We start from the raw sequence: 56,836 nt of genomic DNA on the forward strand, positions 1-56,836 counted from the left end.
TCCATCAATGATGTATGCCACCCATGCGTTGAGAGCCTTTGAGGAATTCTCGCTCTGACTATCAACGTGCCCGGATTTCTATCAGTGTCTGCGATGCAAGGCAGCCCCCGAAGAGGACCACGGCGTGGGACTCATGGCTGCGTCATTCCTTGGCGACGGTGCATATGTCCATCCATCGCGTCAGCACCGTGGTCCGAAAGTTGTGCGTCGAACCATGTGTGAAGTGACGACACTAATTTCGGGTCGTCGCTGCGATAGGTAAGTTCGCCGCCACCTTTAATGTCCTTGTAGGTAATCGATATCTGGCCGGGCTTTGCCGCCCTGAGCTGCGCCAATCCGGGCATGTCAGCGCCGTGAGTTCGGGCAGGCCCCGAAAAGTTACCACGCTGAAACTGCGTCTGGATTTCACGCAGATGCTCACGAATCAGCTGGGTCTGGTGGCTATCAGAGGGGCTTTTCGCAACTACCCGCTGGCTCCCCCCATCGTCTGATTTGGTGAAGATGTGAGTTGTGGCCTTAAGGCTGAACGGCATGACCTCCGCACCTCGCTGCGCGACCTCGGCCTGACGTTCAGCATCCGCCGCGAACGATTCAGCCGCCGCGCCCAAGCCTGCCATCAGGATAAGCGTAGTAAATAATGTGCCCGGTTTCATTGTATGAGACTCCTGCGTGGTCGACAGTGATAGATGATTACACCCGATGCCCTTGCGCCGGTTGCGTTGATGGCCTTTGATTGCGCGTCACGCTAGCGAATCAGGGAGCCGGGTTAAAACGTGTATGGGTTTCTTCTCCCCACTGGTAGAGGACGAGACCGGACAAGCCCATCGCAAGAGCGACAAACCAGAAGGCGTACTCCACACTGCCGCCCAGAGCGGCAGCAGCGCCAAGACCGAGCGCACCGACGCCATACCCCAGGTCACGCCAGAAGCGGTATATGCCGATGGCTGAAGCCCGCCAGGCTGGCTGTGCCAGGTCGGCAACGGCGGCGCTCAGGTTGGGGTATAGCATCGCCATTCCGATACCCGCTACCGCCGCCGCGAAACTCCACCATGCCGAACCTTTGCCAAGGGGCAACAGCAGCACACCGACGCCGCAAACCCACATACCCGACACGTTGAGGTGATGACGACCGACCCGGTCCGAAAATCTGCCCGTGAAAAGCTGCGCGCCACCCCATGTGAAGCCGTAGACACCCACTATCCAGCCTATACCAGGCAGGCTCACGCCCCGCTGATGAAGGTAAACCGGCCAGAACACCCACACCAGGGCGTCGACAAACTTTTCGACCAATCCGGCCTGGCAGAGAGCTGCCATACGACGGTCTCGCCAGCTCATCAGGGCAAACACTTCACTGCCCGTCGGTTGTTCGCCGGCTGCAAATTGACGGGACTGGGGGTGCCCTGTTGCCGGATACGCAATCGCTTCCTGACTGCTCTGGAAGCGGGCCCATGGCAGCGTCTCTGCCACTGCCAGCCAGGCGAGCAGAGTCGCAAGGAGAACTACCGCCGTGCCGAACCAGAGCAATCCTGCGCGGGGGCCGAGGACAGATGCTGCGTATCCCGTAACCACACCCGCCACTGCCACCCCTACATAGCCGGAGAATTCATTCAACCCGATAACGAGGCCGCGCTGGTCAGGACGCGTGATATCAAGCTTCGCCGTCTGGGTCATCGACCACGTCAAACCCTGATTTACGCCAAGCAGCATGGTGGCAACCACGACCCAACTCCAGGACTGGGCGAAGTAGATAAGCGGCGCAATCGGGAATGCAACCAGCCAGCCGGCGAGCAAGACTTTCTTGCGGCCGATTCGCTCAGCGAGCCGCCCGGCCACGAAATTCATCGCGCCCTTGACGACGCCAAAGGCAACCACAAACGCCACCAGCAGCATGAACGACCCGCGTGGCACGCCGAACTCGCTCTCGGCCAGTGCGGGCACCACGTTGCGCGTCATCCCAACGGTCATCCCTACGAGCAGCACCTGCAAAAGCTGCAGCACGACCTGCCAGTAATTGACGCGGATGCCGAATGCGACAGGACGATTGCGTTCAGACATGCGGAACCGCCTGAGCCCTGCGATGCAGGCTGGTCGGGACACAGCATGCTACGCCCTCGCGATTCGGGGTGTTGCCGGAATTCACGCCGACCTCCATCATTGATGATGCAGTGACCTCTTGCAAAAAGAGCCCGACGAGCCGTTCTGCTACCGACCGTTGCGACGGGCATCGTGGTGTAGCGACCCCTGGCCGTTGGTGCCAAAGGTCGACCGGGACCTACGCCGCAAGCACGACTTTCGCAACCATGCCCACCGCGATGACTCCCGCGAACACGGCGAAGCCTTGCTGCAACCGGGGTCCGCTCAGATGCCGGGCGATGAGTCGACCACCAAGCATCCCAAATAGCGCCCCCGCCGCGAACGGGACACCGACCCGCCAGTTCATTCGCCCCTCAAGCGCAGTCGACACGACGCCTGATAGCGATATGAGCGTAATGATGGTCAGCGAAGTCGCCACGATGGCATGCATCGGAGCATTCGTCGCGCGCCTTAGCGCAGGCACAATGACAAAGCCCCCACCCACACCCAGCAGACCCGAGAGAAATCCTGCTCCGATGCCGGACAGTGCCAGCGCCCGGGCGCACGGGCCGGTCCAGAGGAATCGGCCGGAGTCGACGTCGAGCTGGCATGGGGGCACGTGCTGGGAGCCAGCTGAGGCTTTTGCGTCTGACCCGCGTGCCTGCATGAACATGCGAAACGCCACAAAGGCGAGCACACCCGCAAACAGAAGAGCCAGGGGCCCGTTCGGCAACCGGTGTGCGAGCGACAGTCCGACCGGCGAACCAAGGATACCGGTTAAGGCAATAAAACCCGCAGCCCGATAACGGACGATACCTGCACGCAACCCGATTATTGCCCCCATTCCCGCTGACAGGCCGACCGCAAGTAAGGCTAGCGGCGCAGCCTCGGCCACATCCAGGTGAAGTACGAAGAGCAGCAAGGGCACTGCCACGATGGCGCCGCCAGCCCCCGTCAGCGCCAGAATCAGGCCGACAACACCTCCCAGCAACATACTGACTGCAGTCATGCTGTCCATTCCTCTGCCCTATACGAACCGCTGGATTTGCGCGGACGGCTCACCGATCAATGCCCAACTGGTCAGGCCTGCTGCCGGCTCAATTTGGCGCGTTCGAGGAACTCGAACACGGCCATGGCGCCAAGCATCGCGGCCACAAAACCCCATGCCTTCGGAAAACCAGCGCCCATCGCGACCAGCGCGGGCCCCGGGCAAAATCCCGCAAGACCCCAGCCGACGCCGAACACCGCGCTTCCCAGTACAAGTCTCATAGTCACGTTGGTGCTGGCCGGAATCTGCATGGGCAGGCCCAGCAGGGATTTTTTGCGGCGTTTTGCGAACAGGAACGCGATTGAGCCAACGGCTATCGCCCCGACCATGACAAATGCCAGTGACGGGTCCCATCGTCCCGCCAGGTCGAGAAATCCCAGCACCTTTGCTGGATTGGCCATGCCGGAGACCATCAGGCCGACGCCAAACAGAAGCCCGGAAATTAAAGCAGCGAGCAAACCCATTTCAACCTCCCAGCAGATGTCTGGATACGAACACGGTCAGAAAGCCGCTTGCCATAAACGTTGCCGTTGCGACAAGTGACCGGATGGACCCACGCGAGATGCCGCAGACACCATGACCGCTCGTGCAACCGCTTGCGTAACGGGTGCCAATGCCAACCAGAAAGCCCGCAACAAGTATTTCGCCCCACCCCGCCTGGATATCAGGCGCTACCGGATTCCCGAGCAGGCTTGCCAACACAGGCGCCCCAATCAACCCTACGAGAAAAGCGACACGCCACCCCGCATCTTTCTTAGGCGTGCCCAGCAGGCCACCGAGGATGCCGCTGATGCCAGCGATACGTCCGTTGAATAAAACAAGCACAGCAGCTGCGGCGCCAATCACCAGACCGCCAGTCAATGACAGGCCGGGTGTGAAACTCGCGATATCAATCGACATGACCTCTCCTCACCTTCATTGAGCGCAAAACTGGTCGTACAGCACGTTCATGACGGCAATCGCTTCCTTGCTCGCGATGGAATAAAAGATGCTCTTTCCCTCGCGCCGTGTCGCCACGAGTTCGTTATCGCGAAGCACGCCGAGCTGTTGGGAAAGCGTCGGCTGACGTATGCCCAACTGTTCCTCGAGGTCGCTCACACATAACTCGCCCTGCGACAACTGGCACATCAGAAGCAACCTGTCGGGATTGGCCAGCACCTTCAGTAGCGCACAGGCTTTCTCTGCCGATGCCTGCATCACCGACAGGTCGATTGGGACGGACTTCTTCCTCATCTCACCATCCTTTAATTTACACACAAACATTATATTGCATTGTAGATTATTTGTGAATAGAATGAGTAACATCTGAGGAGGTCAGGATGCAGCCCATCGTTCAGCCGTTCTTCGACCCGGTCACCGGCACGGTGACTTACGTGGTGTCTCAGTCCGGGCATCAGGAATGTGCAGTCATTGACCCGGTCCTTGACTACGACCCCAAGGCAGGACGCACGTCAACGGCGAATGCCGACAAGGTCATCGAGTTCATTCGCCAGCGCGGCCTGCGGGTGCAGTGGATTCTTGAAACGCACGCGCATGCGGACCACCTGTCAGCAGCGCATTATTTGCGCGGCGAGCTTGGCGGCAGGATTGCGATTGGAGAGCACATTCGCACCGTTCAGGGCGTCTTCAAGAAGCTGTTCAATCTGGAGCCTGAATTCCGCCTTGACGGCTCCCAGTTCGACCACCTGTTTGGCGAAGACGAGACATTCTCGATTGGGAGCCTGACGGCGAGAGCGTTGTATGTTCCCGGCCATACACCTGCCGACACGGCCTACCAGATTGGCGATGCGGTCTTCGTGGGCGACACGCTTTTCATGCCGGATGTTGGCACCGCGCGTTGCGACTTCCCCGGCGGCAATGCGCACACGCTGTTCGGGTCGATTCGAAAGCTGCTGGACCTGCCGGACAACACCCGGCTCTTCATGTGCCACGACTATCCACCCGAGGGCCGGAACCCCGAATGGGAAACCACGGTGCTCGCTCAGCGTACGCATAACATCCATGTGCACGACGGCGTAACGGAAGAACAGTTCGTCAGTATGCGCGAAGCTCGCGACGCAACACTTGCGATGCCCGTTCTTATTCTTCCGTCTGTGCAGGTGAACATACGGGCCGGGGAATTTCCACCCGCCGAGGAAAACGGCATCCGCTATTTGAAGATTCCGTTAAACGCGCTGTGACATGAAGACTATCCAGTTCCGGCTCGCTAACGGCCCGAGCGCTCTGTTCGAGTTGTTCAGGTCCCTGCAGGGCGAGGCGTCGCCGTCCTGAAGCGGACTCAACAGTACTGGGTTTGGCGGACTGCGCCGGACAATGCAGCAAATACAAACTCGCCGAAGCGGGTTACATAAAACAATGATGGAGGAGATATGAAATCCATTGGCCCGGATCAACGCAAGCGATTGCGCTGGCGCGCTGCCCCTACATTCATCACATGCGCGCTAACGGTATCCTGTATCGTGCAGGCGCAGGAGTCGCCGCTCGGCGCCACAATCGCGACCAAGGGTACCGCCAAAGGTATCCCGGCGTGTATAAGCTGTCATGGCGCGCAAGGCGAAGGAAATGCTGCTGCGGGATTTCCAAGGCTTGCCGGAGCAGGCGCCCCCTATCTCGAGGCTCAACTGGACGCGTTCGCGAACGGACAGCGGAAAAGCACGGTTATGCAACCGTTCGCGAAAATCATGTCATCCGAGGGCCGCATGGCTGTCGCTGAATACTTTAGTCGCATGCCCCCACCGCCAGATGCTCGCCCGGAAAACAGTAGTTCCGCAGTACCTTCGGATACGGGAGCGTGGCTGGCCACGCGTGGGCGGTGGGAACAAGGCCTGCCTGCCTGTACGCAGTGCCATGGGCCCGGTGGCTCAGGCGTAGGAGCAGCATTCCCGCCACTGGCGGGTCAGCCAGCATCGTACATTTCTGCCCAGTTGCATGCATGGCAGAAGGGCCTGCGTCCACCAGGTCCACTGGCGCTCATGCCGGTCATTGCGAGCAAACTCTCGGAAGCGGACATCAGAGCTGTGTCGAATTACTACGCCGCTGAACCCATTGCCGGGAACGTGAAGAGCGTCGGGGAGGCAAGGCGATGAGCGTCCGTGAACATAAGCCTCTCCTCAGGGATATTTGCATACTCGCGTCCGGCATCGTTGGGGCGCTCATGATTTGCCTGGCGTCGGCCGCTGAACCAGGCGCAAACCTGGCTGCCGCACCTGACGCGCCGAAAGCCTTCTCCCCGCCGAACGAAGCGTCCATGCCAACTGACGATTTCGGCAAAGCAGTCAGGATGGGCGAGCAAATCTTCAATCACACCAGGGAAAATGCAGGCAAATACGTTGGCAATTCGCTTAACTGCGCGAGTTGCCATCTTGACGCCGGGCGACGACCGAACTCAAGTCCGCTCTGGGCCGCCTATGTGTCTTATCCTGCCTACAGAAGCAAGAATGGCCACGTCAACACGCTCGCCGAACGCCTGCAAGGCTGCTTCCGATACAGCATGAACGGCAAAGCGCCGCCGCTCGGCGACCCCGTACTGGTGTCGCTGGAGGCCTACGCTTACTGGCTCGCGAAGGGTGCGCCAGTCGGCGAGCCGATTCCCGGAAGGGGCTACCCAAAGCTCCCTCCTCCGACGTTGAAAGCTGACTACACCAGAGGCAGCCAGGTTTATGCACAACATTGCGCCCTATGTCACGGCACCGATGGTCAAGGCCAGTCGTCGAACGGGAAGACAGTCTTCCCACCGCTTTGGGGACCCCAATCGTTCAATTGGGGTGCAGGGATGCATGAGTTACAAAACGCAGCAGGGTTTATCAAGGCAAACATGCCCCTCGGTCTCGGCGGTACATTGAGTAACCAGGAAGCATGGGACGTCGCGCTTTTCATGGATAGCCATGAGCGACCACAGGACCCACGCTTCACCGGCTCGGTCGAAGGTACGCGCGCCAGATATCACAACTCCCCCAACTCGTTGTACGGACAAGTGGTGAATGGGCATGTCCTCGGAAGCCCATAACTTACTGTGGGGTAGCCACGCGTGCGACGGGCGGACGCGTCCTACTCCCAAAACATCCCGGCCAGGGTCACCGTCGGGTAAGTGGGACGGCAGTTTTTTAGTCCGACGCGTAGTTGGCAGACTGGAACCGCCGCTGCGCCGGTAAAAGCACGATATTGCGCGACTTGGTGACAGTGGCGCAGTCAAAGGCTTCCTTCAATCGCATCATCTTGGCTTAAGCATTCCTACCTTACCCTGTCTTCACCAGTTGCGAGCAGGCTTGTTCGCGACGGGAAAAACTGTGGAGGTACGAATCATGAAATCACTTCAAGCCGTCGTCATAGTCGCCGTGCTGGCGACACCGCTTGCTTCTTTTGCTCAGCAGTCGAATGCACCGGTCACCCGAGCAGAGGTGCGCGCCGAACTCGTGCAGTTGGAGAGAGCGGGATACACTCCAGCGAAACGTGACAACGCCACCTATCCAGCCGACATCCAGGCCGCCGAAGCCCGCGTCGCGGCACAGAACTCCGCGACCGAAGGCGTGGGCGGAGTTACGAGCGGTGCCGCACAGTCGGGTCAGCGCATTTCGGCCACTACGAGCTCCAACGCGCTGTTCCGGCACCACTGATGATGCGCAACGGTTCGTCCTGTGATGCTCAAAGGAGCTTAACAGGACGAGTCCGCCAAGACGGATAATGTTCCAACCTATGAGGCAAATTTACCCGACCGACCGCTCGATTCGCCTGCTTCCTCCGTGGTTTGGTGCGCGCTAATCGCCCGGCCCCCGCGTGCTGTCAACTTTCAGTAGCCAACACACTTCAACCGGCGCAGTGACAATACTTGGACAGGTTGCCCGAGGTCATTTCATTGACGCTCGGAGCAGCATGCTTGACCGATGCTGCGGGTCCGCAGCCGTGTCTCAATTCCATACGCTTCCGGAAACATTGCCGTGAACCGATCCACCTGCGGAGCGTCGTACATCGCGTACAGATAGAGCTGGGTCGTCCCACTGAGGCTTGATCTTGAGCAACTTCTGAGCGCCCGAGCATTCTATTCTGATTACATGAATTTGCTGGCAAGCAAATCCGGATGCGCTACACGTCAAGTAGGCGATAGGCGAATACGATACCAGTGCTGCTGTCCGTCGGTAACAGTGACTCAGGGAACGAAATGTTCACACGCGTTATGGTGGGTATTGACGGCAGTCTGACGGCAGTTGCGGCACTGACCGAGGCGATCCAGCTCGCCACTGCTGAGAAGGCCGCCATTAGAGCTGTCAGCGTCGTCGAGCGCGTACCTGACATCGTCGGCCCGGGCCTTGGCTTCGTCGACTCGTCAGCGCTCGCACAATCGCTTCGCGACATTGCCCAGGCGGCGCTCGAGCGGGCGCACAATCTTTTCATATTGACCGGCCTCGTTGGCGAAACGGCACTGGTCAATGCAGGCGAAAGCGATGTCGCCTCAGTGCTGCTTCGTGAGTCGCAAACGTGGGGCGCCGAACTCATGGTTCTGGGCACGCATGCTCGCCACGGAATTGAGCGCGTCCTGCTCGGCAGTACCGCCGAATCGTTCCTGCGCATGTCGACTATTCCTGTATTGCTGATTCCGCATCACACGCACAACGAAGATCGCGTGCCATGAACCGGTCAGATAACAAGCGAGCGAGCCGTGTCCGATATGCGGATCCCCCACCTGTTTGGGGATCCGCAGCACTGGCTTCGATAGCGCACCTTAAGGGTCGGCGTCCCTTATCTTTCCAGCGTGGCCTAAGCTCGGGCATTGCGCCAGACGCAGGTCCGCCAGCGCGGCGCGACGGCGATGCCTGTCGATCTGGACCGGACCACGCACGCCTTCGACGACGCCCGAGATAGCCACATCAAGGCAGTGACAACGAATGATCCCCATGATTCGCGGCAGCCCCAGTTGATGCGCAAACATCTCGCGACGCAGTCCCGTTCCGAGAAGGTAATCTCGGGGCCCTCCCATCAACCTCCAGGTGAAGACAGGCCGCGCTTCGCTACACTGAAGGGCACCGCAATGACCCTTAGCGTTTCGTACGAAACAGTCCCTGCGGGAGCAAGCTTGCGATATCGAGCGCGCCGCACGAAACGCTCGAAGCAATCCATCCGTGGTTTACCGCCCAGCGTTTGGACCGCGCGGCCCACGGTCACAATGCAGGACGGAAGCTGAGTCGGGACATTTGTACCCAGGAGGAACCAGCATGACACGAACCGTCAGCAGTCGTCGATCCGTGGTCAAAGCGATCACGTACCGTGTGCTGATTATGTGTCTGGACTTCGTGACGATTTATCTGTTCACAGGCACAACTCACGTGGCGATTGCTTTCATGATTGTCAGTAATGTCTATACTTCGATCGGCTATCTAGCGCACGAGCGGATATGGGCCCGTGTCGGGTGGGGTATCGGCGAGACATAGGCCTGCCTGTTCACATAGATTCGACCACGTTTTGAGTCCGCAGAACCCATTCAGGTAGTTTCACCGTCGCACGCGTTGGCGCAAGCGATATGAGGGCGCGCAACATTGCCGTCACTTCGCAAGCCGCGCGCGGATCGCCTGCAATTCCTGCCGTCGCTTTGCCGTCGTTTCTGGATAACTCATTTCCAGTCCCTCAAGCGTCTCCAGCACAATTGTGGAAACGATCAGCCGCGCGTTCTCCTTGTCATCGGCAGGAACGACGTACCAGGGTGCGTTCTGGGTGCTAGTCGCACCAAGGCACTCCTCATACGCCATCATGTACTGTTTCCAGAATTTCCGTTCCTCAATGTCCGCAAGGCTGAATTTCCAGTTCTTTTCCGGATTGTCGATACGTTCGAGGAATCGCTTTCGCTGCTCCTCCTTCGAGAGGTGGAGGTAGAACTTTACGATGCGGGTCCCGTTGACGTGCAGGTGCTTTTCCAGATCAGCGATCGAGCGATAACGGTCGTGCCAGACTGTCTTCTCATCGCGCCGTGCATCGAACAACCCTTCACCGCGGAGGATCTCCGGGTGGACACGGACGATCAGCACCTCCTCGTAGTAGGACCGGTTGAAGATGCCGATCCGCCCGCGTTCAGGTAGATCACGCGTGGTACGCCAGAGAAAATCGTGTTCCAGCTCGGCGGCGCTGGGATGTTTGAAGCTGAATACCTGGCAGCCTTGGGGGTTGACCCCAGACATCACGTGCCGGATAGCACCATCTTTTCCCGCCGCGTCCATCGCCTGGAAGATCAGCAGGATCGCAAAGCGGTTGGATGCGTAGAGGAGCTGTTGCAGCGCACTAAGCCGCGCGACGTGCTCCCCGAGCAGCATTTGATAGTGCTCCTTTGACGTGTAGAAGGGCTTTATCTTCGTCGGCCACTTCCGGAAATTGACCTCATCCCCTTCCAGCACCCGAAATTCGCTTGAACTGATTTGCATTCATATCCTCCCGTCTGCGCGGATCACGCAGGTCGCGTCCCTCGTTTTGAGTACGCAAGACCGAACTCGCCTGGCTGCAACATCTCATCCACTGATTTCTTGTGATCCGCGCTAATACATGCGAAATTGAGCCGTCAGGGTGGCTGGAATAACGTCCTATGCAACCCTGAGACGAGCGAACACGGGGATCTTCACCAGCCCCATGACCAAAGCGAAGAGGACCGCCGCGGCAAGTACGCCAGCCACCATGGAGACCGGCAGAGGCGTCATTGCGACCCCGCCTATCGCCAATGTCGACGCGATGACGAGATCGGCAACGGACGATACGACGAGCCAAAGGCTTGGCCGCACACCCCATATGTGCTGGCGCTCACGAATCGCGTAGAGCATCGCCTGGCTACCGAAGACCAGGGCAACAAATGCAACGGTTCGCAGTGCATCAGTTGCGAGGGCCATCGCAAATTTCCCGATGGCCAGCACTCCCATGCAGAAGGCTAACAGGCAAATTCCCATTGCCACACCTACGATCGTCAGGTTGCCGATGCGCCAGGCATTTGGCCACGGCGAAGGCTGCACATGGTCCGTCGTCAACGACATGGCGAGAAAGTCGCCCGTGATCATCACAATGACCATCAAAAGCGGGTTCAGGATCGCATGCCCGGTCATGATCAAGCCGAGCACAAGGAAAAGCACCGCCACGACCTTCTTGATAATCGAGTTCAACGTGTAGGTCAGGATGCGCTGGAACGTCACACGACCTTCCTTTACCGCTGCAACGATGCCCGCGAGCCCAGGCTCGGTCAGTACCATCCCGGCAGCCGATTTGGCAACGTCAGTTGCTGTCGACACCGCGATTCCGATTTGCGCCTGGCGTAGCGCCGGCGCGTCGTTGGCCCCATCGCCGCACATGCCTACGGTGTGACCGCTCGCCTGGAACTCCTTGACGAGTTTGAACTTGTCCTCTGGCAACACGCCTGCGTAAACCGCAAACGCGTCCGGTTGTAAATTTTCGGGAATTGGACCCGGTGGACACGTGGCACCATCGAGTCCCACCGCGTGCGCCACGATGGCTGCGGTCGCCGGCGCGTCGCCCGTCACCATCACCACCCGCACGCCCAACCCACCCAATTCCGTAATGAGCGCTGCTGAGTCTGAACGCGGCGGATCGCTGAGCGCGATCAGTCCTACCAGCTTCATTGCCGCTTGCGGTCCCGCCGCGACGGCGAGAACCCGATAACCCTGCTGCTCGAGTTCGTTCGCCACCGCGTTGGCTGTCGGCGAAGATGCTGCAAGACCGGCGACCGTCGAAAAGGCACCCTTTATAACCCGTTGCGTACCCCCGGCTGAATCTATTGCTGTCGCCTCGGACATCTTCTTCGTCGGATCAAAGGGTGTGAACTTGACCAGGCTCGGCGCGTCGCAAACAGTTTCCTTCGAGGCCGCGACCCGAATGGCCGCGTCGACAGGATCCTGCCCGCCGTCCGCGCTAGCCAGCGCCGCCAGCGCCAGGACGTGTTGCTGATCGAAGTCGGGCATTGGCCGAACGGTGCTGACCGTGATCGCATTGAGCGTCAGGGTGCCTGTCTTGTCAGCGCACAGCACACCCATGGTCGCGGCTTCATCCACCGCAGAGAGGCGCGTCGGCAACACGCCGCGCTTTGCTAGCGCCCGGGCGCCAAACGCGGCCGCAAGAGTGAAGGTTGCCGGCAGCGCAACCGGAATCGATGCCAGCACCGCCGTAAGTACGAGGGGGACGATCTCGACAAACGGCACTTTGAGGAAGTAGGCGCAGACCACCAGCATCGCAATAACGAAACCATTGAATACCCCGAGATTGCGCACCACCTGGAGCACCGCCTTCTGCTGGGAGCTTACAACGTGGGCGGTACGGACGAGTTCGGCGGTACGGCCGAACTTGGTGCGCACGCCGGTCGCGGTGACCTCCGCTACCGCCTCGCCGCGCCGTACAAGCGCGCCAGCAAAAGTTTGCGCGCCTGCGCCCGCTTCAATAGGTACTGATTCGCCAGTGAGCATTGACTGGTCGAGCAAGATGCCTCCAGCGAGGAGGCGCATGTCAGCGGCGACCACGGCACCGAGCGACAGCTTGACCACATCGCCTGGCACCAGGTCAGCGGCGGGTACAGTCAGCCAGGTACCGTCGCGCCGGACCGACGCGGTCAGCGCCAACCGTGATTTCAATGCAGCGAGTGTCGCCTGGGCGCGGCTTTCCTGGAATAAACCGAGCGCCGCGTTAAACACAAGCAGAGCGGCAATGATTCCAGCCTCAACGAATTTCCCCAGTGCGCACTGGAGCACGATAGCAGCTTCAAGCATCCACGGAACTGGTGCCCAGAATTTGTCCAGTGCCATGCGTAAAGGGTGCCCCGAAGTATCGGGGATCGAGTTAGGACCCGACGTTGCCAGCCGGCGACGAGCTTCATCGCCAGTGAGGCCATTGGCCAAACTCGCTGTCACGGTGTCGGACTCACCAGTTGGGGACAAGATCGTTGCGGAAGGCGGAACAGGCATGTTTTGGTGTACTCGTTGTCGCAGTGGGCCGTAATCCAGTTCAGCAACGCATCAGTGCTGGCTCACATTGCTACCATGATCGGAGCTTTCATGGAAGATTTCGAGGGATTGCCGATGGGCAACTCAATACCCTCTTGCGTTGCCAGGCATGCCGCACGCAGTGACGCGTGCACGTCGACCGGTTGAACCCGGCCCACCCGCGCGGCTCCTCGAGGCATCCACAACTGCCTTGCGGGGCTCGCACGACAAGTCAGACTATCCTTGAAAATCAAGAAGGTGCTGCGAGCTTGAGTCCTCACGCACAGCAAAACGTCGACGCTGGAGTCCCCCCTTGATCAGGTCTTAGGCACTGCAACCAGCCCAGCACCGTCTCGGATCGACGAGAATGCAGTAAGAACTCAACCCGGCGGGATTCCGACGTTTCGTGTCACCGCGACCAACTGCCCGGCATTGGACCTACGGTTTTCCGTCGATCACCGTTAGATACCGTGCGATCGGTTCAATTTGATCAGCATCGAACGGCGCGCCGTAGACCGCGCGCATCTTGGTCACCTCTGCCTTCCACTCCTGAAACGACAGTGGTGGTTGCCGGGTGACCATCCCCACAGAATGACAAATCACGCAATGCGCGTTAGCAAGATCTGCCCCCATGCCAAGGGGGAAAGCCTCCCTGCCATTCGGCAATGCAACGTCGACGGTACGGATCACAGCTGTGGCACCGGGCTTGTCCGGCCCGGCAACCGCCCATGGGCAGGCATAACTCGCGGATACCATCACAAACACCGCAAACGCTTTCATGATCCGTTCCTCACGCGGCGACGACGGTCGCTGATTCGACGACATTGCGCATGTAACCGCCGCTGTTCCAATTGGGCGTTTCCGGCTGTTCGATACCGTCGCGGTTCACGGCCTTCACCTTAAGCGCATACTGCCCCGATCGCCCAGGCGTAAAGGGGGCGTCCCAACGGCGAAAACTGTATTTCCCAAAGTCCCTTTCGAGACGCGCCGGCACCCAGGATGCTCCGTCATCAGACGAAAAGAGAACCTTACGCACACCGGTGTCGCCACCGAATGCGATGCCCCTGATCATCTTCTGTTGCGCCACCTGCAACACCGAACCGTTATCGACGTTGGTGAAGAATGACCGTGGCACCATCCGGTTGATGGGTATTGTCTTGACTCCGGGCTGCCCCGGCCGGACGTTTGCATGAGGCGTATCCGGAATCTGGTAAGCCGTAGCCATCCAGAAGTTCTCGTCCGGGCGCGCGATAACCTCCATGTCATTGAGCATCTTCATCCAGTACGTCGAATACCAGCCCGGCACAACGAGTCTTAGCGGGAAGCCATTGAGCAGCGGCAGCGCCTGGCCGTTCATTCCGTAGGCGATGATCACTTCGCCGTCGCGGGCATGATCGACACTCAGTGTTTTGACGAAGTCCGGCGTCGCGGAGATCACCCCGGATTCAAGACCGTTGAACCGGACCTGAACCGCACCCGCCTTGACCCCTGCCCGATCAAGTATGTCCTTGAGTCGAACACCGGTCCACAGTGCATTGCCCATCGCGCCGTTGCCCCACTCTCCGCCTGCCACACGTGGATTGAAGAAGCCGCGCGAGTTTCCCGCGCACTGGTTCACTGCAGCCACCTCTACGTGCGGAAAGTCGCTCATGATCTCACTGAGGCTCAGAGAGAGTTCGCGCTCGACCAGCCCACGGACCACCAGACGGAAGCTCCCGCCATCGACGTGGGTCGGGATACTGGACAAATGCCAGCGCACGAAGAAACGATCGTTCGGCGTGAACACACCATCGTCGAACACGGTGAACGGTGTCTCGAGCAAGGGGGGTCGGCTACGCACGAGAAGCATCTCACCTTTCTGGGGAAATGCACCGGTCAACTCCCGCACACCGTTTTCGAATGGCTGCGTGACCACGTTGGTTGCCAATGAGCGCCGGGTCCAGCTTCCACCGAAGCCTACCAGCCCTCCGGCCGCCAGGATACGCAGCAACTCGCGGCGCCCTGCACCGTATTTGTCGTTCATGGTGGTCTCCTTCATTATCCGCCGAAGTGTGCTTCGCCAGCTGCGCATCCAGATCAGGTACTCCGACGCACTCCAATCGTCCCAAGCCCGGTTGGGTTAGATCGAAGCTGCCACGATCGACTATGGAAACGCGGGAATCGTTGGATCGGTACCCTCTACATCTGCTTCGGGATGGTGGCTCTTGACCAGTTGCTCGATTTCTTCGACACGATCTTTCTTCACGTCGACCATCATCAGCAATTCGCCGTTGCCGATCGCGTCTTCAAACTGCTTGAGCCGGGTATTGGGAACGTCGACGCCGATCATCGTCGCGGTCCAGGCGCCGAATCCGGCACTCGCCAGCGTCATCAGCACAACGACACCACCGGCGATCGTTAGGCCAGTTGGAGGAAAGGCCATAGCGACAAGGCCCGCCAGCACGCCGGTAACGCCACCCGCCGCAACCCCGCGCGCAAGCGCCGGGATCAGATCGCTTCGTTGCGCCAGCGTCGCCTCCGGCAAATCCTCGAGCGGTACGCCTGCCCGGGCGAGCACGTGAACGTGGCGCCACTCGATCCGCCTGAGCAGTAGTTCGTCAATGATTTCCCTTGCACTCTGTACATCTGGTATCAGGAAATATATGCGCCTCATTTCGCCTCTCCTATCGGGATTACCCGAAACCCCGCGTCGACGGCCCGACTGGCGGCCGGTGAGCGCAACCTCCTCTAAATATAGTCCGAATCCGCAATGACTTAACCGGGAAACGACGACTGGTACCTGCCAGATCCCCGGTTCAGGTTCTGAGCGACAATTCATTCGCTTTCTTCTTCCGGAAGGCACCGATTCCCATGCTTCTGACTGCGTTCATGGAAACCACGGAGAGCACCGGATGATCGTCTCACTCTGCATCGGAAGCCGCCAACACCGCCAGAACCATTGCCCTAACACCGACGCCGCGCCGATGATTCGTCAGTGGCGAACTAACTGGTCGTCCGAAAATGTGCGGTCGCGTGTCACGTTTCGGGACATACGCCGGCCAGTTTTCCGGCGCTTTAGCTTGATGAAGGTTTGCGACGTGATGTCTGTAGTGTTCCGCTCCCGCTTGTAGTTTTTCTAAGAATGCGAGCGGGCGTAGTCGCGCCGGAGCGATCACCATTCTGTATTGCTTCTGGTCAGGCTCTGCGTCCAGCACAACCCACTCCCGCTCCGGATAATCCATCGCTGGAAACGGCATCCATAAAGGTCCCGATCGCGCGCTTCCGCCGCTGGCCGCCTCAAGGTAGCAGGAAAAACTGTCGAGGCAAGCCAGTGCAAATACTCGCAGGATTGTCCAGCGCTCGACCGAAGAGGTCCATCCGGGCAAACCAACTGGCGCGAAGAGCGAAAGCCAGACAAGGACACCAAGCAGCCCATGCTCGCATCGGCCGAAAAGATGCGCCGGTACGCCGACACCCTCCCATTTTGTCCGCCATCGCAGTACTGCTTGAGCAACCGGACAGAACGGTGTCGTTGTGCATGCATCGAGCCGCCACGTGAAATAGCGGCCAGCGGTATAGACACACCTGCGATGCCTTTGCACGACATGGCGTATGAGATATCGTCGAATCGACTTGTAACACGCGATGGCGTCAGGCAGCACGTCATCGGAAGTGCGTATCGCCGGCGAACGGGGCAATTCTCCGACGCACTTACGGCGATGGTCAACATCTGTTTCTAACGAATCGCGAACAAAACCCACCGGATGGACCAGGACATTCGAAACCCCTTCAGTCTGCCCCTGCACGACACGCGCGCAGAAGCCGCCGAGCCCATCCTCGCCGCTGCCCCGTGGCGGCGCCGAAGCCAGCCAGGTCTCGCGGACTTCCTGCTGTCGCAAGTTAGCCAACAGTCGCCGAAGATTTGATGAACGGCGGCCGAACCAATCCCGCGCAAGACCTTGCGCGACCTTGCCCCGGTACACAAGCGATAACCTGGTCGCGGGATCTCCTGCCGTGCCGGGCGAGCGCACCCAGTTGTGCCCGCACGTCGGACAGCATAGGGGCAGACGGAAATTGCATGCCTGCAGCCGGTAGCTCATCAAGGCCTCGCCACATTGGGTGCAACGGTCAAGGAGTGGACTTCCGTGGACCGGACATGTCTTGCACCCGTCAGACTGAAAGACGGCGAGATGAATACCGCGCGCGGCACACTGCACGCACCACATCAATTGTTGCGGTCCGGCACTCCGCGAGACGCTGCTAACCGGCAAAAATGCAGCCGCGACGTCGCAAAGAGGAACGCACATCAGATCGCACATCCGGAGGAGATCGAACTGACGCATGTCGCGAAGGTCGATGCCGTGCTTCACAGGCCAGCGATCCGGCTTTCGTAAGAAAAGTTCCGCCAATGCTGTACACGACAACGCGTTCAATTGCTGGAACCTGGCGAGCAGCATAAACGCGGACTGACCTGGCAGATTCCAGTCGTCGCGCCAGCACCACTCGCCGACTCGAGAATTGTCCGCCCCGGGTAGCAGAATTTCGAAGCGACTTTTCATGGTGCAGCAGCTACGTCGTCAACGAAGATGATGCGCAAATCTTCCAGTGCCGCGACGTAGTTGGATTCGTCTACCGCTTGCGCCCACGATGCGGGGCTGAGTGCAAAATCCGATGCGTCGTGGTTCATGTTGTCGTTTAATGCGATCTCGATAGTGCGCGCCACATACTCCATCGGCACCTCCATCGTGAAATCAAACCGCGCGCGCCGGTGCGCAGCGTCAAAGGCTTCCCACAACACGACGTGCTGCTTCTCAAGGCGGAAGCCGGTGTCGAATGCGCGTTGCAGAAAATAGCGCGTGTAAGGCCAGTCACTGCCGTCTGGAAAAGTGGACATGTCGTAAGCGGCGAGCGACATCTTCAGATCGTCGGCGGCACGAAAGCCGTCGAAGCGCAACTCATCGACCATGAAACGGGACACGATCTGCGAGGTGTCCACGCTCTGCCGGAACGAACTCTTGCGGTTCAGGATGCCAGGTTGACCGACCAGAAATGTGAACATCCGCACACCGCGACGCTCGAGTTCGTCCTGCACGTCCCGCAGCCATTCATAGTGTTCGAGCTCAAGCCGCTGCGCCTCATCGACAAATACGATCAGTTTGTTACCGGCGGCACGTTCGACCAGTTCAGCCAGCTTATGGTAGAGGCGTAGTCGGCGCTGCAACGCCGTGCCGCTATCAGGGCGCCCATGTCGTGCCGCCTCGAGCAGCATGCCGAAAAACAGTGCCTCCGAGCGCGACGGATTGCGCGGCATGCCGATCGTCAGGACCGCCACGCGAGGCAGTTCCAGATGGAGCAGCCGGACACAGTATCGGATCGCATAGGTCTTGCCCCAGCGAGTGTGTCCATAGATAACAGCGCCAGCGACGCCGCGACGGATGCACTGACGCACGCGTGAGTACATCGCCGCGATTGCCGGGGTGGGCACCATGTACATCTGGTTCAGAAGCGGATGCGCCGATGGATCAACGGGGCGTTTCAGTGAATCAGGCATCGTTCACCCGAACGTAAAAATCTGCGTGAGCCACGGTGCGTCCGGCGTCTTCCGGGCAGGTGTTTCTGCCGCCGGCGCTTCGCTTTTCACGGCTGGGACAGCGTGTGCGACATCGGGTGAAGGTAGCGCCTGGTGCGAATTCGCCCGGTCTGTCAGCATGCGCGCCAGGTCATTGGCGTCGCGTGTATGGCTTCGCGCCTGTTCCTTCTTGTAGGCAAACCACGCGCCAACGGGATCGCTGCCCTCGCGCACCGACAGCTTTCGCTGATGGATCAGTGAGAAGATTTCCTGTCGCACGCGCAGCGAATGTGGCGTAAAGCACCAGGGGCGCGCGGCAGTCAATACACCGAGTTCAGACCCGTCCATATGGAACGCGTGCAGATGGCGGATGTCCTTAACGTTGAAATAGATCCGAAGCTGCTTGCCGATCAGCCCTGCGATGCCCGACAGCACCCGGCTGTCGTAACGCATGTGTTCGAAATTGATATGCGGGCGCTCGCCACGGCTCACGTTGCCGCGAATCGTGACAACGCGGGCCTCCTGAAGCAGGCACAACGCGCTGCGTCTGGCCACCGGTAGGGTTCGCAGCAGGCCGTCCTGTTTTTCGAGCAGAAAATGCATTGCCTCCAACGGCGTACGCCCGCCCAGTCCCCCATGCGGCTCGCCATTGTAGTTAGCGAGCAGCACGTCGATCACATCCTCGAGCTCGTCGAGCGTCATCATCAGAGAGGTCTTCTCGCCGACATCTTTGAGCACCCGTTCGACTGCAAGCGGACTGCTGCCCGTGGTGGCTGGCAATCTGTGCGCGAAATGCGACGCGATCTGATCGAAGAAGCGCTCAATCAGCGCGCGTTCGTTCTTCTGGCCCAGTGGCCCGTTGTCGGCTGTGCAGCCGATGACCTGGGTCAGGCGCTCAAGTGTCGCCTTCGCGAAATGTGCCTTCGCTGCATCAAAGCGGAACGTACCCCAGCACGCCCACGCGGTCCCGGGAATCGCCTCGGAGGGGAAGCCTCCGCCGGGTATGACCGCCAGCGCCGGGATCTTCGAAGCGCGGGCTGTATGTGGCATCAGGCTCGCCTGCAAGGCCGCGGCAATGTCGTCCTTGTTGTACTCGCGACCCATCGCGAGCGCATAGCCAATCACTGCACGGGTTGCCACATCGAACAACAGCAGGATCCAGACCCTGTGCAGCACGAGCAATGTTTCGAAACCGAACGGATCGTCGATGCGCAGCGTCAGGCGCACGTCAATCTTATGACCGTCGAATTCGACCGCCTCAACTGGACGGGTTGCGGGTTTGCGAACGGCTTCAGGATCGTCGTTCCAGCGATGGCTGATCTGCTGGGCGCCTGCTGCCCGAGCCGCCGCGTCGAAATTACGGTACGACAGCGCGCGGGCGTGACTGGCAAGCGATCGCTCAGCGAGGTATTTCTGGTTGAATGGATAGTCGTGCGCCTGAATACCTGCCTGCCGGCATTGCGCAAGAAAGCCTCCATGCAGTCGCCACAGGTATGCACTTCGGTGAGCTCTGCATGCTTCCTGCTCCGTTCGGCGACCTTGCGTTCGATCCAGCGCGCGATGTCTGGATAGCGCTGCAGCAACTGGGTAAAGGCTCCGCTAGCGTTGCTCGCGACGCCCTCACGGGACGGCTTGACCGGCGAGCGTCGGTCGTACGACCGCGTGTGCTGATAAGGGATCAATGCGCGGCAGCCAAATATCCGGCCGTCTTCGTGCTGCGTGATGCACCGCTCGAAGACGCGATAAAGGTCGTTGAAACCAACTCCCGTTTCCCGGCTGATTTGGCGCAGAGGTGTGTGGCCGTCCAAAAACAGCGTCATCGCCCGGATCCGGCGCTTCAGCAGGTCGCGCCCCTCATCAGAAAGCGCGCTGTCGTCCGCCGCCGGCCATTGACCGATATCGGTCAGATCGCGCGGAAGGGAGCTTCGATCGAACCGCAATGCGCCGAAGGCGATCTGCTTCATACCGGCTCCAGATGGGTATTCGGCCCCAGTGGCTCGAATGCAAGTGCTGGACATCCCACCTCGCCGCGCAGCACCAGTCTGAAGACAGCCGAGCGAACGAGCATCGGATCGACCGTCGCGAATCGCCGTTCGAGTTCTGCCAGCGTAGTGCCATCGCTACAAGCGGTGATCACGTCCGACGTCAATTTTTCGACTGGAAGTGCGTAGCTACCTGCCAGGTAACTAAGCATCGTGATCCGGTTTTCGTGAAGCACCTGTGGGTCGTCGAGCTCCCGCGGCTGAATCATCTGCAACTGCAGCGAAGAGGTCTGACTCCACAACTGAAAAGCCTGGAACAGCGGACCGCCCTGCGCCACTGACCTCGCCTCCGCCGATTGCAATACAAGGCACAATTTCTCGTCGTTGTGCGTGCGAACCCAGAAGTCGACAACCCGGAGCGGCTTTGCGTCAGGAATGCACAGGGGCCGCTCGCAACACGTAACCACCTGTGGATCTGATTCGAGGCGAACCCACAAATCGAAGGCGGGCCGCCCAAACAGAGTTAGGCGGCGCCCGATCTTTGGACCGAAGAGGTCATATCGATGCGCGCCATACGGACGCGTGTTGTTGACTGCCCGCAAGAAACGTGGTGGTATCATCGACAACGGTCCGATTTGCCCGACCATCATGTTTTAGTACAAAACAACCCGGACATCCGCCCGTCTGACAGACGAATTTGCGGTTTCGCACGCCAACTCAAAAACTACAGAATACGTATCAATTGATACGTTTTTCGACGTGAGCAAATGTGTATATGCACATTGCCCGCCTTTTGGCGCCCGGATTATCCGCCGACCGCGTCCAGCCGTGAAACATTCCACGGAAAAACGGCAAAATTGGCCGCAAAGCCTTGCCGCCACTACTTCCTGGGATGATGAAGTCGTCCACTCCCCTGTTTCACGGACGCGTCCGGTAGAGAGCTACGGGACATGTGACATTTCAGACATTCTCTTCCTTCGTTTGGCATTTCCGACCTTTGCTTCTGCGCGCGAAGAAGCAAAAGTGATAACGACACAGCCAGCAAATCATCCCTCGCCCGTTGCCGGCTGATCGGAGGTGCTGCAACTTTCCCTTCAACCAACGCCTGCCATCAAAATGGGGGGTGACGCGCGGCCATGTGTTCGACGGCGACACGACCTCGCTGGAGTTCGACGTCCTCGTGTACGACGCGCACAACTGCTCGGGCTGGACGCTCGACAGCACCGGGGATCCGAGACGGCTGGTGCCGCTTCAGGCCGTCGACAAGCTGGCGCAGTTCGACGCGCTTGTCGCAGAGGCCGACTGCGAAGGCCTTTTTCCCTTCAGGCCATTCCGTCACGTCTTCGAGTATCGGCTCGATCTGGACGCCGATTTCGATGGCTGGGGCAGTCCCGCATACCGACTCACACGCTATGCCGGTACTCGGTGCCAGCCGGATGGGGTGTTCGTGCTTAACGACCATTTCGCCGTCCTTGATCGGGGCAATGGCATCGCGCGCAGCTTCGCCCTTCATCGCGGGCTGAGCGTGGGCGAAGTGCGCAACGAGAGCTGGGACATCCAAAATGAGGAGATCAAGCGTTTCATTGAGACGGATCCCTCCCACTGCAACGACTACTTCGCAACCGCCGCGACCGACGGTCTGCTGCTGCTCGCCTTTCTCACCTTTGTGCTCGAAGGGACGACCGGTTACACCCCGCAGGACGTCGATTACGCCGATGCATTCTGCCGCTGGGGCGGTCCGCAGCTGGGCGGCCTGCTCAACTTCCGCGGGCCGCCCGATCCCGGGTTTCCACCCGTGCCCGTTCCGGAGGCGTGACCTTGGCCAACCAGGTCCAGCCGGTGGCGCATGCGCGCACCTACACCCGCAGCGACTTCACGGCGCTGCGGGCATTCGTGCAGCGTGTCCCAGCACCAACCATCGCGAGGCTCTACTTCACCGAGGACGAGGACGGTCACGAACCGACGCCTCGCTGGGTGGAGTCGTACCTGCGGCGCATGCAGGCGGAGCTGGTCGAACTGGCGATCGAACACGGCTCGCCGGTGCCTGCCGACCACCTGAAAGCGTCGGCCAGGGCCCACGGCAGCGCGCGCCTGACGTCGATCAGCCTGAAGATGGTGGAGGAAGCGGCGTCGCTCGCCGTGGCGAGGCCCAGTGCAGCCATGGCGTGGGCATGTGGTTCCGGCCGCTCGTTGCACGCCGGCTCAAGTCGGAAGGGGTTGCGACGCTCGGTGAACTCATCGACTTCTGCAACCGCCGCGGCGGCAGCTGGTGGCGGGCGGTACCACGCATTGGCGCGGGGCGGGCACGGCACATCGTGGCGTGGCTGCGTCAGCACGAGGATGCGATCGGCCGCGGCGTCGACGAGGACGTGGATCCGGCCGATCCGCTTGCCGGACCGGCAGCCGAGCTGGGCGAGGTCGACGGCAGCTCGCGCGCGCTGGTGCCGCTCGAGCGCATGGCCGTCAGCCGTGTGCTCTCGGGCATAGACGGGGCGAACCGCGCGGTGGCCTTCCCCTATATCTCGGCCCACCACGACCTTGACGCGGTGCGCGCGTATCTGTACCGCTTCCGCCAGCAGCCGAAGACGCTCCGGGCCTACACCAAGGAGCTCGAACGCTTCCTGCTCTGGTCCCTCAAGGTCCGGCAGAAGCCGCTCAGTTCGCTGCTGGTCGATGATTGCGAAGCCTACAAGGACTTCCTGAACACGCCCGACCCGGCTTTCGTCGGGCCCAAGGCGCCGCGGGTGAGTGGCCGATGGGAGCCGTTTGCTTCAGCTGAACTCACAGCGGAGAGTCAAAAGTACGCGGTCCGCGCGCTGCGCGCCGCATTTGCGTGGTTGGTCAATGTCCGGTATCGCGCGGGCAATCCATGGGCGGCGGTCACCGATCCGGTTGTCGTTGAACGGGAGGCGAAGCTACGGGTCGAGCGGGCCATATCCGCATCGCTCTGGACGCGCTTGCGGGATTTCATCGACGGGCAATGCGACCAAGAGCACGGCAGCTACTGGCGTGCCGTTCGGGTGGCACTGCTGCTCGGTGGCGATTCGGGATTGCGTCGCGAAGAGTTCGCGCTGGCCCAGCGCGCGAACATGTCCCCGACCACCTTCGGCGATCCGGATGCGCCCGTCTGGCAGCTGACGGTCGTGGGCAAGCGACACAGGGAGCGCACCGTGCCGGTAAGCCCTGCTACCGTTGAGGCGCTGGCCGCGCATTGGCGGGATCGCGGACTGGACTTCCACGCGGCAGAAACCGGGCCACTGCTGAAGCCGCTGTTTATCCCGGGCACCACGCGCGCGAAACTGAAATATCGCGAGACACTCGACCTGCCCTATGACCCCGACTCGATCAACCACATGGTCAGGTGGGCGATGAAACGTCTGATCGCCGGGATGCCGGAGCTATCTGCCGGCGAGATGGCATTTCTGGCGGGCACGTCGCCACACGCATTTCGCCATACCTTCGGTACCCAGGCCGCTGCAAATGACGTCCCCCTGGACGTTGTGCAACGCGTGCCCGGCCACGCCTCGCTGCAGACCACCTCAATCTATGTTCAGGCAGAGCAGCAGCGCATGATGCGCGAGGCGGCGCTTTACTACAGCCCGAAGGAAACGGCACCGACCTGATGCCGCAAAACTGTCACTTTGGTATCAGCTATCTGACAGTTCGTCCCATCCCCGACTGGCAGGCAAACGTACTGACACTTTGATGTCAGTTTTCGCATGGTTTCCGAACCGGGTGCGGCCGCAACCCCTCTTTGCAGGCTCGTTGGCGCGCAGCCCCTCCCCTGCGCCACTGGCCAAATTCAGTATATAAGCTCGAAGCGTACGTCATGAAGCGGCACATCCGTCAATGCCCGTCGCGGAGATCCGCATTGCGCAAAGCGCTCAGCCAGACGTTTCCGGTCACTCGGTGTCTAGCTCTTGATCAAGGGGCATCCTCGTCCCCGCAGTACTTAGCTGCCCCTTTCCTCGGACTATTATCGACACCTGGACCCGGCGAGAATCAACAGAAGAAAAACAGGCGATAACTGCACATTCCACCGGGTCGGATGATGTCTCGCGGTGTTGTCGATGGCATGTGGCCCAAAGACGGAAGCTTGGCCGGCGCGGGCATGCATGCGGCCGTGTACGGCCACCTGCCGATCTGGCTGTCGATGCGCTATGTCACCTAGGTCAGCCAGTGTCCCCATTGGGGACACTGCGTCCGGTGCGTTTTTACCTGGACTGCGCCTCTAAGTGTCCCAATGGGAACGACAAGAATTTAACTTCGGTTAATCCGAAGGGCGGAGGGGAAAAAATGGCTGCGGCAGTGCACGCCGCAGCTCCCGATCTGGCTGTCTATGCGCGGTTTCACATACGTCAGCCTGTGTCCCCATTGGGGACACCAAGAAGCTATCTACTCAATCGCGGCGCCACTACCCGCAGAAAAAAGAGCGGCGATTAGCGTTCGTATCTGCTGCTCCTTGTCGGCAGTAAGCATCCCAGCTTTGATCTTAACCGTGAAGCCAACGGCATCCTTCGTAATAGACCCCGCTTGATTTTTTCCAGCGAAAATCTTTTCAATTTTTCGATCGCTAACGCTAGCGGACACATTGCCGTTGGCCTCCATCGCCTGCTTGATCGCCCTTGCAAGCTTGGTCTGGTCCAAATCACCTGCCACGACTCTCGCCCAAACGCCGCGCGCCACTTCAACCGCTCGTTCATCTTGGTCACGAAGCGCAGACACTACTCCCTCGGCCGCGTGTGCTCCGATAAGGCGCGGCTGGATGTCAAGGTCCTTGATCACAAAATCGGGCAAATCGCCAAATGCTAGATATCGATAGAGTTCCGAGCGAGACACTCCCAAGGCTTCGGCCATCCGCTTTCGGTTTGGAAATTCCTTCTCCGTGCGGCGGATAGAACGCGCGATTTCGTAATCCGACAGATCCTCACGCGCGACGTTTTCCACGAGCGCCAACATCGCCATCTCTTCATCCGAGAGATCGATGATGACAACCTTGATCGTCGCTTTCCCAATCATTTTGTGCGCGCGCCAACGGCGCTCGCCAGCCACAATCTGATAACCCATCGCCGCTCGGCGGACTACTATAGGCTGCACCAAACCGGCTTCACGGATCGATTCTGCGAGTTGAGTTAGCTTCGCTTCGTTGAATGACTGTCGCGGTTGCCACGGATTCGGAACGATGTCTGTGACCGGCACTTCGGACGCTGCACCTGACGTTTCGAGTTGGGCGATTCGTTGTTGCGCTTGGGCCAGCGCGCCCGCCATCCCTGGAGCGGTGCGAGGACTTGTCGTTCTGTCTTGCGTCTGGTCAAGCGTAATGTCCTTCGCCGCTCGAACCTCCGCTGTCTTGCTCATCATGCGCTCACGTAGGTTGCTCATTGTCCCGCTCTCCATTGCGCCACATACTGGTCATCGATCCATTTGCAGTAGTCCAACAGCGGTTGCTTGACCCGCGCCAAGGTCTTCGCCACGGCATCGGAACGGGACAGATCAAAAACCGTCGAAAATGCTAAAGCTCCGTTGCTCATTACAGAACTCGCCGGAACCTCCGTTGTATGGAGCCAATCGCCGTACGCACGTTGAGACCAAGAGCGCACGACCGGTGCCGATGACGTAGTACCATAATCCACCCGCGACAGAAGGACGGAGATAAAGTCGTATGTTTTATCGACTTCGTGTTGAACGAAGCCGTGCGCCACCTCAGCAAATAGCGACCAGAATGACACCGACGAGATAAAGTCCAAGCTCTCTGGAACCAGCGGCATCACCATCGAATCCGCTGCCATCAAGCCGTTGAGAGTCATGTAGGAGAGAGACGGCGCCGTGTCGAGGATGATGTAATCGTATTCTGCGCGAAGCGGTTCGATTCCCTTGCGCAATACAGACCAAAATTCGAAACCAGGGTTTGTTTGCTGTGCGGTCGGAAGATGAAACTCAGCATCGTGAAGGTAGTTATGTGCCGGGATTACATCCAGACCATCCCAGTACGTGCTTTGAACCTTCGCTGCCAAGCCACCCGTGATCGCCGGCTCATATATGAACGGAAGGACTGTGTCTTCCCAAGTCACGTCCTTTTCTGCGTACAAGCCGCACAGCTCCGATAGGGATGCTTGGGGGTCGAGATCGATGACCAATACTTTACGACCACGCAAGCTCAAGCCTTGCGCGATACACATAGTGGTTGTCGTCTTGCAAGATCCTCCCTTGAAGTTGGCCGTAATCAATACGCGCCCGCGGTGCTCGCGCGTGCCAGTCACAAGCGGCGTTTGGTAGATGTCAGATACCTGCTGCACCCACGCTCGAACGTCGCTCAATGAAAAAATACGCGCTCTTCCACTGCCGTGGGCCACGCCAGGCGGGAGCTCACCACCTTCCTTGGTCGCCAGATAGTTGATCTTCTGGCGGTCGATGCCACACAATTCAGACAGTTCGCCGATAGTAAAGACAGGCGCAGTTTTGCGCGGTCGTGGCGCCAAGATCTGATCGCGCAATTCGTTCGCCATGACCGACAAACGGTCTGCGAACTCCCCGAGGTTGGAGAGCTTCACACGTCGGTCAATGCTTGGCAATTCGCTCAAATTCATCAGGACAGTTCCTCAATTTTGTCTACGGTACGTCAATTTCTCAACGCTCACCGTTCATTTTTACGGTTTTAGGAGCACGATGCACAGAACCGTAGAATACTGACCCAGCCGGAAAATAGCTACCGAAATACAGCCTGAAACCTTGAACCGTCGGCTAACGCCTACAAAATGCTTTATATTCAACGGCTTGCTATCGAATGACACCTGGCAAAATATGAGTGACGGGCAAAGTTAATACGCCCGACCGCCAGATCGCTACGCGTCGAAACGTTGCGGAACACAGAACGCCTCACCTTAGCTGTGGAAAAGCTGCGCAAATTGATACGGCTTTCTGCCGCTGCACAATTCGCCTCACCTTTAATACCTTCACCGAGGTCCCTTTTCTAGCTCCGTAATAGCCGCGCCCGGAGGATTCCCGGGGATTCGGAGCGTTTGCCGATCGCGGCACCCCCGAAGTCCGTTCTTCATTGCTAGAAGTCTGCTCCTACGCATCTATCCCAAGTGGGAGCTCGACGTGGTTAGTCTTTTTTTAAAAGACAAAACCAACCAACAACTAACGTAGAACACCAAACGCATAAAAATCAATAGGTTGCCAGTGCAAGGTGAGGTGTTCTGTGCAAAAAGTGATGTTAATTGAGCAACAAGGTGAGCGGTTTACCCCGGCAAGGTGAAGAAAATTGGTGGGCAAGGTGAGTAATTTGGGCTGCAGTGGTGAGGCGAAATGTGGACGTCCGCGCCCAAAGGTGAGGTGTTCTGTGACGATTGATGGCCAAGGTGAGGTACTCTGTGTTGACAGGGCACTTTGCCATCGGTACCGTACGGTTCCATATGACTTTTGAACACCGGGCTGGGAGGCTTAATGACAGCAGCAGGGCACGTGGCCACGTCGAGGCAACTGGCCCTGGCTTTGTTCGACGACGCGAACGCGGAGGACTTGCCGGTCGAGACCGCCCGTTCCGATATCGGATTTGCGCGAAAGAATGTCCTGATTCGCATCGTTGACTTGGGAGTGGCTGCTCGACGGCTCATCGATGCGGCGTATTTCATCGTTGCGCAGGACGATCACGTTCGGAACCTCTATGACGTGGAGTTGGACTATTTCAAGTGGCTGATGCGGTATTCGAGCCGCAACAATACGCACCTTGAACAGGTCATTACCGAGGCCCAAAGAGCTTTGATTCAAGCGACCGCCGCGCCAGACGTTGACGGAGCGAAGCCGTTTGGGTCAGTGCAGTTGATCGGTCGCATCTCCTACTCAGGTGGCCGCTTCCAGTTCCGCGTCCCGCCCGATCTTATTGGCATAATACGTGGCCCAGGCAAGTCGCACTGGCTAAGTCTGCGTATCACCTCTCTCTTCACGCTCAGCTATGCGCGTGTCATGTACGATCACTTACTCCCCTACGCTGACGAGGGAGAAACCGACTGGCTCTCCTTGGACGAATTGCGCTCGTGGCAGGGTTCGATGGGTACCAAAGCGCAGGAGTTTAAGTATTTCAAACGGGACTGGCTTACACCGGCAGTGGAGCAGATCAACGAGGTTTCTGACCTGATACTCTCGTATGAGACGCGCAATGAGCCAGGCTCTCGCAAAATTAGTCGCCTCAGGTTTCGCATCGAGCGCAAAGACATGGCCGCGCGTGTACTCCAGACGCACGAGCGAGCCCAAGTGATCTATCAGACGTTGAAGCAGGAGTTCGGTCTGTCCGGTGCACAGTTGAACCAGCTAGCAGCCGAACGCGATACTTACGATGATGAGCGTTTGGAACAGGCGATTGAGCGCACGCGTTTCAGCCTGAAAGTGGGCAAGGTGTCGAAGAGTCCGGCCGGGTTCTTCATGAAGGCGTTGAAGGAAGGGTGGATCATCTCCGACGCGGAACGGAAGATGATTGAGATTCAGGAAAACCTTGCTTTGACGGAACAACGCGAGGTCGAGGTGAAAGAGCATTCAGCGAGCCAAATTGCGCTACGGATCGCCGCCCAAGATGTGCGTGCTCAGGATCGCAGAGTCGATGAAATCCGGCGTGGATGGGAAGCATACCAAGCCGCGGAACCCAAGCAGCGAGAAGACTGGCGGCAGGCCTACAAAGCAACGCCGGCGGGAAAACTCACGTTGCGCCGGCTCGGCATCGACCCAACGGGACACCTAGCCGAGGCGACAATTCAAAAATACCCGGACTTGAAAGACGGGGTTGCGGGATACGCGTTCAATAAGGTCAAGTCTGGCAAGACGGGTGGTCGATAGCGCGGCCTGTCGCTTGGGTCGAAACACTTCGAGCTTGGCCGGAGGTATCCCAGCGTCACAGCCGTGCGGCGTCATCGGTCGTCAACAGCGCATTCACGAGCAATTCGATCTCTCGAACGCGCGAGGCAACGCTCGCGAAGTCTGGCGTGTCAATGCGCAGGTATCTCTTGCCTCCTTTCTTGCCTCTTGCAACGCTGATGCTAACGGCCTTATGCGGAGGACGTTGTCCCGTGGTCAGAAAGGCGAAGATATCCGCCGTCGTGCTTCCAGGCGAAAGACGTGCGGCGCGCTCCGAGATCAGCTTCTCTCCGACCTGCCGCATGAGCGCGTGGAGTGTGGCCACTTGTGCGGCAGACAACGGCTTGTCGGCGATTGCGTCCAACAGGACTTCGGGCAACCGCGCGACGGCCAACATCCGTGATGTGTGAGCCGTCGAAACGCCGAGTCCAGCGGCCAACTCCTTTTGCCTTACCCAAAGACCGCGCTCAATCATTGCCGAATAGAAGCGACCCATAACCACCACGGGCGCCTTCGCGGCACGGAGCCGGTTGTGCATTGAGACTGCGGACAGCTGGTTGGGAATCTGACGCACGCTAAAGTCGTACTGCATGTTCGGCCTCATGTATTCGTTCGAATCTTTACGTCCAGAGCTTATCGTGCCGACAGATCTGTCAAGAATGCAATCGCTTGCGAACCTCGTTACGCATAGCGCTTAGCGGCTCAGCCGTCGACTGGCCAGCCGGCGTCCTTGCGTCAATCTATAACCTTGGTAGTGGCCATCTGGCGTGATAACCAAGCGCCGGGCCGGCAGACTATTCCACATATTGTAACAATATGGCGATGTGCGCTCTCGGTATAGCATCGCAGTTGCTGGATATGAAATAGGCCCGTTAGCCGGCTAACGGTCTCCGTGCGGTCGCTTTAGCGTTCATTTTTCGAAGAACGCATAACAATCAGCGGGTTAGATGTGGGCGCTCATTGCCCAGGCGGCGTGACTGACCTTGTAATTTATGGAACCGGCTTGACGACGGAAACTGCTCCACTTTACGTGGGTGAAAAGGAGTACCGACCGTGAAAGCTCCACGTTTTTGCCATCGTTCCGCCTTAAGACCGTGAGCCGGCTCACCCCAGTCGGGGGAGATTGGCCTTGTCGCTAATGCGACCGCAAATCACATCTCTTTTGCATGACTAGCCTCCTGCTGGCGCTGATTCAATTGAGTCGGCACAAATGGACCGACCGTCATGCGTTTATTCCGCAGTAAAAAACAGGTAGCGCTCTCTACAGCGCCAGGTGGTTATTCGGAAGAGGATCCTGAAGGGGTCATCTTCGATATGGGCGCGCGCTTGCGCACGGAAGCGAATCACTGGAAGCTTTTCGCCTTCTTCCTGGCCGTTGTTGCGGGTGGGGCGGTGTACACGCGAAATCCTCCGCCGTCTGAGGTCAAGGCTTACGGCGTCTCGTCCGACGCTAACGGCCATGCGGTTGTTCGCCAGTTGACGGCCTACAAGCCGGATGACCAGGCGATCCGGACCGCGCTGAAAGAAACGGTAGAGAGCTGGTTCACGATCGAGCCGGTGCTCACAGACGACATCCAGGCTTCGCGTATGGCGCGAAACATCAACGCCGTCAAAGCGATGATGGTCGGCAACGCACGCAACCAGTTCGCTGACTGGATCAAGGCTGACGCGCCGTTCCAGGCCATTACGCTGAATCCGAAGCTCGTGCGCGAGCCGCGCGTCTTCAACGTCGCATTGCTCGAGGATTCCACGGCTGTCGTTGAGTTCACAACCAGCACGACGCAGTCACCGACCGACAAGCCGGTCGTGCAGAAATACGCGCTGACTTTCCGCTACCAGATTGTTCCTCCCACAGCCGAAGACGCGCTCGGCCGCAATCCGTTCGGGCTCTTCTATCCGTTGTTCTCCATGCAGAAGACCCAATGATGAATGCGAACCGAACGTTTGCCTCGTTGATGGCCGCCGCGCTTTGCGTCGGCGCCATGTGCCAGCCGGCCAGTGCTGCGAGAAAGGGCGAAGTGCCGTCAGGCGCGTCGTTCGATATTGCGAACGCCATGAGCGATCCAATGAGCCCGGTTAATCCCTACAACGCTGGCACCGATCCCGTCACGATGCCCGGCGACGCGCGCATGGCGGTGTTTCCGTACAGCCGCGACCAGATCTACCGGATCATGACCGCACCGTTGAAGAACACGACAATCGAGCTCGCGCCCGGCGAGCGGCTGACCACAGACCCGGCAATGGGCGACTCGGTGCAATGGATCGTGGACACCGACGGAGCTAACCATGTGTTCGTGAAGCCGATCAAATCCGGGCTTGTCAATACGTTGCATCTGACGACGAACCTGCGCGAATACGACATGACACTCGTCTCTTCTCCGATGGGTGGGCTGTTCTATCAGACCGTGCGCTTCAATTACCCCGGATCGTTGATGGCGAAGGTGCGTGCGCGGGAAGAGGCTGGCTACGATTCGCGCGACGGCCAGAGTTCAGCGAATGACTCGGGTCCCATTGGCGTGTCACCGGACAAGCTGAACTTCGACTACACGGTTTCCGGCTCCGCGTCGTTCAAGCCTGAAACCGTGTTCGACGACGGCAGGTCCGTCTGGCTGCGGCTGCCGCCCGACGCGCCGTTCGCCGTTCCAATCGTGAAGGATCATGGCGACGTCGTCAGTCCAAACTTCATCCGCCGCGGGCAGTACATCGTCATTCAGGAAATGGCGAAGGAAATCGTATTGCGCGCGCCGAACGAGGAAGTGACCATCAAGCGCGGCCGTCCGGGCCTGTTCGGATTTTGAGCTGAATCATGGCTAACCAGAACGGACAACCCGACAGCGACCGCGCGACGATCATCAAGGGCAAGTCGCCCCGCAATGTGCTGATTACCGCCGGCGTGGTAGTCGCCGTCATCATTGGCGCGCTCGGTTTTTACTATCAGGTGCAGGAAGGAAACAAGGCCGAAGAAGAGGCGAAGCTCCAGAAGAAAGCGAAGCAGGCGGAGATTGTCGACAAGTCGAACAATACCCAGGATCTGAACAAGACCATCGACGACCAGATGGCAGCAGCGCGGCGTCAGGCGGCCTCGGAAGCGCGTGCGGCCGCTGCGCCGGGCGCGCAGGGGGCAGCGGGGGCAAGCTCGACGCCTGCGTTGAACGCCGATAGCTTTCTCGGCGACCAGCACACGCAGCAGATCAAGTCGCAGGCAGATTCCGACGCAGTTTTCGCCTCCCCGATCTTTCGCGCTGGCCTGAAGGTCAAGGACACCGGCCCGCAGCAGGCGCCGCAAATCCCGGGCATCCTCACACCAGCGCAGGTCGCGGCGCAACAGGCCGCCGCACAGCAGGCAGCAGGCGCTTCGGTAGGGGACCGGGTGGCAGCTGCCTTGTCGGCTGCCGGCGTCGGTGGGCAGCAGGGCACGCGCGCCTATTCGAGCCAGGATCACGACACAGCCTTCATCAAAAACGCCGCGAATCAGTCCGGGAACGGTCAGGATTTCGCTCGTACCGGTTTTGTCGGACAGGCGCGCGGCTGCGTTCTGTCGCCACCGCATCACATCCCGGTATTGTCGATCGAAGGCCTGAATTCGGACAGGCCCGGCACTGCTGCGCTGGTTGTGGAGAAGGACGTCTACGACAGCATCCGCGGTGACTGCCTCATGATTCCGAAGGGGAGCATGATCACCGCGCCCTACAGTTCTGATATTCAGCCTGGTCAGGAAAGCATTCTCGTTGCAGCAACCGAGATGCGTCTGCCGAACGGCAAACACGTACCGCTGTTCGGTGCGCAGGGCGCTGATGCCGATGGGACGGCCGGATTCTCCGGTGACGTCAACAACCACTTCCTGAAAATCTTCGGCACATCGTTTCTCGTTGCCATTCTGCTTCGGAAGTTCGACGGTGGCGACAGCTCGACAACGACTGGACCGCTTGGCGTCACGCAGGTCGGGAGTACGGGCGGGCAGGTCGCGGCGACTACTGCCCAGTCCGTGCTCGACCGGTACAAGAACATCCCGCCGACTATCACGGACGGACCAGGCGAGCGTCGCTTCATGTTGAAAGTGAATCGCGACATCTACATGGAGCCGTACCGTGATCAGTAAGCGATTTCTTCCCGCCTTGCTGGTCGCGGTGTTAGTGCCCTTGGCGCATGCCGCAACGATTGAAGAGGTCATCAGTCCGACAAGCGTCGTGCTCGCGCAGGGCACCGCGCGCACGATCGCAAAGATCGATGGAAAACCCGTGTTCTATTGCGGGCTTTCGGCCTTCGGCTCGTGGGCCGCGCATCTGGTTGGCCAACCGGTAGGCAGCAACCCCGAGAGCGGGATTACCGTGGCTGTGGATGAGCGCGACGTTGCACTGGCCGGGCTGCTCGTCAGTAAGGGCTGGCTCCAACCCCCGATGCTTGACGACGAAGCACAGGCAGCTATCACGGAGAGGCGCGGAGGCTGGGCGTGCGCGAGCGCGGTCACGCCGTTCGAGCTCATGCATAGCAGCGTCGATCCGAAGGTTCTGGCGGGCATTGCGCTGAACGAGTCAGGGCTCAATGGGCACGCGTGGCCATGGACGCTAAATATCGCAGGGCAAGGCTACTTCTTCAGGTCGCGCGAGGACGCCTATCGCGTCGTGCAGTCGCTGATCGCGCGTGGCCGCAGCGACTTCGATGTCGGCATCATGCAGATCAATTGGGGCTACCACGCCCGCCGGTTCGCATCGCCCTGGGATGCTCTGGCGCCGGCCACAAGCATCCGCGTCGCTGAAGACATTCTCAACGAGAACTACAGCAAGACACATTCGGTTGCAAAGGCGATCGCCTATTACCACAGCGCCAATCCGGTCCCGGGCCAGGCGTATCTCGCGCGCTTTGCGCGGCACCTCAACCAGATTCAGGCCGGACTATGAAGCACACCGTTTCCCGCGTCGCCGTCGCATGCGCCATGCTCTTCGTGGCGATGGCCTCGCGTGCTGCGAACACCGACCCATTCGACTTCGATTACGAGATCGCGGGCGGGATCGCCGAGCGCCCGGCGTTGATTTTCAATGACGGCGCGAAAACATACATCCAGCCGCGTGCGGGTCAGGTAATCACCGCCGCTGGCGGTCATCAGGAAGGGCCCTATGTGGTTGTCGACGGCACGCCCGAGACGATCACCTACACGGTGGCGGGTCGCTCGGCCAGTGCGCGCTGGACCAGGGCAAATGCTTTCATCGGCGCCGGTGCGCGTGGTCCACTCGCGTCGTTGCGCGACGACCAGCCCGCAGCATTCGACGGCTTCACGAATCGACTGGTGCTGATTGGCTCCCACGGATCGCTCGAGCCCGTTCGCGTACTGAGCGGTTCGATGCCGGTCGCCGCAGTCGTGAAGGTGCTCGTCCCACAAGGCTGGACGGGCTCTGCCCAGAAGGATGTGGACCTGACTGAAAACACCGGGTTCGCCACCCGCGCCGGCGAGAACTGGATGCAGGCGCTTGATCGCCTGATGACGCAAAGCGGACTTTACGCTGACGTGGATTTCACGTCACGTCATATCAGGGTGCATCGCGATGCCCCCAAGTCTGGCGCACTGAACTACGCTGCTGGCCAGAAGTCGCCACCCGATGCGATCGCGCAGACGGTCGCAATGAAGGAGGGCGCAGCAAGTGGCTCCGCCGCTGCTACGCCGCAAGCGTCGCTGCTCGCGCAGTACTTCGGCGCTCAGGCGATCCGCGATGGCGACGACACCCACGTGCAGATCCGCTTCGCAGCAAAGCCCGCAATGGAGCTGACTTTCAGGACGCTGGACGGTCGATCGCTGCACCCGAAGTGGGATAACGAAACCGCGGTCATGACGGTTGAGCGTGCCGAACGCATGCTGGTTTCGGATGGAACCCGCACGGTTGAGCTATGCCGCTCGGCAGGCACGGTGTACGACTTCGACACGGGCAGCGCCGCGCATCTGGAGGCGGTGTTCGATCGCGATGGCCAGACGTTCTTCAAGTTCGCAGACTCTGTCGTGCAGGTCCATGTGAGCGACGTGAAACACCTCGGCTCCGGCGAGCAGAAGGGCCGCTACTACATGTTCAACGGCACGGCGGACCAGTTCATCGTGACCGCCGATGGCACAACCGTAAATGTCACGCGGCGTCACGACGTGAAGTATTTCGAGCGTCCTGCCGCGGGCACACCGACAACGGCGTCGGCGGCATCCGGAGCCGCGAAATCATGAGGCGCGCGATTCCTGTTCTCGTCGCCGCGGTTCCTGCGCTGTGCGGACCGCTCGCGCACGCCGACTGCCTCGATGACGCTGCCGCGTACCAGCACGTGAGTGCGCAGCTTGTCCATGCGATCGCACAGCACGAATCGGGGATGCGTGCGAACGCTGTCAACGTGAACAGCAACGGTACCGAAGACATTGGTCTGATGCAGATCAATTCATCGTGGCTACCGCGACTCGCGCGTTACGGCATCCGGCGTCAGGATCTTTTCAACCCGTGTGTGAACGGCTACGTCGGCACGTGGATTCTCGCATCGAATATCCGGCAGTTTGGCCCGACATGGAAGGCGGTCGGCGCCTATAACGCGGTCTCGACGCAGAAGCAGCTGATTTACGCAAACGCCATTTATCGCCGCCTGCAGCGGCTGGGGCAACAACAATGAATGTGACCATCGAACGTAATGACCGTGCGCGCGTTGTGGCGCGTGTTCTCGCCGTAATCCTGCTTATCGCCGGGCCCACGTGGACGTGCGCAGCGACCAATCCGGATCAGCCGCGCATCGCCGGGTCGGCAGGCGACGGCTGGCAGGTCCTTTCAGCTGCGCCGGCCGGCAGTGTGTCTGGCGAACCGCCCGTCGCCGCTGTGAGTGGTCCGGCGTCGGCTCTCTCCACCGCCCCAGTTTCGACTGCCGTAACTCCGGTCGTTCTGCCAGCGGCTACGACTGCGGCCGCAGCTTCTGGCGGTGCACTCACGTTTTCCGTATCGCCATCAGACCGCAATCTGCGCAACGCTCTCGACCGCTGGTTGCAGACCCAGGGCTGGCAGCTCGCGTGGAAGGTGGACGATGACCTCCCACTTGAATTCAATGCGACCTTCACAGGCGACTTCACGTCCGTGCTGGTACAGGTCATGAAAGCGACCAACCACATGCGCGTGCCGACCCGCGTCTGCCGCCATTCGAACAACGTCATCCGCGTCGTCGCACGCGCGGCCAACTGCCAGGAGTAACGATGCGTCCCGCCCAGATTCTCAGGACTTCGATTGCGGCTGCCTGCCTGCTCGTTATCGCTGGCTGCGCCGTCACGCAAGGCGATGTCAATTCCGCCTACGACTCGGCCAATAGCACTGCGAGTGCTGCCATGAATAATCTTCCGGGCTCAATGGCGCTCGTTGAAGATGTTCCGACAGCGTTCCTCGGCGATCGTCTCGTGCCGGTCGCCTACGAGGCAACGCTGCCGGCGACGTTCCGCGAAAAACGCATCACCATGCCAGCGAATCTCGACATCAACCAGATCGCCAATCTCGTTTCCGGCGCGACTGGCTATGCCGTTCACCTGAGCCCCGATGTCTTCGTGCCGCGTAGTTCACTAGTACCGCGTGAGGGCGCGTCGTCAACGTTGGGCGGCGCCGGCGGCAGCAATTATGAAAAGCCGGTCTATGCCCAGGTCTTCGACGGGTACGCAGGCGAATACCTGACCCGGATGACGGAGGATCTTGGCCTTGACTGGTCGTTCGATGGTTCAACGATCAATATCACGCGTTTTGTGACACGGATGTACCAGATTGCCGCGATCCCGGGCAAGGTCTCGATCAAGTCAACCATGTCCAAGGGTATGGACACTTCCACGGGCAACCAGGCGAACGGCAGCAGTGGTGGCGGAAGCGGTGATACGGGATCCTTCTCCGCCACGACGTCGACTGGCCGCCAGGGTGAGTTCGACCAGATCCAGTCGATCACGGATGCGCTGAACAAGCTGCGCTCGCCGATGGGACGGGTCAACGTCAACCCGCAGAGCCGTCTGGTGATGGTGCACGACACACGCGAGGCCGCGGATGCGATGGGCAGGCTGCTCGCGCAGGAGAACGCGGTATCTACGCGTCAGGTGGCGATTCGCGTGCGCACCTTGCAGATCGCGCTGAACCGCGGCAGTCAGGCAGGTGCAAATGCAGACGTTGTGTTCAACGCGATACAGGGCGGTCTTGCAAAGTACGCGATCAGCTTCGTCTCGCCTACGTCGCTCTCGTCCGGCGGCGGCACGCTCGGCATGTCAGTGCTGCGTCCGAATGCGCCGTTCTCGGGCACCAACGCAGTCATCAACGCGCTGAACCAGTACGGCCGCACGGTGCAGGACAATACGCAGACCAAGCTCACGCTGAATGGCTTGCCGGTGTCGATCGCGTCGTTCCAGAGCGACGACTACCTGCGATCGACGACGTCTTCCGCGGGCAGCCTGACGGCAACGTCGGGCGGCGTACCCGGGCTGAATCCGGGCACCGTGACGACGGGCGATTTCGTGAACATCCTGCCGTCAGTGAACGACCATAACCAGATCGTGCTCGCGTACTGGAGCGACAGTTCGAAGCTGAACGGCCCCTTCACCGAGAAGTCGGTCGGCTCCGGACAGACGCAGCAGACGATCCAGCTGGCGCACACGGTCGGCAGCAAGGACGACCAGATCGTCGCGCTCTCTGACGGACAGACGGTTGTGCTGTACGGGGAGATGACCGACCACGCTGACAGCACCACCAACGGCGGTATCGGCGGCCTCACCGGCCTCTGGAACAAGGCAAAGACCTTCCAGGTCATCATGCTGACGGCCTCTGTCGTCCCGTCGATGTGAGCACGGCCATGCACATTACGGATCCACTGCCACGGGAGAAGAGCGCGCGTCTTGTCTTCGGACTGGAGTGGCGCGCCTATCCGTCACGGCAGATGCGGGCCGAGCGCCGCCGCTATGCGGATGACTTCGGCGCGACCCATTACGTCGAGTACAGGGTCGGCAAGGACGTCATCGGCGGCTTCTGCGCGCCCGAGCTGGCCGAACTCAAGAGCGAGAAGCTTTACTCTGGCGCGGCACGCATTGCCCAGCACGACCGCGTGAAAGGTAAAGCCGCCGTTCTCGTCCTGCTGCAGGACGATCAGCGTGTGCACGTGGTCTTTGTTGTGCGCGGCGTCGTGCGCAGCGATGAGGTGCTGACGGTGCCGCAGGCACGCGACAGGAAGCTCGCCATCGAGCAGGAATGCCTGAAGCTCAACCTGGCGCTCACGACGCTCGGCTCCGGTGTGGCAGTGGGGGACGTCGACGAGAGTTTTGGCGCGGCGGCGCTCCTTGATGCGCGCAAAAGCGCCCGTATCGGCAAGGTGCCGGCTGCGGTTCCCACGATCGTGCCGGTTTTTGTCATCGGTGCGGCGCTCGTTTTCTGTGGCATGCAACTGGCCGATGTCCTTAGTCCTCCGCCGCCGGCCGCACCGCGCGAACCGTCGTTTGAGGAGAGGTACGCCGCCCTTGTCCAGAAGACCTTCGATGCGAAGATGCCGCGGGCCAATCTGCTCGCGCCGGCACTCCTCGAGAAGCTTGGCGACAGCGAAACCGTAGTGGCAGGTTTTGTCTTCGAGAAGGCGGTGTGTGGCATACAGGACTATTGCGCGGAGACGCTGCGCCGCTACGGCGGCAGCTTCGATGATCTTCGCCGAGTGGCTCCAGAGTCGATGCGACCTCTGCATTTCGACGCAGACGGGCTGCATGCGGGCGCGCGCGGGCCACTGATACCCACCGTCGCGTCCGTGGCACCGCGGGACCAGAAAGCATGGCCCACGGAACAGGGACTGATCGACGCCTTGCAGACGCCGCCACAGAAGCTTTCCTCAAAACCTTTTGAACTCGATAGCTACGGCTACACCGTACAACTCGAACCCCCGAAGCCACTTCTCGCGGTTCCGATGGGCACCAGCGATTCACGTCCGGCGCAGATGATCCGAGTCGGCGACTGGACGATCAACGGCTATCGGTGGCAGTCGCCATTACTGGCACGGCTGCCTTCGAACATGACTCTGGAAACGATGACCGTCGAGCTGAAGCTGGGAGAGCCCGGTGCGAGAAGAGCGCAGGACGGTGGCGCGCAGGTCCAGAACGGTATCCATTTCACTGCCAGGGGCAAATACTATGTGCTCAACTAAAGTCCTGCCCGCGCTCGCGTGCGCGTTGCTTTTCATATCGTGCGCGGCACATGCCCAGCCGAAAGCTACGCCATCGCGGACGCAACCAGTCAGTCCCCAACTGCCCTCAACTGATCCCGATCTGCGGGCAGAATCGCCGGCCAGCGGCTCAGCCTCGCAGCCCGCAGCTGCATCGCCTGTGTCGGCCGCCGCTGCGTCCGTGCCTGCGGAGCCCCGTCTTTCCATTGAGGATGTGGACCGCATCGCGCGATCGTCCATCGCGCGTCAACTTGCCGGCAGTTCTGGTGGGCAGACCGGTCTGCCGCTCAACGGCGCCGCCCCGGTCACGGCACCTGCGACCGCGCCTGTCCCCGTTGCAATCCGGCCCCCGCTGGCACATCCGCGCGCCGAGCCGGTGCGTTTTGTAGGCGCGTTCAGTGACGTGACCGGACAGTCGGTCCTCTACGAATACCGCAATGCATCGTACCCCGCGCACGTGGGTGCCAGGTTGCTTAACGGCTGGACGGTGAAGAGTGTGAACGGGTTCGTAGTGACCGTTACCGAAGGCACCGGCAAGGCCGCGCGCACGTGGACCGAGACCATCAGCGGCGGCACGCCCGCGCAGGATAGCCAGCAAACGGCAGCAACGAATCTCTTGGCTCGCGGTATGCCGGACCTGTCGGGGCCGCTGCCTCCTAGCCTGCCTCTTTCCGCCGTCGGTCGGTAACAGAAGGAACGCGAACTATGAGCATGTTTTCTGGCATTGAGAAAAATGAGCCGTCCACTGGCGGCATCTTCGGGCGCCTGCGCGCATTCCGCGCTGGCTTCTCGGAAGAGTCGCCTGCGTCGATGCCCATCGCCGGGACGGAAGCGAGGAATCCCGAGGACCGCGAGCCGCGCTTCGTGAAGAAAAGTAAAAAGGTCAAGGCAGAAGCTGTCGAGGCCAAGCCTGGCCAGCCGATGACGCTGGGAATGCGACTGCGGATGGCCGACATTAGCGACGTAGACGTGCACGGTGTCGGCGAGACGCTGCCGCACGCGGCGCGGGTGGAGCCGTCGGAGGAACCCGCGAGCGAAAGGGACGTTGCGGCGGCCGAGGGACGGGTAGATGAGGGCAGTCCGGCGCTTCATCGCAACGACACCGATGCCGGAACTGCGCCCGCTGCCGAAGTCATCGCCACGGACGTGCGTAGTGCGGTCCCTGAGGGTGCTGATCGGCACGCACAAGACGAGCTGCCTGCGGTCGGTGGTGCCGGGTCGTCGGATGCTCCGGGCGATCAGGTGCACGATGTTAATGCCCACGCGGAGCCGGTCGTGCAACTGGGCGAGGAGTACTTTGCGCCTGGCTTGCCACAACTGTCCTCTGCTGACGCGCTCCTCTTCAAGCGCATCCTGAGCGAACGCGGCGCCGACGCGACATTGCACATCACGGATGCGGCGCGCCGGGAGTTCGTAGCGGTGGAGGTGCAGGCCGGCATGGCAATCGTCGTGACCACACAGTCTTTTCACGAGTCGGCGCTGTATCCGACCTACCTGAAGGATCTTGAACGCGCGGATATCAAGGTACATGAGGAGATGATTGCCGCCGAGGCCGTCGTCGCCGCGATTTACGCACGCGAGCGCAACCGGTCGGCCGCCGTCGTCCCGGAAACATCGCGGGCGATCGGAACGTTTCGCGACGTGGCTGAGGCCGCCCACGAATACGGCGCAGGCGACATCCATTATGAATACCGCGACTTCAACGACGACGTCGAAGTACGGTTTCGCGTGAACGGTGACCTCTACACCTATCGCAAACTTTCAAAGTCGTTGGTGCGTCGCGCCCTGTCTGCGTCCTATCAGGACCTCGTCGCGCGAAACACCAACTCGGGCGAGACCTTCCAGCCAAGCGCGCCGCAGTCGGCCATGATCCCGCTGGTTGTGCACGCCGATATCCTGAACATCCGCTGGCAGAGTTCGCCGCTGGTCGGTGGCTTCGATGTGGCGCTGCGTCTGCTCGACGGCAATTTCCGCAATCTGAAGCTCCTGATGCCGGACCAGATGGGCCTCACGCGCAGCCAGCTGAAGATTCTCGACTCGTTGTGCAACGTCAGCGGTGGCGTGTCGATCTTTACCGGGGAAACCGGCTCGGCCAAGTCGACGCTGCTGCGCGCGCTCTCGTACATGCTGTCCTCACGCGATCTGCGCAAGCAGTATGTCGTGAGCGAACCGTCAGAGTATCCGCATCCCTGGCTCTCGGAAATCTCGATCCCGCGGCGACCTGACGAGTCGGACGACGACGCGAGCCGCAAAGGTGCCGAGGTCATCCGCACGCTCATGCGCATGGATCCGGACGACCTGACGGTCAACGAAATCCGCGACCGGGTTATGGCGGCGCTGGTCGCGGAACTGGCATTGACCGGTCACCCGGTGCGAACGACATTGCACGCCGACAGTGCGATCGGCGCATTCATGCGGCTCGCCGGCGGGCGTCTGCAACTGCCGATGGATGAAGTCTCTTCCGAGAAGTTCGTCAACGCTGTGGCGAACCAGAAGCTGATTCCGCTGCTGTGCCCCCACTGCAAGGTGCCGGCGCGGGACGTGTTGACCGCGCATCAGGTGCAGGTGCTCGAGCAGAAGTTCGGGCTCGACACGTCGACCATGGCGTGCCGGGACGAAGCCGGTTGCGAACCCTGTAGGCTGAAGGGGCTGTTCACGCGGGCAGGGAAGGTGGCAGCCGGTACGAAAGGCCAGACGCTCGCGATGGAAATTTTCCGGCCGACGATGGAGTTCCTCGACCATGTGGCAGTGCGGGACTGGCGCGGTGCGGAGAAAGTGTGGCGATCGACGCGGGTTGCAGGCTTCGCCAGCGATGACATGACCGGCAAGACGATCTACGAGCACGCGCTCTACAAGGCGTCGCAAGGGATCATCGATCCGCGATTCATCGACACCGCGATGCGGTCTTTCGATGAATACAGGATCTTCGCTGACCGTGACGGGAGGATGCCGTCGTGATTCGCGGAATCGTCTATACACTTTTCATGATGCTGCCGCACAAGGAACGCATGCGGGTAGCAACGTGGCGCTTCAGCAAGCTGCGCGAAAACTTTTACCGCGAAACGCGGCTCGATGTTGCTGCGAAGGGCCTGCGCAATCGCGAGACATTGCTTGAGCGGCTCACCACGCTCGAGAAGCGTCACCGCAACCGGAAGGGATTCGCATGGCCTGTGTTTCAGGCTATCGCCAAAAGGATGGTGGCGGGTGAGAACTTCGCGAGCGCGATGCGACCATTCATCCCGACCGATGAGTACGCGTTGCTCGAGATCGCCGGCGCATCGACGCAACAGGATGCGGCCGTCCGAGGCCTCGAGCTTGCCGAAATGGCGGCGAACGCCAAGGCCGTGCTTGCAACGACCACTTCGCTACAGATGGCCTATCCGGCCCTGCTCATCGTCTACATGTACCTGTATGCGATGCTTTTTGGCGGGACCATCTTCCCCGCCGTCGCCGACACGAAGCCCGTGTCCGAATGGTCCTCAGTCGCCCAGGCTCTGTACGCGGTCGACGCGTTCGCTTACCACTACTGGTGGCTAAGCGGTTCAGTCGTCGCCGGTCTCGTCTTCGGGTATTTTCACAGCCTGAAGCGCTGGACCGGTCATTTTCGCAACCGGGTGGATGCAATGCCGCTGATGTGGCGCAACCGTCGGGACCTTCGTGCTGCATTGCTGATTGTCTCTCTGGCTGGGCTCTTCGACTCGAACCTGACCCTTCGGGCGTCGCTCGACCGGCTCACGAAAACGGCAGACCCGTGGCTCAAATGGCACCTGAACCGGATGGGCCGCAGGCTCACTCAGCACCCAGACCAGACGATGCATGCGCTGGATACAGGCATCTTTTCCGAGATGGTGATGGACACCATCGCCGATGCTGCTGGCCGAGACCAGTTCGTAGAGGCGATCAAGTCGCTCGGGCGCAATGCGCTGGACCGCGTCGTGGCGACAGTCCGCCGCAATGCGCGCATCACGCACTATGTGCTGCTCGGATTCGCCGTCTCCCTATTTTTCGTTTTCGGCATCGGGTCGTATGTTGCGACCGGTGCTGTCAGCTTCGACTCGTCATCGACGGCTGGCGCCAATTATTGAGGATCCAAAATGACTAACAACACCGCGAACCTGAATACTAATTCTTCGACGCCTGTAGCCGTGCCCGTCCCGGTAGACCGGAAATCGTCGCTCCTCAGGATGGCCCGGCGACGCCGGCAGTCGGGCGAGCTCTCACTCATCGAGGGGGCGGCGGTCATGGCAGGTGCAGCGCTGCTCGCACTCGTGGTCTATCAGGGCCGCAGCTTCGTCATGGATCGCATTCACGCTCACCAGTTCAAGAGCGAGGCGCAACTATTCCGTAGCGGCATCCAGGATGCTACCTCGAGCGACGTGGACTTCTCGGGCGAGACGCAGCAGTCGCTCGCAAAGAACCATGCGTTCGACTCGGCAAATTCGCGGGTGAATACTTCGACCGGGGCACTCACGGGCATTTTTGGTGGTGCGGTGACCGCTGTTCCCGGAACGATTGCTTCGACTGACGATGCCATGATTGTCACGTATCCGGTGCCAAGCACCGTGTGTTCGCTGTCCATCGGCGCAGTTGTTGGAGCGTATGCAAAGGTGACCGTCAACGGAGCGACTGTCTACGACCCGAACACGGCGTTCAACGGTGCGACAGCGGGTACGGCATGCAGCTCGGCGGGTGCTACGGCCAGCATCGGCATGTACGCCACGCATAACAATTAAGGACGCCCCGGCATGTTCAGCATCGTTGAAATGGTGGTTGTGCTGGTGGCCGCCGCGCTGATGACGGTCGTCGGCATCAAGGAAGATGCCGCGAAGCGCAGGTTACAGGTGCTGACGGCCGAAGGGCAGAACGAGGAGGTCATCAACGCGGCGCTTGGCGACTGGGTGACCAACAACTACGCGACGCTCACGCAGAACGGCCCCGTTGCTGTGGTTCCTCCAACGGAGTTGCCCACACTCAACCAACTGTTCACGCAGGGCAACCTGCAGCAGCCGCATGCGAGTGGTCCGTTCTGGGGGGGCACATACGTTATCAGTATGAGCGTCGGCCCATCGACGTGTTCCGTCGGTACAGGGGACTGCCACGTCTCCTATGTGCTGTATCCGTCGAAGCCAGTAACCCGCGGTGGAAACCCGGACATCATCGGCGCGTCGATCATCGCGCAGGCGGGAGGCAACGCGTTCGGCTTTTCGAAGCTACCGAATCCCGGAACCGTAACGGGGCTCAACGGTTCATGGAACGCGACCAATCCGCTACCGGGTAGTCCGGCAGGCGCCGTCCTCGCTACGAACGGCCCGTCGTCGGATGGTAACTCGGTATACATTCGACGCGATGGCGCACTGACGTGGACCGGTGACCAGAACGTCAATCACGTCAGTCTCCACAACGTCCATAACCTCGACGCCGAGGGAACAGTCAGCGCCGCCAACGTGGGCGCGACAGGAGCCGTCGCCGCGAGCGGCGCGGTGTCCGCCGGGACGACGGTTAGCGCTGGCACAACTGTTACGACCGGAAACGTGGGGTGGCCCCGAGTGTCGTGCCCGAAGGTCAGTGCGATGACCGGCGCGAGCGACGACTCGGGTCTCATGCTGTCGTGTCAGAACGTGTCGGGCGTCCTGCAATGGATGCCGGTCGGCGGTCCGAAGCTGTGGTACGGCTACACGCAAATTCCTAACGGCAACGGCACGTTTGTGCCGAATCCTAACTGCCCGGCGGGCGGGACGCCGCAACTCGTCGTGTCCGGCCAGAGCATGTACACCGATCCGACCGCGGTGATCAACTATCCGACGGTGGGCACGGGGCCGTGGACTGTCTACATCACAGATGGGTCAGGGTCGGTCATCCAAGGGACGGCCGTCGCTGTCAGCTACTGCACCTATTGAGGGGAGTGAAATGAGGTTTGTCAGTTTCTTAGTCAGAGTAACACTGATATTTGGCGTGTTTCTGACCGGCAGTGACGCATTCGCGGGGCCGGTGAGGTGTTCCGTGAACAACCAGGATTCGACGTGCGTTGGTCACCTGACGACGGCATGGCAAACGGCGCCTACGTGCCCTGCCCAGCCGGGCTGGACGACAGTGGCGTCGGCGCAATGGATCGGGTCGCAATATTCGGCGCCGCAGTGTAACTATCAGGCGCCCCCGCAGTGTCCTAGCGGATGGCAGGAAACATCTGGCGCGTCGTGGAATGGATCGACGTGGGGTGGCCTGCTATGCCAGCCGCCGCCTCCACCGAGTCCGTCTATCTGTCAGTACGGCTTCGCGAGTGGTCCCGTGTGGAATGGCAGCGTGTGGGTCTACAGTTGTAATGCGCCGCCTCTTGATCCTGAAGCGGTTTGCATGGCGACCCTTCCGGCGGACTGGACAATTGCGGGGCCATACGCCGGGCGGGTTGGGGCCGCTCCTGCGGGTGTGACCCAATTCAATTACTCAGGGTCGGGCCAGAAAGGCGTGGTCGACAAATGCGGTAATCCCGTCTTAATGAATCACCTTCAGTGCTACGTCCGCACGTCTGACAGTGCATTCATAAGTTGGACCTCAATGACCGACTTCGGCGTCGGCAATTGCGGACATTGACGAAGCAAAAAGCCCCGCCATGCGGGGCTTTTTCTTAGTGGCGCGATGTTGAAGCGCATCGAAGATGCCCTTCTGATTGGCGATCAGCCAACGATGTTGCCGGTCGTGAAAGAGAAGTTGCGTGAGAAAGCGGTGCCATTAACAGTGCCGGTTAGCGAAACCGTGTATGTGGTGTTCGCCGTCAGTGGGGTAGCCGGATATGCCACGCCCGCATACGCTTGAGTAAGCTTGTTCGGGTCCTTAGCCGAATCAAGCAATTGCAGGTTGATAACGTTGCCTGACGTATCGGTCATCGTGCCGGACTGAAGCACTATCGTATCGGTAGCGTTGCCCATCACCACGACAGGCGTTCCCCACGGTCCGGATGTGTTGGGCGGCGTCGGTGATTCCGAAACAGCCTTGTAGGGAACACCGGTCGTGCCTTGACATGGGAAGGTAAGAGGGCCGCTTGTGGATACCTGTTGCATCGAAGTATTGAGAAGGCTCAACGATCCCCATGCTGTAGTGGAGCCGTTGCTCGTGGTCTCGTACTCACCAATGCCAATCGTCGTAACCGGGGTCAGCAGAATCTGAGAGTGATACACGGTCGAAATCCACTCATACACGAGATACTGACCGTACTGCGATTCAGGAAGCGGCGATGTGGAGTACAGCGCCGCGCTCACGCCACCGCCAATTGCGCCAGACGGAAATCCGAAATGGACGGCACGATCAACGTAGCTCACGCCAGTAAAGCCCTGTTGACCAGCTGTTTCGTTGTCCGCAACCTGATTGTTCAATCCCTCCCACATCGCGTGCGCTTGTGCGGCCTGGTCAAGAACAGTATTTTGTTGGACTGCGGGAAATCCGCATTGCTGCCGGTAGGCATTCACCTGGTTGAACATGGCGACCTGCGCGCTATTAGCGGCGTATTGCGGCGTCGGCTGCGTACCGGTGACGGGCGAACTGGCCGAGCTGGGAGAACTCGCGGAACTCGGCGCGCTCGCGGGCGCTGCCGCGCCGACCGTGCTACTGCCACCGCCGCCACCACCGCCGCATGCCGACAGAGCCACCACAGCAGCGAACGAAACAGCGGTCAACGCTGAAATATTCTTGTGTTTCATTATTCTGGTCCTCGATTTTCATGTGGCCGTGCCTCTTGCGCGACCTTGATTTCATCTTATAGATCGGCAACGAAAGTCAAGTTGCCGGCGGTTGTGCTACCTCGTGGTCGGGATAGCTCCGACGCCATATTTTGAGCATGATCCTCTGAGTTAACGGAAAAATCGGGCCGATGTTGAGCCCTATGCTTCTGTAACTAAGAAAGCCCGCCAGCAGCGGGTTCTCAGTGGCGCTTGCGGCGCCGGTGGAATACGCGAAGACCGATAAACGCGATCACCAACGCCACGCCCGTGGCTTCGGGCATTGCCTTCGCGAAGCCGGGTACCAGGCGGCAGCCCATGTACAAGCTGAACAGAGCAATCGCGACGCGGCCGAACCATGGTGCGCTCAAAGTAGAGAGGAGTCGCGACGGCCGGGCCGCGGACCAATCGCCGTACTCCTCGTTGACTTTTTCAAGATCGAATCGGTCCGCCGTCTGAGCACGCTCACTGTGATAGAACTGCTCGTAGCGGTCGAATCGACCGTCTCCGCGACCATCGAGCCATGCCGCGTTACTTTCCCGCGCAAGATAATCAAAGTCTTGCATTTTCATTGGGCCCATCCTCTTCGCCTCAATGCATGATCCCGGCATGCCACGCAACCGCGCCGACAGCATTAACGATTACTTGTCCGTCGTCTTCGGCGTGAAAAGCGCCGGTCTCGGGATTTTGCCAACCGAACTGGGCCTTGCCGTCGGTGCTGAAAATGACGAGCCCAGCTGGCAACTCGTTGGGCACGGTGTCAGGCGTCATAGACCTTTCTCCGCCCGGCGCGACGTTTCATCCCAAGCTGTTGCTGGCAGGCGGGACAACAGAACCGGTTATGCATTTCGATCTTGGCGTCGTTGTTCGAGACGACGTAGTGAGTGGTGCACGTCCGGCAGGGCGCGGTCGTGAGACGTGTGTCGGCCGCCATTGACCGGATAAGATTCCAGCCGCGATCGGCCGATATCACCCGGTTACCGCCAAACAGGCGGTCATACACGTCGTTGGTCGCGATCAGTGCCTCGGGCGGCAGAGCGCCCATTGCTACCGCCGAGCGGTAAAGCCATGCATAGACCGTAGCGTGCAGTCGATGCTGTGGAGTCTCAACGAACCATGGCAGGGAGTTTGCGGTATTGCCACAGGGTGAGCTTTTGCCGTGGATCTTGAAGTACAACCCGCGCATTTGATTCTGCGTGAGGTTGAACAGGGCGGTGGCCGTCGATGCTCGCAGCCCATAAGCGAGCAGGGCGCCGGCGAATGCCTCGTTCTTTGCGCGGCCGAGGCGAAGCTCTCCCCATCTCGCGTCGCCTGGAAGGTCACCCGCCTGTGCGGGCGACGTGAACATGATCTGATGCGCGATCATCTCGTCGGTCAATGTGCTACCCACGAACTCAAACCAGAACGACGGGCTGTTGAATCGCCAGCGGAATAACGGCAGGCCGTTCATGCGCTGCAAGGCGAGATTGAGTCGATAGGAGGGAACCGTGAGTAGGTACTTCGCCACCCCGGTCGTAATGCCCAGTAATGGCGCGGCAAGTACGCTCATATTGAGAATCTGCGTGGCAAGCGAAAGGAACGCCACGTTCTGGTGCCCGACAGCATACGATGCCAATGCGTCAAGTTCCGGTGTTTTCCGTCGCAGGATATCCACCGCCACCGTTGTCGCCGTGTCGTCGACAAAACAGCGCCAGTCCTCGACGGTCTGAAGCGTTGGCTCGACCATCAGGAACGGTGCGCGCAAAAGGTTGCGAAGCGACGATTGATTCAGCTGAAGCTGGTCAAGATCCTTCAGTTCGACGTTAAACACTTCGTTGAAGCGACTGTCCTGCTGCAGCAGCCACTTCATGTGATCGACCAAGTTGAAGTTCGCTACCTGGATCTGTTCGGTGAGCCAATCCGGGACGTAAAGGCGGTCGACGGCCCGATAATTCTCTTTATTTTCCATTTCTACAACCTGTATCTCGCATTGCGGGGCGGGCGGGCTGTTACGCGGCGTTGGCGGCCGCAAGTAACTCCTGATGGAAGCTGCCGACGTGATCTGCAAAGGCTGCGAAGAGATTCGCGAAGGGTGCGACCGATCCCCCAGCCGTGACGAGCAACTGGGTCGTCTTGTATTTCTGCATGAACGAGCCAAAGTCGTTCATGAGTTCCCGTATGTGTCGCTCGACAGCCTCTTTCGATTCGATCTCGGCCAGTTGCTGCTTGCGCCGTTCTTCCAGCAACGCGACCTCGGCCTGAAGACTTTCCATCTGCGAAGTTGCTTCCTTCACCTGGTTCATGAGGCTGTCGGCCGCTTCTTGCAGCTGCTTGATGTTCTCGGGCGGTCCGCTGACGATGACTTCCTTTGTCTGAACCCGGGTAGCTGCTTCGGCAAGTTGGCGGGTCAAGGTGTCCCGCTCCCGCTCAAGCCTGGAGATCTCGGTGTGCATCGTGCTGACGGAGCGATTCGCGCCGTCGAGATCAACCATCGTCTTTTTGCTCTTTTCCTTGTCCTGCTCGATCTGCAGGCGCAACTGCTTTGTTTCTTCAGTAAGGTACTGGTTTTCGTTGCGAGCGTCGTCGAGTTGGCCCACGACATCGGACAGCTGGCTTTTCACAACTTCGAGACTCGCGTCTTTCTCGGCGAGTTTGGTCCTGTAGCTTTCGATGATCTTCTTTACTTCCCGCCTCGACAGGTCGGGATTCTCTTTCTTCGCCTCGATCACCGCGTCGATGACCTCATCGTCCTGGCTTACGAGCAACTGCATGTCGGTGATCGTTAGCATTTCAACCGCGCCGGCGTTGGTGCTGAAGCGCAGGTAGGAACGGATGTAGACCTTGACGGTGTCTTGTTTTTTCCGGAACGCCTTTTCCACGTAGCGGTAGAACAGTTGTGCTGCCTTGTTGCGCACGTGCCGCGTGTCGCCCTGCGATGCAACGAAGTGACCCTCGATCCGGCTGCGCAGATTGAAGAGGATGCCCCCAATGCGCATATGTTCTTCAAGGATCTTCCTGGTCGAGTGCGCGATTTCATTGCTTTCGGACGCGATGATCGCCCGCAGCGACTCCGGGACCTCGTTGCCGAAAAACTGGCGTACGGTCTGCGAAATCTCGGACTCGTCCGGTACGTGAGCGAACGCCAGCGGTGTGGACCGAACGGCAGACTGGTCGGCACCCTTGTCGTCCCCTTCAGCCAGGGTGGGGTCGAAATCTGGTTCGTTAGTGTTTTGCAGTGCTTGGGGATGGCTCATGTTCAGTGCTCGCAATATGGTTTCGATGCTGCATCACGTCGTGCGCGCCTGACGCGAACGGAGGTCATGACCGGAGATTCCCTTTCGGCCAAAATTTGTTCAGTCGGCGGAGGGTGAAGGTATTTCTCATTTTTCATTGCGGAAACCGTGGTTGATCGTTCTTTTGGCGCACATCCGAACGGGCGTTCGACTTTTAACGTGCGAGTCTCTGGGAGTTCTGCGGAACTTCCCAGACTACGCTTCGATGTAAGGCCGTCATCCCGGAAAGCGGCAGAAAAATAGCCGTCTTTGGCCGAAACATCAGACAAATTAGCGGAAGCAATCGCTTAGATTCGGCAAAGCCGACCGAAACTTTAGGGCAGAGTGCGATTTTTTTTAGGGTTAACCCTCGATATTTCGCGATGCCTTATGAGGGCCATATCGTCGGTGTTCGCGATTCGCTGAATCGCCGCCCATGCTGCGGCGACATCCACTGTCACTGCCGTGCTCGCTGCATGCCTTGCACGTTTGTCCCTTAGCCACTGGCGGAGGTCGGCGCGGCGTACGATGTTGACGGGCAGTTCCGGCGATAGGACACAACTGTCGCTAGCGAACACGCCCGCGCCTTCTATGGACCACACCGGCGGCAATATTCCGCGCAGGAACTTAAGCTTCGAGCGGTTTTGGCTGAGCGGGGACTTGCGCGCCTGCGGTTCACCGTCGGCGCCGATACGTATCAACACTTCCGCACTCGGCCCAGGCTTGATCAGACCCGTCCAGTTCTTCGTCTCGAAGACGAAAATTCCAAAAGGCGTAATGGCGAGGTGGTCGATCTCAGCGGTAGGAAACTCTGTACCGGGCGCATGGTTGAGCAGGAGCGGGCCGCAGTGCAGGTAGAAGTTCCGGCCGCAAAGCCACGTGAGAATATCCACCAACTCTGCCTGAACGCGCGCCTCTCCTTCGTCGCCACTGCGCTCGTTGCGCATCTTCGGGAGCGGCGACTCCTTTCCGGCGCGGGGGCTGAGACCGCGTGCACGTAAGACCCGCCATGCAACGTAGGCAACCGCGACCAGAATCCACAGGCTTGTACTCATGACTCACTCCAAATATCAGACGGTGAGTCAAGTTTGCCGGGCGAATGACAAAGTCAAGCGACCGCTTCCAAGGAGCAGGGCGTCCCGATCCTTAACGTTGCAGCCCGGAAAGCTCCAGTTTTTCTGGAGCTTTCCGGGTTAAGACCGTGAGCCGGCTCGTCCCTGCGGTCCGGAGATGCTGGGCGGCGAAAGAGCGTAAGCCGCATGAAGTTCGTGAGCATTCCGGGCTCTCAGTAACGCCGGGCCCGGTAACCTCGTTCTATCTCCCGCGTCGGCTCGACGCATCGAAAGTAGCGTGCGGGTTCTCGCGCGCCTATCCCTTACCTTCCCCGCCTGACGTGACGACACGCCAGCCCTTCCGTGCGTGCCCTCCAAAGACCGGGCGCGGACGAAAGCGCATGGCGCCGAGTTTCCTTGCTCGTTGAGCATCGAAACCCCCGGACGTTGTCCGGACATTCCCTTGTGAATTTTTCTGGAGAGAAAAATGCTGAAAGTACTGTTTAAAAACGCGATCACCTCGCCTGGCAAGCTGCTCGCCCTGTGCTTCGTCGTGTATTTCGCGACGATCTCTTTTGCCGTCGCAGCATTCATTCTTCTGCTCAGCGCACGCTGGGTGATGGTGGAGATGAAGAAAAAGGCGAAGGCAATCGAAGCAGCGGAAGCCGAAGCTGAGGCTGCACGCGCAGAAGCTCAAAAGCTGGCATCCCGCCAGATGGCCGCGAGTGGAAGCGTCGAAAACGTAACCGCTTCGGCCGCAGCGAATGACAGCGTTGCAGCACCAGCGCCGGCAAAGCAATACGCCAAGTCGGCCGTCGTCATTCCTTTCAAGACCGGTACCCAGTAAGTCGGGTTACCGCAGGAACCTACCGTCACCTTGGCTTACGCCCTGGTGACGGCACCTTACCCCGCCGGGAATCCCATTCCCGGTCATGGGACATGAGATTGCCGGCACCACCGGAGCAATCTCATGGAAATGCATGTGGCTGCCTGGCAGCTGGACATGTTCGGCGAGTCTTCGCCGGTTGTCGTTATCCCTCCAAAGCCTGAGCCTTTGCCTGACCCGCACCTGTGGACCGACGCGGTTCGCGAAAAGATGATCGACGCGTTGATCTCTCTCGCGAGCGACAGCCGCCGCGGCGACAGCATGCCGGAGTCGCTGATGGACTGTGCGGCGCTGCTGTCCGAGCGGCTTCGCAATCGCAAGATCGACATCGACGACTACCACGCAACCCTTGGATGGATCATGGGTTACTGGCAGGGCGCCTTGCCCTATGTGTATGTGTGCAAGGTCAACGGCGTTGACCCCGAGACAATGCAGGATGTCATCCTAACCACGCCGCTGCTCGAGCGTGATCTTCGCGAACTGCGTCGCATGTGCTTCGGCACCCTGTTATAGGAGGCATCGTGCGAAATACAGCGACACTTTTCACCCGCGTCCTCGCGGACCTCTTCCCCGGCAAATCTGCCACACACTTTCCGCACCAACAGTCACCAGCAGACTTAGCCAAGTCGCCGATGACTTCGACGGCCGCCGTTGCTCCCGCTCCCGACCACAGTTCGGCCCCGCACGTCGTGGGGCAGGGCGCCGGGAACGAAACGGTAGTAACGATCGGTGACACGCCGCATCTGTTCGTCGACGAAGGCGATCACATCGTCCAGTTCGTGCCGGCCTTTGACGACGACACGGAAGAGACCGAGTTTGGCCTGAAGATCGTGCCTGACCTCGAGCCTCACTGGTCGAAGTTGACCGTCCATCGTTGCCCGCTCAAGGCTGCGATCGCTTCTGCCATACGCGAAGGGAACAACGCTGTCATGGCCGCCTCATCGAAAGCAGCGCCTGATGCGTCCCGCAAGGAAGCGCAATCGCCGCGAGAGGAAGAAGCAGAACGTTTCGATGCCGTCGATGTCGGTGAGGTTCGCCAGCGTCGCGACCCGCCGGCTGACGCATCTACGGTGATCGGCCGGATTGCGTCCTGGGGCGAAGAGAAGTTTCCCGACCGGAAGAAGCCCGGGCGGTTCTACAAGTCGTTTGCCATTCATATCGATACCACATCCGGCGAGCGGACACTGCAAGGCGAGGGTCTGAAGGAGGCCATAGCTGAATGCAGGTGTGTCGTCGGTGACGTCGTGTCTGTCAGGCGCCTGCGCAAGATCAAAGTCCCGGCAATCAGGACGGATGGTTCGGCGATGGTCAAGGATGGCAAGCCCGTCATGTGGGACAAATGGCTTTGGTCAATTACTAAATAGAGGTAAAAAAATGGCATCTGTAAACAAGGTGATTCTCGTCGGCAACCTCGGCGCGGATCCTGAAGTGCGTTATCTGCCCAGCGGCGACGCTGTGGCGAACATCCGGCTCGCAACAACCGACCGCTACAAGGACAAGGCGTCGGGCGAAATGAAGGAAGCAACAGAGTGGCATCGTGTTTCCTTTTTTGGACGGCTTGCTGAGATCGTTTCGGAATATCTGAAAAAGGGCTCGTCGGTCTATCTTGAAGGCCGTATTCGCACGCGCAAATGGCAGGCCCAGGACGGCACTGACCGTTACTCGACAGAGATCGTGGCCGAGCAGATGCAGATGCTTGGCGGTCGTCGCAGCGATGACGATGGCGATGGCGGCTTCGAGCAGCGAGCCAACAGTCGCTCTCAACGAGCCGCGCCGGCGTCCCGATCGAACGGATCGTCCGCAGCTGACAACGTCGGAACCCGTGCTCATCCGCCCCAGCCTTCTCACGGCGGCGGAGGGGGTACGCGGGCGCCGGCGGGAGGTGGATTCGACGAAATGGACGATGACATCCCCTTCGGCCCAGCCTACGCTCGTGCGGCATGGTCTGTCATCTGATCCTGTAAAGGCTCACAAGCCTTTCTCTTCACTCCCGTATCTCCTCACCATCGCAACGGCACACCCTCGGGTGTGTCGTGCGACGGATCTTTCGCCCGGCGGTTGTCGCCAAATCCCTTTGTCAGATCGCACGTCTGCTGAAAAAAGCCGCCCGCTCCCGCGCGGACCGCTTTTTTGAGCACGCGTTTTTACGCCTGTCTCAGGCACCGACCCAACCCACTCACTTCAAGGAGAGTGACTCATGACTGTAAGAGGCAAAGAGCTGTCGCCCGAGCAGTACGCGTGGCTTCAGCAGAAGCTCGCTGGCTTCGAGCGTTCCCCGGAGCAATGGATTTCGCTCCTTGTGAGCTATGGCGTGCCTGCAGACCGCCTCACCGGCGACGCATGTGCTTGCCCTGTATGTGGCGGAGACGATCGCTTCACCTACGACAACAAGCGTGGGCGTGGCGATTGGGTATGCCGCAAATGCGATAACGGAAGGGCCATGGCAGGTGATGGCCTGCAGTTGATCACCCGCCTGAACAGCATCGGCCTATATCGGCTGATGCGTCAACTGGACGGGGGACCTGCACCGCGTGCGCTGAACCGCGCTCTTGTGGCGAAGGCACCCAGTCCGAAACGCAAGCCGGACGCGACGTTTATCGCAAACCGCCTCAGTTCGATGTGGGATTCAGCAAAGCCCGTGTCAAGTGGCGATCTCGCGATGCGTTACCTCGGCGCACGTGTACCGGGATTGCGGATGGCATCATCGCCGGCATTGCGGCTTGGCATGCTCGAGTACAGGCATGAGAAGAAGCGTATCGGCAGCTGGCCGGGCATTCTCGCCCGGTTCGAATTGCCCGATGGCCGGCTTGGTACGTTGCACCGAACCTTTCTGGAGCGGTCTACACCAGCTAAAGCGCGGATCGTGTCGGCCGATGGCGAGATTCTCGACAACAAGCTGAATGACATGACGCTCAATCCCCTCCGGGGTGGCGCCGTGCGCATGATGGAGCCTGTAGATGGCGAAATCGGGGTGGCTGAGGGACTGGAGACGGCCTGTGCCGCATACATGGAGTCCGGTGTCCCAATGTGGTACTGCCTGAACATTGGATTGCTACGTCAGTTTGTGGTGCCCGATGGATTGGGTATCCGCGTTGTCCATGTTTTCGTCGACTTTGACGACATCGACCCGAAGACGGGAAAGTCGACAGGCGTTGCAGGTGGGCTCGAACTCGCGAAGCGCCTCAAGGCAGAGGGTTTTACTGTCTTTGTGCATCGTCCTCGCGTCCGAGGAACCGATTTCACCGATCAATGGTGTGCGCGTCTCGCCAATGTCGTTCTCGCGGACATATCTCGCGCGTCGAGATCCGATAGGCAACACCTCGCTGCCGTCTAACGAGCATCGATTTTCAATCGCGGCTTCGGCCGTATTTCTTCAGTTCCGCCCGATGGGGATATTCTCCCCATCGGGGAGTGTCTCGTCGGGCCAATTTCTTTGGAGTGGAAAATGGCTTCGTTCCAGGTTCTCGTGGGTGGGTTTGCAATCGTCGCAACGAACGGCGCGGAAGGTGGCCGCCAGCGTGTGGGCAAGTCGGAGGCGGTCGCGTTTGATGTGATCGACCGAAAGAATCGCGGCAACATCCAATACGCATGTCGCGATCAGTCTTTTGGCGATGCGTGGGACTTTTGCGCACGTCGTCTTCTTGTTACTGCGGCTCCCCGGTCGCACTGATCATTTAATGCAAAACGGCTCCACCAGGTATGGTGGAGCCGTTTTTTTTTGTTCATCGGAAGCATTCATTTCATGATCGCGATGCACAGAACTACAAGGTAGAAAAAGGGTTTCCAGAGCCGCCAGAGCTCCGTCGACCACAACGCGCCCACACCGCCGGCAATAAGAATCAGCGCGCAGAAGTCGGTATTGACATGCAAGTTCACCAGCCCCGCGCCAACGATCCAGAGGAAGATCGAGAGTGCGAAGATGATCGCGCGACGCGCGAGAAAGGGTAGAGCGTTGAACTTTCTGTAGTACGGTACCAGCAGGTCGATTGCATCCATCATTCAGCCTCCTTGTTGCGGCTTGCATACCACGCAGCGACATCGCCGCTGTACCAGCCCGCGATGCACGCTGCAGCAACCGCGGCGATCAACAGCCACGAGCGCGGCTCGCTCAGTGGCAGTCCGTTGCGAACGATATCGATCAGTTCGAGCATGTGATTCTCCAGATTCTGTTTTTGCCTCGGTGCACCGCACGTCGCGCGATGAACACCGAAGCCATGACCTATCTTGCCATCTGCAAACTGAAGTCAAGCGACTGTCGTTGTCCGGTCAGAAATACCCTCCGAATGCATCGGCGAGGGCGTCGACGTTGTGTCCATCGAGGCT

59 protein-coding genes (1 of these 59 cut by a window edge) are annotated in these 56,836 nt (G+C 59.8%); 30 read left to right on the plus strand and 29 right to left on the minus strand.

Translation table 11 applies throughout. The features are described 5' to 3' along the window. Positions 1 to 131: 131 nt before the first annotated feature. The 6 genes from P0D70_RS23825 to P0D70_RS23850 all read right to left on the minus strand — a co-directional run bounded on the left by P0D70_RS23825 (position 132) and on the right by P0D70_RS23850 (position 4,354). Positions 132 to 653, minus strand: coding sequence for an aspartate carbamoyltransferase (locus tag P0D70_RS23825; RefSeq protein WP_408186269.1), 522 nt, complete (start codon positions 651 to 653; stop codon positions 132 to 134). Positions 654 to 753: 100 nt separating this feature from the next. Beyond that, complete coding sequence (locus tag P0D70_RS23830; RefSeq protein ID WP_408186270.1) at positions 754 to 2,055, minus strand: MFS transporter; 1,302 nt, start codon at positions 2,053 to 2,055, stop codon at positions 754 to 756. 217 nt (positions 2,056 to 2,272) lie between these two features. Then, on the minus strand, positions 2,273 to 3,091 hold the full coding sequence (locus P0D70_RS23835; protein ID WP_408186271.1) for a sulfite exporter TauE/SafE family protein: 819 nt from the start codon (positions 3,089 to 3,091) through the stop codon (positions 2,273 to 2,275). A gap of 62 nt (positions 3,092 to 3,153) precedes the next feature. Continuing rightward, positions 3,154 to 3,585: a DUF6691 family protein gene (locus P0D70_RS23840; protein WP_408186272.1), complete on the minus strand. Its 432-nt coding sequence runs from the start codon at positions 3,583 to 3,585 to the stop codon at positions 3,154 to 3,156. Between the two features lies 1 nt (position 3,586). After that, entirely contained in the window at positions 3,587 to 4,021 is a 435-nt protein-coding gene (locus P0D70_RS23845) for a YeeE/YedE family protein (protein WP_408186273.1), read from the minus strand. A 15-nt stretch (positions 4,022 to 4,036) separates the two neighbouring features. Beyond that, positions 4,037 to 4,354, minus strand: coding sequence for an ArsR/SmtB family transcription factor (locus P0D70_RS23850; RefSeq protein WP_026226058.1), 318 nt, complete (start codon positions 4,352 to 4,354; stop codon positions 4,037 to 4,039). Between the two features lie 86 nt (positions 4,355 to 4,440). Between P0D70_RS23850 and P0D70_RS23855 the strand changes: the two genes are divergently transcribed. From P0D70_RS23855 to P0D70_RS23880, 6 genes are all read left to right on the plus strand, one after another. Then, entirely contained in the window at positions 4,441 to 5,301 is an 861-nt protein-coding gene (locus P0D70_RS23855) for an MBL fold metallo-hydrolase (protein WP_408186274.1), read from the plus strand. A gap of 189 nt (positions 5,302 to 5,490) precedes the next feature. Further along, entirely contained in the window at positions 5,491 to 6,207 is a 717-nt protein-coding gene (locus P0D70_RS23860; RefSeq protein ID WP_408186275.1) for a c-type cytochrome, read from the plus strand. Between the two features lie 68 nt (positions 6,208 to 6,275). After that, positions 6,276 to 7,127, plus strand: a complete 852-nt coding sequence (locus P0D70_RS23865) for a c-type cytochrome (protein WP_408186306.1) — start codon at positions 6,276 to 6,278, stop codon at positions 7,125 to 7,127. A 295-nt stretch (positions 7,128 to 7,422) separates the two neighbouring features. Then, a complete protein-coding gene (locus P0D70_RS23870) occupies positions 7,423 to 7,734 on the plus strand; it encodes a DUF4148 domain-containing protein (RefSeq protein ID WP_035484679.1) in 312 nt (103 codons plus the stop codon). A gap of 503 nt (positions 7,735 to 8,237) precedes the next feature. Further along, positions 8,238 to 8,747 (plus strand): universal stress protein, encoded by a 510-nt coding sequence (locus tag P0D70_RS23875; protein ID WP_408186276.1) that lies wholly within the window; start codon positions 8,238 to 8,240, stop codon positions 8,745 to 8,747. 580 nt (positions 8,748 to 9,327) lie between these two features. Continuing rightward, entirely contained in the window at positions 9,328 to 9,543 is a 216-nt protein-coding gene (locus P0D70_RS23880; protein ID WP_035484684.1) for a DUF2061 domain-containing protein, read from the plus strand. Positions 9,544 to 9,654: 111 nt separating this feature from the next. Here the strand turns inward: P0D70_RS23880 and P0D70_RS23885 are convergent, their stop codons facing one another. The 10 genes from P0D70_RS23885 to P0D70_RS23930 form a co-directional block, all read right to left on the minus strand. Further along, positions 9,655 to 10,524, minus strand: a complete 870-nt coding sequence (locus P0D70_RS23885) for an ADP-polyphosphate phosphotransferase (RefSeq protein ID WP_408186277.1) — start codon at positions 10,522 to 10,524, stop codon at positions 9,655 to 9,657. Between the two features lie 156 nt (positions 10,525 to 10,680). Continuing rightward, positions 10,681 to 13,053 (minus strand): HAD-IC family P-type ATPase, encoded by a 2,373-nt coding sequence (locus P0D70_RS23890; protein WP_408186278.1) that lies wholly within the window; start codon positions 13,051 to 13,053, stop codon positions 10,681 to 10,683. Between the two features lie 456 nt (positions 13,054 to 13,509). After that, positions 13,510 to 13,851, minus strand: a complete 342-nt coding sequence (locus P0D70_RS23895) for a c-type cytochrome (protein WP_408186279.1) — start codon at positions 13,849 to 13,851, stop codon at positions 13,510 to 13,512. 10 nt (positions 13,852 to 13,861) lie between these two features. Then, positions 13,862 to 15,094: a molybdopterin-dependent oxidoreductase gene (locus P0D70_RS23900; RefSeq protein WP_408186280.1), complete on the minus strand. Its 1,233-nt coding sequence runs from the start codon at positions 15,092 to 15,094 to the stop codon at positions 13,862 to 13,864. A 120-nt stretch (positions 15,095 to 15,214) separates the two neighbouring features. After that, positions 15,215 to 15,724, minus strand: coding sequence for a Rossmann-fold NAD(P)-binding domain-containing protein (locus tag P0D70_RS23905; RefSeq protein ID WP_408186281.1), 510 nt, complete (start codon positions 15,722 to 15,724; stop codon positions 15,215 to 15,217). A 247-nt stretch (positions 15,725 to 15,971) separates the two neighbouring features. After that, entirely contained in the window at positions 15,972 to 17,609 is a 1,638-nt protein-coding gene (locus P0D70_RS23910; RefSeq protein WP_408186282.1) for a hypothetical protein, read from the minus strand. Beyond that, on the minus strand, positions 17,606 to 18,601 hold the full coding sequence (locus tag P0D70_RS23915; RefSeq protein WP_408186283.1) for an AAA family ATPase: 996 nt from the start codon (positions 18,599 to 18,601) through the stop codon (positions 17,606 to 17,608). The genes P0D70_RS23910 and P0D70_RS23915 overlap by 4 nt, the downstream gene beginning before the upstream one ends. 3 nt (positions 18,602 to 18,604) lie before the next feature. After that, positions 18,605 to 19,846: an integrase core domain-containing protein gene (locus tag P0D70_RS23920; protein WP_408186284.1), complete on the minus strand. Its 1,242-nt coding sequence runs from the start codon at positions 19,844 to 19,846 to the stop codon at positions 18,605 to 18,607. After that, complete coding sequence (locus tag P0D70_RS23925; RefSeq protein ID WP_408186285.1) at positions 19,837 to 20,583, minus strand: hypothetical protein; 747 nt, start codon at positions 20,581 to 20,583, stop codon at positions 19,837 to 19,839. Before P0D70_RS23925 ends, P0D70_RS23920 begins: the two co-directional genes overlap by 10 nt. Further along, complete coding sequence (locus tag P0D70_RS23930; RefSeq protein ID WP_408186286.1) at positions 20,580 to 20,939, minus strand: hypothetical protein; 360 nt, start codon at positions 20,937 to 20,939, stop codon at positions 20,580 to 20,582. The genes P0D70_RS23925 and P0D70_RS23930 overlap by 4 nt, the downstream gene beginning before the upstream one ends. Positions 20,940 to 21,429: 490 nt before the next feature. Between P0D70_RS23930 and P0D70_RS23935 the strand changes: the two genes are divergently transcribed. Then, on the plus strand, positions 21,430 to 21,672 hold the full coding sequence (locus tag P0D70_RS23935; RefSeq protein ID WP_408186287.1) for a hypothetical protein: 243 nt from the start codon (positions 21,430 to 21,432) through the stop codon (positions 21,670 to 21,672). Positions 21,673 to 21,739: 67 nt separating this feature from the next. Then, positions 21,740 to 22,417 (plus strand): hypothetical protein, encoded by a 678-nt coding sequence (locus P0D70_RS23940; RefSeq protein WP_408186288.1) that lies wholly within the window; start codon positions 21,740 to 21,742, stop codon positions 22,415 to 22,417. Positions 22,418 to 22,553: 136 nt separating this feature from the next. Here P0D70_RS23940 and P0D70_RS23945 read toward each other — a convergent pair whose 3' ends face one another. Further along, positions 22,554 to 22,763, minus strand: a complete 210-nt coding sequence (locus tag P0D70_RS23945) for a hypothetical protein (protein ID WP_408186289.1) — start codon at positions 22,761 to 22,763, stop codon at positions 22,554 to 22,556. Between the two features lie 9 nt (positions 22,764 to 22,772). Between P0D70_RS23945 and P0D70_RS23950 the strand changes: the two genes are divergently transcribed. Beyond that, positions 22,773 to 24,224 (plus strand): site-specific integrase, encoded by a 1,452-nt coding sequence (locus tag P0D70_RS23950; RefSeq protein ID WP_408186290.1) that lies wholly within the window; start codon positions 22,773 to 22,775, stop codon positions 24,222 to 24,224. A gap of 772 nt (positions 24,225 to 24,996) precedes the next feature. On the opposite strand, the gene P0D70_RS23955 is transcribed toward P0D70_RS23950, so the two are convergent. Together P0D70_RS23955 and P0D70_RS23960 are read right to left on the minus strand one after the other, a co-directional pair. Continuing rightward, entirely contained in the window at positions 24,997 to 25,983 is a 987-nt protein-coding gene (locus P0D70_RS23955) for a ParB/RepB/Spo0J family partition protein (protein WP_408186291.1), read from the minus strand. Continuing rightward, the gene (locus P0D70_RS23960; protein WP_315697480.1) at positions 25,980 to 27,188 is read right to left on the minus strand and encodes an AAA family ATPase; all 1,209 of its coding nucleotides are present in this window, start codon (positions 27,186 to 27,188) and stop codon (positions 25,980 to 25,982) included. Before P0D70_RS23960 ends, P0D70_RS23955 begins: the two co-directional genes overlap by 4 nt. An 859-nt stretch (positions 27,189 to 28,047) precedes the next feature. On the opposite strand from P0D70_RS23960, the gene P0D70_RS23965 reads away from it, so the two are divergent. Next, complete coding sequence (locus P0D70_RS23965; RefSeq protein WP_315697479.1) at positions 28,048 to 29,430, plus strand: replication initiation protein; 1,383 nt, start codon at positions 28,048 to 28,050, stop codon at positions 29,428 to 29,430. 55 nt (positions 29,431 to 29,485) lie between these two features. On the opposite strand, the gene P0D70_RS23970 is transcribed toward P0D70_RS23965, so the two are convergent. Continuing rightward, a complete protein-coding gene (locus P0D70_RS23970) occupies positions 29,486 to 30,040 on the minus strand; it encodes a ParB/RepB/Spo0J family partition protein (RefSeq protein ID WP_408186292.1) in 555 nt (184 codons plus the stop codon). A gap of 632 nt (positions 30,041 to 30,672) precedes the next feature. Between P0D70_RS23970 and P0D70_RS23975 the strand changes: the two genes are divergently transcribed. The 14 genes from P0D70_RS23975 (at position 30,673) to P0D70_RS24040 (ending at position 45,512) form a co-directional block, all read left to right on the plus strand. Further along, complete coding sequence (locus P0D70_RS23975; protein WP_315697477.1) at positions 30,673 to 31,374, plus strand: VirB8 family type IV secretion system protein; 702 nt, start codon at positions 30,673 to 30,675, stop codon at positions 31,372 to 31,374. After that, entirely contained in the window at positions 31,371 to 32,246 is an 876-nt protein-coding gene (locus P0D70_RS23980) for a TrbG/VirB9 family P-type conjugative transfer protein (protein ID WP_408186293.1), read from the plus strand. The genes P0D70_RS23975 and P0D70_RS23980 overlap by 4 nt, the downstream gene beginning before the upstream one ends. An 8-nt stretch (positions 32,247 to 32,254) precedes the next feature. Continuing rightward, positions 32,255 to 33,547: a TraB/TrbI/VirB10 family type IV secretion system protein gene (locus tag P0D70_RS23985; RefSeq protein ID WP_408186294.1), complete on the plus strand. Its 1,293-nt coding sequence runs from the start codon at positions 32,255 to 32,257 to the stop codon at positions 33,545 to 33,547. Beyond that, a complete protein-coding gene (locus P0D70_RS23990; protein ID WP_408186307.1) occupies positions 33,540 to 34,346 on the plus strand; it encodes a transglycosylase SLT domain-containing protein in 807 nt (268 codons plus the stop codon). The genes P0D70_RS23985 and P0D70_RS23990 overlap by 8 nt, the downstream gene beginning before the upstream one ends. Continuing rightward, the gene (locus P0D70_RS23995) at positions 34,343 to 35,650 is read left to right on the plus strand and encodes a TrbG/VirB9 family P-type conjugative transfer protein (RefSeq protein WP_408186295.1); all 1,308 of its coding nucleotides are present in this window, start codon (positions 34,343 to 34,345) and stop codon (positions 35,648 to 35,650) included. Before P0D70_RS23990 ends, P0D70_RS23995 begins: the two co-directional genes overlap by 4 nt. Beyond that, positions 35,647 to 36,081, plus strand: coding sequence for a lytic transglycosylase domain-containing protein (locus tag P0D70_RS24000; RefSeq protein WP_315697473.1), 435 nt, complete (start codon positions 35,647 to 35,649; stop codon positions 36,079 to 36,081). Before P0D70_RS23995 ends, P0D70_RS24000 begins: the two co-directional genes overlap by 4 nt. Next, the gene (locus P0D70_RS24005) at positions 36,078 to 36,647 is read left to right on the plus strand and encodes a toxin co-regulated pilus biosynthesis Q family protein (protein ID WP_315697472.1); all 570 of its coding nucleotides are present in this window, start codon (positions 36,078 to 36,080) and stop codon (positions 36,645 to 36,647) included. Before P0D70_RS24000 ends, P0D70_RS24005 begins: the two co-directional genes overlap by 4 nt. Before the next feature lie 2 nt (positions 36,648 to 36,649). Next, complete coding sequence (locus P0D70_RS24010; protein WP_315697471.1) at positions 36,650 to 38,260, plus strand: type II secretory pathway protein; 1,611 nt, start codon at positions 36,650 to 36,652, stop codon at positions 38,258 to 38,260. 8 nt (positions 38,261 to 38,268) lie between these two features. After that, a complete protein-coding gene (locus P0D70_RS24015; RefSeq protein ID WP_315697470.1) occupies positions 38,269 to 39,597 on the plus strand; it encodes a hypothetical protein in 1,329 nt (442 codons plus the stop codon). A gap of 232 nt (positions 39,598 to 39,829) precedes the next feature. After that, entirely contained in the window at positions 39,830 to 40,303 is a 474-nt protein-coding gene (locus tag P0D70_RS24020) for a hypothetical protein (RefSeq protein ID WP_315697469.1), read from the plus strand. Positions 40,304 to 40,320: 17 nt separating this feature from the next. Further along, a complete protein-coding gene (locus P0D70_RS24025) occupies positions 40,321 to 42,573 on the plus strand; it encodes an ATPase, T2SS/T4P/T4SS family (protein WP_408186296.1) in 2,253 nt (750 codons plus the stop codon). Next, positions 42,570 to 43,700 (plus strand): type II secretion system F family protein, encoded by a 1,131-nt coding sequence (locus P0D70_RS24030; protein WP_408186297.1) that lies wholly within the window; start codon positions 42,570 to 42,572, stop codon positions 43,698 to 43,700. The genes P0D70_RS24025 and P0D70_RS24030 overlap by 4 nt, the downstream gene beginning before the upstream one ends. Before the next feature lie 99 nt (positions 43,701 to 43,799). Further along, a complete protein-coding gene (locus tag P0D70_RS24035; protein WP_315697523.1) occupies positions 43,800 to 44,348 on the plus strand; it encodes a type 4 pilus major pilin in 549 nt (182 codons plus the stop codon). Positions 44,349 to 44,360: 12 nt separating this feature from the next. After that, entirely contained in the window at positions 44,361 to 45,512 is a 1,152-nt protein-coding gene (locus P0D70_RS24040; RefSeq protein WP_315697466.1) for a hypothetical protein, read from the plus strand. Between the two features lie 774 nt (positions 45,513 to 46,286). On the opposite strand, the gene P0D70_RS24045 is transcribed toward P0D70_RS24040, so the two are convergent. From P0D70_RS24045 to P0D70_RS24070, 6 genes are all read right to left on the minus strand, one after another. Then, positions 46,287 to 47,306, minus strand: coding sequence for a CAP domain-containing protein (locus P0D70_RS24045; RefSeq protein ID WP_315697465.1), 1,020 nt, complete (start codon positions 47,304 to 47,306; stop codon positions 46,287 to 46,289). A gap of 221 nt (positions 47,307 to 47,527) precedes the next feature. Continuing rightward, entirely contained in the window at positions 47,528 to 47,896 is a 369-nt protein-coding gene (locus tag P0D70_RS24050) for a hypothetical protein (RefSeq protein WP_315697464.1), read from the minus strand. A gap of 19 nt (positions 47,897 to 47,915) precedes the next feature. Next, entirely contained in the window at positions 47,916 to 48,095 is a 180-nt protein-coding gene (locus P0D70_RS24055) for a hypothetical protein (RefSeq protein WP_315697463.1), read from the minus strand. Further along, positions 48,085 to 49,272, minus strand: coding sequence for a FlhC family transcriptional regulator (locus P0D70_RS24060; RefSeq protein ID WP_315697462.1), 1,188 nt, complete (start codon positions 49,270 to 49,272; stop codon positions 48,085 to 48,087). The genes P0D70_RS24055 and P0D70_RS24060 overlap by 11 nt, the downstream gene beginning before the upstream one ends. 40 nt (positions 49,273 to 49,312) lie before the next feature. Next, entirely contained in the window at positions 49,313 to 50,557 is a 1,245-nt protein-coding gene (locus P0D70_RS24065) for a hypothetical protein (protein WP_315697461.1), read from the minus strand. Between the two features lie 353 nt (positions 50,558 to 50,910). Next, on the minus strand, positions 50,911 to 51,630 hold the full coding sequence (locus P0D70_RS24070; RefSeq protein ID WP_408186298.1) for a nuclease-related domain-containing protein: 720 nt from the start codon (positions 51,628 to 51,630) through the stop codon (positions 50,911 to 50,913). A gap of 484 nt (positions 51,631 to 52,114) precedes the next feature. On the opposite strand from P0D70_RS24070, the gene P0D70_RS24075 reads away from it, so the two are divergent. From P0D70_RS24075 to P0D70_RS24100, 6 genes are all read left to right on the plus strand, one after another. After that, complete coding sequence (locus P0D70_RS24075) at positions 52,115 to 52,474, plus strand: hypothetical protein (protein WP_408186299.1); 360 nt, start codon at positions 52,115 to 52,117, stop codon at positions 52,472 to 52,474. Positions 52,475 to 52,597: 123 nt separating this feature from the next. Next, positions 52,598 to 53,026, plus strand: a complete 429-nt coding sequence (locus tag P0D70_RS24080; protein WP_408186300.1) for a hypothetical protein — start codon at positions 52,598 to 52,600, stop codon at positions 53,024 to 53,026. 8 nt (positions 53,027 to 53,034) lie between these two features. Beyond that, the gene (locus P0D70_RS24085) at positions 53,035 to 53,877 is read left to right on the plus strand and encodes a hypothetical protein (protein WP_408186301.1); all 843 of its coding nucleotides are present in this window, start codon (positions 53,035 to 53,037) and stop codon (positions 53,875 to 53,877) included. 10 nt (positions 53,878 to 53,887) lie between these two features. Then, entirely contained in the window at positions 53,888 to 54,469 is a 582-nt protein-coding gene (locus tag P0D70_RS24090; protein WP_315697456.1) for a single-stranded DNA-binding protein, read from the plus strand. Between the two features lie 241 nt (positions 54,470 to 54,710). Then, positions 54,711 to 55,847, plus strand: a complete 1,137-nt coding sequence (locus tag P0D70_RS24095) for a DUF7146 domain-containing protein (RefSeq protein ID WP_408186302.1) — start codon at positions 54,711 to 54,713, stop codon at positions 55,845 to 55,847. Positions 55,848 to 55,958: 111 nt separating this feature from the next. Then, a complete protein-coding gene (locus P0D70_RS24100; protein ID WP_315697454.1) occupies positions 55,959 to 56,183 on the plus strand; it encodes a hypothetical protein in 225 nt (74 codons plus the stop codon). Positions 56,184 to 56,248: 65 nt separating this feature from the next. On the opposite strand, the gene P0D70_RS24105 is transcribed toward P0D70_RS24100, so the two are convergent. The 3 genes from P0D70_RS24105 to P0D70_RS24115 form a co-directional block, all read right to left on the minus strand. Beyond that, a complete protein-coding gene (locus P0D70_RS24105; RefSeq protein WP_315697453.1) occupies positions 56,249 to 56,512 on the minus strand; it encodes a hypothetical protein in 264 nt (87 codons plus the stop codon). Then, entirely contained in the window at positions 56,509 to 56,664 is a 156-nt protein-coding gene (locus P0D70_RS24110) for a hypothetical protein (protein ID WP_330869880.1), read from the minus strand. The genes P0D70_RS24105 and P0D70_RS24110 overlap by 4 nt, the downstream gene beginning before the upstream one ends. A gap of 115 nt (positions 56,665 to 56,779) precedes the next feature. Beyond that, positions 56,780 to 56,836, minus strand: partial view of a hypothetical protein gene (locus tag P0D70_RS24115; protein WP_408186303.1) — the 3' portion only. It continues 294 nt past the right edge of the window; the window shows 57 of its 351 coding nt (coding positions 295-351); its start codon lies beyond the right edge, outside the window; it ends in the stop codon at positions 56,780 to 56,782.

This window comes from Paraburkholderia sp. RL17-381-BIF-C, assembly GCF_046026435.1.
Lineage (GTDB): Bacteria > Pseudomonadota > Gammaproteobacteria > Burkholderiales > Burkholderiaceae > Paraburkholderia.

Excerpts from the sequence above, each read along its gene's own strand:
- P0D70_RS23915 (WP_408186283.1), bottom strand. The coding sequence starts at position 18,601 with ATGCCTGATTCACTGAAACGCCCCGTTGATCCATCGGCGCATCCGCTT.
- P0D70_RS24035 (WP_315697523.1), top strand. The coding sequence starts at position 43,800 with ATGGCCCGGCGACGCCGGCAGTCGGGCGAGCTCTCACTCATCGAGGGG.
- P0D70_RS23825 (WP_408186269.1), bottom strand. The coding sequence starts at position 653 with ATGAAACCGGGCACATTATTTACTACGCTTATCCTGATGGCAGGCTTG.
- P0D70_RS23855 (WP_408186274.1), top strand. The coding sequence starts at position 4,441 with ATGCAGCCCATCGTTCAGCCGTTCTTCGACCCGGTCACCGGCACGGTG.
- P0D70_RS23865 (WP_408186306.1), top strand. The coding sequence starts at position 6,276 with ATGATTTGCCTGGCGTCGGCCGCTGAACCAGGCGCAAACCTGGCTGCC.
- P0D70_RS24015 (WP_315697470.1), top strand. The coding sequence starts at position 38,269 with ATGCACATTACGGATCCACTGCCACGGGAGAAGAGCGCGCGTCTTGTC.
- P0D70_RS24075 (WP_408186299.1), top strand. The coding sequence starts at position 52,115 with ATGCTGAAAGTACTGTTTAAAAACGCGATCACCTCGCCTGGCAAGCTG.
- P0D70_RS23965 (WP_315697479.1), top strand. The coding sequence starts at position 28,048 with ATGACAGCAGCAGGGCACGTGGCCACGTCGAGGCAACTGGCCCTGGCT.
- P0D70_RS23975 (WP_315697477.1), top strand. The coding sequence starts at position 30,673 with ATGCGTTTATTCCGCAGTAAAAAACAGGTAGCGCTCTCTACAGCGCCA.
- P0D70_RS23880 (WP_035484684.1), top strand. The coding sequence starts at position 9,328 with ATGACACGAACCGTCAGCAGTCGTCGATCCGTGGTCAAAGCGATCACG.
- P0D70_RS23980 (WP_408186293.1), top strand. The coding sequence starts at position 31,371 with ATGATGAATGCGAACCGAACGTTTGCCTCGTTGATGGCCGCCGCGCTT.
- P0D70_RS23860 (WP_408186275.1), top strand. The coding sequence starts at position 5,491 with ATGAAATCCATTGGCCCGGATCAACGCAAGCGATTGCGCTGGCGCGCT.
- P0D70_RS23835 (WP_408186271.1), bottom strand. The coding sequence starts at position 3,091 with ATGGACAGCATGACTGCAGTCAGTATGTTGCTGGGAGGTGTTGTCGGC.
- P0D70_RS23910 (WP_408186282.1), bottom strand. The coding sequence starts at position 17,609 with ATGAAAAGTCGCTTCGAAATTCTGCTACCCGGGGCGGACAATTCTCGA.
- P0D70_RS24095 (WP_408186302.1), top strand. The coding sequence starts at position 54,711 with ATGACTGTAAGAGGCAAAGAGCTGTCGCCCGAGCAGTACGCGTGGCTT.
- P0D70_RS23995 (WP_408186295.1), top strand. The coding sequence starts at position 34,343 with ATGAAGCACACCGTTTCCCGCGTCGCCGTCGCATGCGCCATGCTCTTC.
- P0D70_RS23830 (WP_408186270.1), bottom strand. The coding sequence starts at position 2,055 with ATGTCTGAACGCAATCGTCCTGTCGCATTCGGCATCCGCGTCAATTAC.
- P0D70_RS23845 (WP_408186273.1), bottom strand. The coding sequence starts at position 4,021 with ATGTCGATTGATATCGCGAGTTTCACACCCGGCCTGTCATTGACTGGC.
- P0D70_RS23905 (WP_408186281.1), bottom strand. The coding sequence starts at position 15,724 with ATGAGGCGCATATATTTCCTGATACCAGATGTACAGAGTGCAAGGGAA.
- P0D70_RS23925 (WP_408186285.1), bottom strand. The coding sequence starts at position 20,583 with ATGAAGCAGATCGCCTTCGGCGCATTGCGGTTCGATCGAAGCTCCCTT.
- P0D70_RS24055 (WP_315697463.1), bottom strand. The coding sequence starts at position 48,095 with ATGACGCCTGACACCGTGCCCAACGAGTTGCCAGCTGGGCTCGTCATT.
- P0D70_RS23950 (WP_408186290.1), top strand. The coding sequence starts at position 22,773 with ATGTGGTTCCGGCCGCTCGTTGCACGCCGGCTCAAGTCGGAAGGGGTT.
- P0D70_RS24070 (WP_408186298.1), bottom strand. The coding sequence starts at position 51,630 with ATGAGTACAAGCCTGTGGATTCTGGTCGCGGTTGCCTACGTTGCATGG.
- P0D70_RS23945 (WP_408186289.1), bottom strand. The coding sequence starts at position 22,763 with ATGGCTGCACTGGGCCTCGCCACGGCGAGCGACGCCGCTTCCTCCACC.
- P0D70_RS23900 (WP_408186280.1), bottom strand. The coding sequence starts at position 15,094 with ATGAACGACAAATACGGTGCAGGGCGCCGCGAGTTGCTGCGTATCCTG.
- P0D70_RS23895 (WP_408186279.1), bottom strand. The coding sequence starts at position 13,851 with ATGAAAGCGTTTGCGGTGTTTGTGATGGTATCCGCGAGTTATGCCTGC.
- P0D70_RS23850 (WP_026226058.1), bottom strand. The coding sequence starts at position 4,354 with ATGAGGAAGAAGTCCGTCCCAATCGACCTGTCGGTGATGCAGGCATCG.
- P0D70_RS24010 (WP_315697471.1), top strand. The coding sequence starts at position 36,650 with ATGCGTCCCGCCCAGATTCTCAGGACTTCGATTGCGGCTGCCTGCCTG.
- P0D70_RS23955 (WP_408186291.1), bottom strand. The coding sequence starts at position 25,983 with ATGAGCAACCTACGTGAGCGCATGATGAGCAAGACAGCGGAGGTTCGA.
- P0D70_RS24110 (WP_330869880.1), bottom strand. The coding sequence starts at position 56,664 with ATGCTCGAACTGATCGATATCGTTCGCAACGGACTGCCACTGAGCGAG.
- P0D70_RS23840 (WP_408186272.1), bottom strand. The coding sequence starts at position 3,585 with ATGGGTTTGCTCGCTGCTTTAATTTCCGGGCTTCTGTTTGGCGTCGGC.
- P0D70_RS23970 (WP_408186292.1), bottom strand. The coding sequence starts at position 30,040 with ATGCAGTACGACTTTAGCGTGCGTCAGATTCCCAACCAGCTGTCCGCA.
- P0D70_RS24025 (WP_408186296.1), top strand. The coding sequence starts at position 40,321 with ATGAGCATGTTTTCTGGCATTGAGAAAAATGAGCCGTCCACTGGCGGC.
- P0D70_RS24040 (WP_315697466.1), top strand. The coding sequence starts at position 44,361 with ATGTTCAGCATCGTTGAAATGGTGGTTGTGCTGGTGGCCGCCGCGCTG.
- P0D70_RS24050 (WP_315697464.1), bottom strand. The coding sequence starts at position 47,896 with ATGAAAATGCAAGACTTTGATTATCTTGCGCGGGAAAGTAACGCGGCA.
- P0D70_RS24105 (WP_315697453.1), bottom strand. The coding sequence starts at position 56,512 with ATGATGGATGCAATCGACCTGCTGGTACCGTACTACAGAAAGTTCAAC.
- P0D70_RS24080 (WP_408186300.1), top strand. The coding sequence starts at position 52,598 with ATGGAAATGCATGTGGCTGCCTGGCAGCTGGACATGTTCGGCGAGTCT.
- P0D70_RS24060 (WP_315697462.1), bottom strand. The coding sequence starts at position 49,272 with ATGGAAAATAAAGAGAATTATCGGGCCGTCGACCGCCTTTACGTCCCG.
- P0D70_RS24065 (WP_315697461.1), bottom strand. The coding sequence starts at position 50,557 with ATGAGCCATCCCCAAGCACTGCAAAACACTAACGAACCAGATTTCGAC.
- P0D70_RS23960 (WP_315697480.1), bottom strand. The coding sequence starts at position 27,188 with ATGAATTTGAGCGAATTGCCAAGCATTGACCGACGTGTGAAGCTCTCC.
- P0D70_RS24000 (WP_315697473.1), top strand. The coding sequence starts at position 35,647 with ATGAGGCGCGCGATTCCTGTTCTCGTCGCCGCGGTTCCTGCGCTGTGC.
- P0D70_RS23890 (WP_408186278.1), bottom strand. The coding sequence starts at position 13,053 with ATGCCTGTTCCGCCTTCCGCAACGATCTTGTCCCCAACTGGTGAGTCC.
- P0D70_RS24005 (WP_315697472.1), top strand. The coding sequence starts at position 36,078 with ATGAATGTGACCATCGAACGTAATGACCGTGCGCGCGTTGTGGCGCGT.
- P0D70_RS24045 (WP_315697465.1), bottom strand. The coding sequence starts at position 47,306 with ATGAAACACAAGAATATTTCAGCGTTGACCGCTGTTTCGTTCGCTGCT.
- P0D70_RS23985 (WP_408186294.1), top strand. The coding sequence starts at position 32,255 with ATGGCTAACCAGAACGGACAACCCGACAGCGACCGCGCGACGATCATC.
- P0D70_RS24100 (WP_315697454.1), top strand. The coding sequence starts at position 55,959 with ATGGCTTCGTTCCAGGTTCTCGTGGGTGGGTTTGCAATCGTCGCAACG.
- P0D70_RS23870 (WP_035484679.1), top strand. The coding sequence starts at position 7,423 with ATGAAATCACTTCAAGCCGTCGTCATAGTCGCCGTGCTGGCGACACCG.
- P0D70_RS24090 (WP_315697456.1), top strand. The coding sequence starts at position 53,888 with ATGGCATCTGTAAACAAGGTGATTCTCGTCGGCAACCTCGGCGCGGAT.
- P0D70_RS23885 (WP_408186277.1), bottom strand. The coding sequence starts at position 10,524 with ATGCAAATCAGTTCAAGCGAATTTCGGGTGCTGGAAGGGGATGAGGTC.